Annotated in this window: 49 protein-coding genes and 1 pseudogene; 26 read left to right on the top strand and 24 right to left on the bottom strand. The window is 63.0% G+C overall.

All coding sequences use genetic code 11. The annotated features are described in order from the left end of the window. Positions 1-281: 281 nt before the first annotated feature. The 5 genes from UF78_RS02190 to gap all read right to left on the bottom strand — a co-directional run bounded on the left by UF78_RS02190 (position 282) and on the right by gap (position 5,794). On the bottom strand, positions 282-1,046 hold the full coding sequence (locus tag UF78_RS02190) for an IclR family transcriptional regulator (protein ID WP_045160413.1): 765 nt from the start codon (positions 1,044-1,046) through the stop codon (positions 282-284). Positions 1,047-1,165: 119 nt separating this feature from the next. Continuing rightward, positions 1,166-2,668 carry a CoA-acylating methylmalonate-semialdehyde dehydrogenase gene (locus UF78_RS02185; RefSeq protein WP_045160412.1) on the bottom strand — a complete coding sequence of 501 codons (1,503 nt, stop codon included), beginning with the start codon at positions 2,666-2,668 and terminating at the stop codon, positions 1,166-1,168. A 5-nt stretch (positions 2,669-2,673) separates the two neighbouring features. Then, entirely contained in the window at positions 2,674-3,840 is a 1,167-nt protein-coding gene (locus UF78_RS02180) for an iron-containing alcohol dehydrogenase (protein WP_045160411.1), read from the bottom strand. A gap of 318 nt (positions 3,841-4,158) precedes the next feature. Beyond that, a complete protein-coding gene (locus UF78_RS02175) occupies positions 4,159-4,749 on the bottom strand; it encodes a cyclodeaminase/cyclohydrolase family protein (RefSeq protein ID WP_230623565.1) in 591 nt (196 codons plus the stop codon). 25 nt (positions 4,750-4,774) lie between these two features. After that, the gene (gene gap, locus UF78_RS02170) at positions 4,775-5,794 is read right to left on the bottom strand and encodes a type I glyceraldehyde-3-phosphate dehydrogenase (protein WP_045160409.1); all 1,020 of its coding nucleotides are present in this window, start codon (positions 5,792-5,794) and stop codon (positions 4,775-4,777) included. Positions 5,795-5,969: 175 nt separating this feature from the next. Here gap and UF78_RS02165 point away from each other — a divergent pair, with 175 nt between their 5' ends. The 4 genes from UF78_RS02165 to xpt all read left to right on the top strand — a co-directional run bounded on the left by UF78_RS02165 (position 5,970) and on the right by xpt (position 10,480). Continuing rightward, the gene (locus tag UF78_RS02165; protein WP_045160408.1) at positions 5,970-7,505 is read left to right on the top strand and encodes an alpha-amylase family glycosyl hydrolase; all 1,536 of its coding nucleotides are present in this window, start codon (positions 5,970-5,972) and stop codon (positions 7,503-7,505) included. Position 7,506: 1 nt separating this feature from the next. Continuing rightward, positions 7,507-9,126: an alpha-amylase family protein gene (locus tag UF78_RS02160; RefSeq protein ID WP_045160407.1), complete on the top strand. Its 1,620-nt coding sequence runs from the start codon at positions 7,507-7,509 to the stop codon at positions 9,124-9,126. Continuing rightward, a complete protein-coding gene (locus UF78_RS02155; RefSeq protein WP_045160406.1) occupies positions 9,127-9,717 on the top strand; it encodes a 3-keto-disaccharide hydrolase in 591 nt (196 codons plus the stop codon). 190 nt (positions 9,718-9,907) lie between these two features. After that, entirely contained in the window at positions 9,908-10,480 is a 573-nt protein-coding gene (gene xpt / locus UF78_RS02150) for a xanthine phosphoribosyltransferase (protein ID WP_045160405.1), read from the top strand. Between the two features lie 10 nt (positions 10,481-10,490). Here xpt and UF78_RS02145 read toward each other — a convergent pair whose 3' ends face one another. The 5 genes from UF78_RS02145 to dadA form a co-directional block, all read right to left on the bottom strand. Beyond that, a complete protein-coding gene (locus UF78_RS02145; RefSeq protein ID WP_045160404.1) occupies positions 10,491-11,009 on the bottom strand; it encodes a cupin domain-containing protein in 519 nt (172 codons plus the stop codon). 144 nt (positions 11,010-11,153) lie between these two features. Further along, positions 11,154-11,576: a c-type cytochrome gene (locus UF78_RS02140; RefSeq protein WP_045160403.1), complete on the bottom strand. Its 423-nt coding sequence runs from the start codon at positions 11,574-11,576 to the stop codon at positions 11,154-11,156. Between the two features lie 146 nt (positions 11,577-11,722). After that, positions 11,723-12,271: a cupin domain-containing protein gene (locus UF78_RS02135; protein ID WP_045160402.1), complete on the bottom strand. Its 549-nt coding sequence runs from the start codon at positions 12,269-12,271 to the stop codon at positions 11,723-11,725. Positions 12,272-12,379: 108 nt separating this feature from the next. Beyond that, the gene (locus UF78_RS02130) at positions 12,380-12,736 is read right to left on the bottom strand and encodes a RidA family protein (protein ID WP_045160401.1); all 357 of its coding nucleotides are present in this window, start codon (positions 12,734-12,736) and stop codon (positions 12,380-12,382) included. Next, the gene (dadA, locus tag UF78_RS02125; RefSeq protein ID WP_045160400.1) at positions 12,711-14,009 is read right to left on the bottom strand and encodes a D-amino acid dehydrogenase; all 1,299 of its coding nucleotides are present in this window, start codon (positions 14,007-14,009) and stop codon (positions 12,711-12,713) included. The genes UF78_RS02130 and dadA overlap by 26 nt, the downstream gene beginning before the upstream one ends. A 148-nt stretch (positions 14,010-14,157) precedes the next feature. On the opposite strand from dadA, the gene UF78_RS02120 reads away from it, so the two are divergent. The 4 genes from UF78_RS02120 to UF78_RS02105 all read left to right on the top strand — a co-directional run bounded on the left by UF78_RS02120 (position 14,158) and on the right by UF78_RS02105 (position 18,572). Next, a complete protein-coding gene (locus UF78_RS02120; protein ID WP_025240144.1) occupies positions 14,158-14,646 on the top strand; it encodes an Lrp/AsnC ligand binding domain-containing protein in 489 nt (162 codons plus the stop codon). Positions 14,647-14,729: 83 nt separating this feature from the next. Beyond that, positions 14,730-16,037, top strand: a complete 1,308-nt coding sequence (locus UF78_RS02115) for an NAD(P)/FAD-dependent oxidoreductase (protein ID WP_045160399.1) — start codon at positions 14,730-14,732, stop codon at positions 16,035-16,037. A 61-nt stretch (positions 16,038-16,098) separates the two neighbouring features. Beyond that, complete coding sequence (locus tag UF78_RS02110; RefSeq protein ID WP_045160398.1) at positions 16,099-17,649, top strand: phospholipase D family protein; 1,551 nt, start codon at positions 16,099-16,101, stop codon at positions 17,647-17,649. A gap of 176 nt (positions 17,650-17,825) precedes the next feature. After that, on the top strand, positions 17,826-18,572 hold the full coding sequence (locus UF78_RS02105; protein WP_052679269.1) for a hypothetical protein: 747 nt from the start codon (positions 17,826-17,828) through the stop codon (positions 18,570-18,572). Between the two features lie 4 nt (positions 18,573-18,576). Here UF78_RS02105 and UF78_RS02100 read toward each other — a convergent pair whose 3' ends face one another. The 3 genes from UF78_RS02100 to UF78_RS02090 form a co-directional block, all read right to left on the bottom strand. Then, positions 18,577-19,101 carry a DUF962 domain-containing protein gene (locus UF78_RS02100; RefSeq protein ID WP_045160396.1) on the bottom strand — a complete coding sequence of 175 codons (525 nt, stop codon included), beginning with the start codon at positions 19,099-19,101 and terminating at the stop codon, positions 18,577-18,579. A 120-nt stretch (positions 19,102-19,221) separates the two neighbouring features. Further along, positions 19,222-20,790, bottom strand: a complete 1,569-nt coding sequence (locus UF78_RS02095) for a methyl-accepting chemotaxis protein (protein WP_045160395.1) — start codon at positions 20,788-20,790, stop codon at positions 19,222-19,224. A 211-nt stretch (positions 20,791-21,001) separates the two neighbouring features. Next, on the bottom strand, positions 21,002-22,519 hold the full coding sequence (locus tag UF78_RS02090) for a 3-hydroxyacyl-CoA dehydrogenase (protein ID WP_045160394.1): 1,518 nt from the start codon (positions 22,517-22,519) through the stop codon (positions 21,002-21,004). A gap of 140 nt (positions 22,520-22,659) precedes the next feature. Here UF78_RS02090 and UF78_RS02085 point away from each other — a divergent pair, with 140 nt between their 5' ends. Both UF78_RS02085 and UF78_RS02080 read left to right on the top strand, forming a co-directional pair. Continuing rightward, the gene (locus UF78_RS02085) at positions 22,660-23,106 is read left to right on the top strand and encodes a PaaI family thioesterase (protein ID WP_045160393.1); all 447 of its coding nucleotides are present in this window, start codon (positions 22,660-22,662) and stop codon (positions 23,104-23,106) included. Further along, positions 23,107-24,450: a hypothetical protein gene (locus tag UF78_RS02080; RefSeq protein ID WP_045160392.1), complete on the top strand. Its 1,344-nt coding sequence runs from the start codon at positions 23,107-23,109 to the stop codon at positions 24,448-24,450. 10 nt (positions 24,451-24,460) lie between these two features. Here the strand turns inward: UF78_RS02080 and radC are convergent, their stop codons facing one another. Further along, positions 24,461-25,135, bottom strand: coding sequence for a RadC family protein (gene radC / locus UF78_RS02075; protein ID WP_045160391.1), 675 nt, complete (start codon positions 25,133-25,135; stop codon positions 24,461-24,463). Between the two features lie 120 nt (positions 25,136-25,255). Here radC and coaBC point away from each other — a divergent pair, with 120 nt between their 5' ends. From coaBC to argB, 4 genes are all read left to right on the top strand, one after another. Beyond that, positions 25,256-26,464: a bifunctional phosphopantothenoylcysteine decarboxylase/phosphopantothenate--cysteine ligase CoaBC gene (gene coaBC / locus UF78_RS02070; protein WP_045160390.1), complete on the top strand. Its 1,209-nt coding sequence runs from the start codon at positions 25,256-25,258 to the stop codon at positions 26,462-26,464. 6 nt (positions 26,465-26,470) lie between these two features. Then, positions 26,471-26,926 carry a dUTP diphosphatase gene (gene dut, locus UF78_RS02065; RefSeq protein ID WP_045160389.1) on the top strand — a complete coding sequence of 152 codons (456 nt, stop codon included), beginning with the start codon at positions 26,471-26,473 and terminating at the stop codon, positions 26,924-26,926. Between the two features lie 1,230 nt (positions 26,927-28,156). Beyond that, a complete protein-coding gene (algC, locus tag UF78_RS22960; RefSeq protein WP_196298631.1) occupies positions 28,157-29,548 on the top strand; it encodes a phosphomannomutase/phosphoglucomutase in 1,392 nt (463 codons plus the stop codon). A gap of 15 nt (positions 29,549-29,563) precedes the next feature. After that, positions 29,564-30,463 (top strand): acetylglutamate kinase, encoded by a 900-nt coding sequence (gene argB / locus UF78_RS02055; protein ID WP_045160387.1) that lies wholly within the window; start codon positions 29,564-29,566, stop codon positions 30,461-30,463. Positions 30,464-30,536: 73 nt separating this feature from the next. On the opposite strand, the gene UF78_RS02050 is transcribed toward argB, so the two are convergent. The 3 genes from UF78_RS02050 to pyrE form a co-directional block, all read right to left on the bottom strand. Next, positions 30,537-31,121 carry a DUF4124 domain-containing protein gene (locus tag UF78_RS02050; protein ID WP_045160386.1) on the bottom strand — a complete coding sequence of 195 codons (585 nt, stop codon included), beginning with the start codon at positions 31,119-31,121 and terminating at the stop codon, positions 30,537-30,539. A 96-nt stretch (positions 31,122-31,217) separates the two neighbouring features. Continuing rightward, on the bottom strand, positions 31,218-31,463 hold the full coding sequence (locus tag UF78_RS22815; protein ID WP_155397588.1) for a hypothetical protein: 246 nt from the start codon (positions 31,461-31,463) through the stop codon (positions 31,218-31,220). 43 nt (positions 31,464-31,506) lie between these two features. After that, a complete protein-coding gene (gene pyrE / locus UF78_RS02045) occupies positions 31,507-32,148 on the bottom strand; it encodes an orotate phosphoribosyltransferase (protein ID WP_045160385.1) in 642 nt (213 codons plus the stop codon). Between the two features lie 84 nt (positions 32,149-32,232). On the opposite strand from pyrE, the gene UF78_RS02040 reads away from it, so the two are divergent. Then, entirely contained in the window at positions 32,233-33,012 is a 780-nt protein-coding gene (locus UF78_RS02040; protein WP_045160384.1) for an exodeoxyribonuclease III, read from the top strand. 76 nt (positions 33,013-33,088) lie between these two features. Here the strand turns inward: UF78_RS02040 and UF78_RS02035 are convergent, their stop codons facing one another. Then, positions 33,089-33,457 carry a DUF4870 domain-containing protein gene (locus UF78_RS02035; protein ID WP_045160383.1) on the bottom strand — a complete coding sequence of 123 codons (369 nt, stop codon included), beginning with the start codon at positions 33,455-33,457 and terminating at the stop codon, positions 33,089-33,091. Positions 33,458-33,476: 19 nt separating this feature from the next. Next, on the bottom strand, positions 33,477-34,199 hold the full coding sequence (rph, locus tag UF78_RS02030) for a ribonuclease PH (protein WP_045160382.1): 723 nt from the start codon (positions 34,197-34,199) through the stop codon (positions 33,477-33,479). 211 nt (positions 34,200-34,410) lie between these two features. On the opposite strand from rph, the gene UF78_RS02025 reads away from it, so the two are divergent. From UF78_RS02025 to UF78_RS02000, 6 genes are all read left to right on the top strand, one after another. Beyond that, positions 34,411-35,274, top strand: coding sequence for a YicC/YloC family endoribonuclease (locus UF78_RS02025; RefSeq protein WP_045160381.1), 864 nt, complete (start codon positions 34,411-34,413; stop codon positions 35,272-35,274). Between the two features lie 67 nt (positions 35,275-35,341). Next, positions 35,342-35,962, top strand: a complete 621-nt coding sequence (gene gmk, locus UF78_RS02020) for a guanylate kinase (protein ID WP_045160380.1) — start codon at positions 35,342-35,344, stop codon at positions 35,960-35,962. Positions 35,963-36,137: 175 nt separating this feature from the next. Next, a complete protein-coding gene (gene rpoZ, locus UF78_RS02015; RefSeq protein ID WP_025240123.1) occupies positions 36,138-36,401 on the top strand; it encodes a DNA-directed RNA polymerase subunit omega in 264 nt (87 codons plus the stop codon). Between the two features lie 60 nt (positions 36,402-36,461). Continuing rightward, positions 36,462-38,570: a bifunctional GTP diphosphokinase/guanosine-3',5'-bis pyrophosphate 3'-pyrophosphohydrolase gene (gene spoT, locus UF78_RS02010; RefSeq protein WP_045160379.1), complete on the top strand. Its 2,109-nt coding sequence runs from the start codon at positions 36,462-36,464 to the stop codon at positions 38,568-38,570. Positions 38,571-38,662: 92 nt separating this feature from the next. Then, positions 38,663-39,043 carry a RidA family protein gene (locus UF78_RS02005; protein ID WP_045160378.1) on the top strand — a complete coding sequence of 127 codons (381 nt, stop codon included), beginning with the start codon at positions 38,663-38,665 and terminating at the stop codon, positions 39,041-39,043. Between the two features lie 46 nt (positions 39,044-39,089). Next, positions 39,090-41,198, top strand: coding sequence for a CHASE2 domain-containing protein (locus UF78_RS02000; protein WP_045160377.1), 2,109 nt, complete (start codon positions 39,090-39,092; stop codon positions 41,196-41,198). A gap of 6 nt (positions 41,199-41,204) precedes the next feature. Here UF78_RS02000 and UF78_RS01995 read toward each other — a convergent pair whose 3' ends face one another. From UF78_RS01995 to UF78_RS01985, 3 genes are all read right to left on the bottom strand, one after another. After that, the gene (locus tag UF78_RS01995) at positions 41,205-41,798 is read right to left on the bottom strand and encodes an OmpA family protein (RefSeq protein WP_045160376.1); all 594 of its coding nucleotides are present in this window, start codon (positions 41,796-41,798) and stop codon (positions 41,205-41,207) included. Positions 41,799-41,800: 2 nt separating this feature from the next. Beyond that, complete coding sequence (locus tag UF78_RS01990) at positions 41,801-42,280, bottom strand: FecR family protein (protein ID WP_155397587.1); 480 nt, start codon at positions 42,278-42,280, stop codon at positions 41,801-41,803. Between the two features lie 166 nt (positions 42,281-42,446). After that, positions 42,447-42,668 carry a hypothetical protein gene (locus tag UF78_RS01985; RefSeq protein ID WP_045160375.1) on the bottom strand — a complete coding sequence of 74 codons (222 nt, stop codon included), beginning with the start codon at positions 42,666-42,668 and terminating at the stop codon, positions 42,447-42,449. A gap of 410 nt (positions 42,669-43,078) precedes the next feature. Here UF78_RS01985 and UF78_RS01980 point away from each other — a divergent pair, with 410 nt between their 5' ends. The 4 genes and pseudogenes from UF78_RS01980 to UF78_RS01965 all read left to right on the top strand — a co-directional run bounded on the left by UF78_RS01980 (position 43,079) and on the right by UF78_RS01965 (position 48,476). Beyond that, complete coding sequence (locus tag UF78_RS01980; protein WP_045160374.1) at positions 43,079-43,531, top strand: (2Fe-2S)-binding protein; 453 nt, start codon at positions 43,079-43,081, stop codon at positions 43,529-43,531. 11 nt (positions 43,532-43,542) lie between these two features. Beyond that, positions 43,543-45,741 carry a xanthine dehydrogenase family protein molybdopterin-binding subunit gene (locus UF78_RS01975; protein WP_045160373.1) on the top strand — a complete coding sequence of 733 codons (2,199 nt, stop codon included), beginning with the start codon at positions 43,543-43,545 and terminating at the stop codon, positions 45,739-45,741. A gap of 10 nt (positions 45,742-45,751) precedes the next feature. Next, a pseudogene (locus UF78_RS01970) lies at positions 45,752-46,039 on the top strand (cytochrome c); the annotation flags it as partial. A gap of 469 nt (positions 46,040-46,508) precedes the next feature. Further along, positions 46,509-48,476: an AAA family ATPase gene (locus UF78_RS01965; RefSeq protein ID WP_045160371.1), complete on the top strand. Its 1,968-nt coding sequence runs from the start codon at positions 46,509-46,511 to the stop codon at positions 48,474-48,476. Positions 48,477-48,568: 92 nt separating this feature from the next. Here the strand turns inward: UF78_RS01965 and UF78_RS01960 are convergent, their stop codons facing one another. Further along, positions 48,569-49,648, bottom strand: a complete 1,080-nt coding sequence (locus UF78_RS01960) for a GlxA family transcriptional regulator (RefSeq protein ID WP_045160370.1) — start codon at positions 49,646-49,648, stop codon at positions 48,569-48,571. Positions 49,649-49,759: 111 nt separating this feature from the next. Between UF78_RS01960 and UF78_RS01955 the strand changes: the two genes are divergently transcribed. Then, positions 49,760-51,037 carry a tetratricopeptide repeat protein gene (locus tag UF78_RS01955; RefSeq protein ID WP_052679268.1) on the top strand — a complete coding sequence of 426 codons (1,278 nt, stop codon included), beginning with the start codon at positions 49,760-49,762 and terminating at the stop codon, positions 51,035-51,037. Between the two features lie 31 nt (positions 51,038-51,068). On the opposite strand, the gene UF78_RS01950 is transcribed toward UF78_RS01955, so the two are convergent. Further along, the gene (locus UF78_RS01950; RefSeq protein ID WP_045160369.1) at positions 51,069-51,686 is read right to left on the bottom strand and encodes a TPM domain-containing protein; all 618 of its coding nucleotides are present in this window, start codon (positions 51,684-51,686) and stop codon (positions 51,069-51,071) included. Positions 51,687-51,829: the final 143 nt, after the last annotated feature.

Raw genomic sequence — 51,829 nt, 5'->3', positions numbered from 1 at the left:
GCAGGCCGAAGGCCTGCCAGGGACGAAACAAAGCAGTTGTAGGGTGGATCACGCTTCACCGATTCACCGGGTGGCGATTCACCGGGTGGCGATCCACAGGGTGACGGCCACCGAGGCGGAGCACGGTGGATGAAAAGAGCGTCATCCGCACTATTACCGAAGCCTGAAAGCTTCGCGCCGAGGTTGGCGCGCCCACCAACCCGCGACGCTTCGTGGGAGCCGCGACCTCGCGGCGAATGCAGGCCGAAGGCCTGCCAGGGACGAAACCCAAGCAGTACGCTTCAACCGCTGACAATGGCCTCCAGCTCTCTGGCCGCCGCACGCAGGCGCGGAGCAAAGGTCAGCAGCGACTCCATCGAACAACGAATCACTGGCGCATGAGTGAACAAGCAGGCACTCAGCTCACCGCGGCCGTCGCGCACCGGCACGGCGCAGGCCACCATACCGTCGATGAATTCTTCCGAATCGGTGGCCAGCTCCTCTTCGCGGATCCGTGCAAGGTCGTCGCGCAAGGCACTGAGATCGGTGAGGGTATTGCGTGCCAGCTGCCGGATCGGCAGGCGCGGCAGGATCTTGTCCAGCTGCTCCTGAGGTAGCGAAGCGAGATAGAGCTTGCCGCTGGCGGTGCACCAGAGCGGCGTATGGCTACCGATGGGCAGATTGATCTGCAGCGGCCAGTTGGTCTGTACGCGGTCGAAATAGAGCATGTCCAGGCCATCAGGTACGGACAAGCCGCAGGTTTCACCGATCTCCTCGGACAGCTGGCGCAGGATTGCCTGACGCAGCGCCTTGTGTCGGCCGCTGCCAAGGATATTCACCGCGGTGACATGCAGTCGATCGCCCGGCAGCAGGCCGCCACGCAAGCCGAACTGCAGAAAGCCTTCTTTTTCCAGTGTCTGTACCAGGCGATGGGCGCTGGCCTTGGGAATGTCCAGCTTGTCCGCCAGCGCACTGGGCGTCAGCGGCTCCGCGGCGCCGGCCACAGCTTCGATGATTTCCAGCACGCGAGTGATGGAGGAGCCTTTTTCACGGGGGGTACTGCGCATGGCGAAGCCCGTTACGGTAGATGAATAAAACGGCCGCCCCAGGGGGGCGGAGAAGCTTAATCGAAATGAGCCGGGGCCAGCACCGGCAGTTGCCTGGGTGATCGTCCCGGCCCTGCGGCTTATTTCATTGTCGGCATCGAAAAATCCGCGCCGGCACGGATACCGGTCGGCCAGCGCCGAGTCACGGTCTTCATCCGGGTGAAGAAACGCACGCCGTCCGGACCATGCATGTTCAGCGGGCCGAAGATCGAGCGCTTCCAGCCGCCGAAGCAGTGGAACGCCATCGGCACCGGGATCGGCACGTTGACGCCGACCATGCCGACTTTGACCTCTTCCTCGTACTGCCGCGCGGTGTCCCCATCACGGGTGAAGATCGAGGTGCCGTTGCCGAACTCGTGGTCGTTGACCAGCTTCAACGCGTCGTCAAAGGATTTGACGCGTACGACCGCCAAGACCGGACCGAAGATTTCTTCTTTGTAGATGCGCATTTCGGGCGTCACCCGATCGAACAGGCTCGGGCCGACGTAGAAGCCGTTCTCGTAGCCATCAACTTTCAACTCACGGCCATCGCAGACCAGAGTCGCGCCCTCTTCCACGCCCAGGTCGATGTAGCTGACGACCTTCTGCTGATGCTCACGGGTGACCAGCGGCCCCATGTGCGGCTCAGGCTCAACCCCCGTGCCCGGACCAGTACGCATCTGCGCAATCTCGCCCTTGAGCATCTCGACCAGATTGTCCGCCACCTCGTCGCCGACACAGACCGCCACCGAGATCGCCATGCAACGCTCACCGGCAGAGCCATAGGCGGCCCCCATCAGCGAGCCAACCACTTGCTGCGGATCGGCGTCGGGCATGATCACCATGTGGTTCTTAGCGCCGCCCAAGGCCTGGCAACGCTTACCGTGGGCCGACGCGGTGCTGTAGATGTACTCGGCGATAGGCGTCGAGCCGACGAAGCTCACCGACTGCACGCGCTCGTCGGTGAGCAGCACGTCCACCGCTTCCTTGTCACCGTTGACGATGTTCAGCACGCCCGCCGGCAGTCCGGCTTCGGCCAGCAGTTCACCAAGCAACATCGTCGCGCTCGGGTCCTTCTCCGACGGCTTCAAGACGAAGGTATTGCCGCAGGCGATGGCCACCGGCAGCATCCACAGCGGCACCATGGCCGGGAAGTTGAACGGCGTAATACCAACACAGACACCCAGCGGCTGCATCAGCGAGTTGGAATCGATGTCGCGCCCGACGTTGGGCGAGAACTCGCCCTTGAGCAGATGCGGGATGCCGCAGGCGAACTCCACCACTTCCAGCCCGCGAGTGACTTCACCCTGCGCATCGGAGAACACCTTGCCGTGCTCCAGCGAGATCAGCCGCGCCACGTCGTCGCGACGCTCCTCGAGCAACGCCTTGAAACGGAACATGACGCGGGCGCGCACCAGCGGCGGCGTCTTCGACCAACCTTCGAAGGCGGCCTGGGCGGCGGCAATGGCCTCACGGGTTTCGTCAGCCGATGAAAGCGACACATAGAGGCGCGGCTCACCGGTAGCCGGGTTGTAGACGGTCGCGTGGCGTTCGGAGCGGCCAGCGACGGCCTCGTTGTTGATCAGGTTGCCGAGGGTCTGCATGGGACTCACTCCTGGTTCCAGACGGTTTCGTAGAGGTCGATGATTTCCGCTTCGGTGGGCACGCGCGGGTTGTTACCGGGCGAACCCGAGGCCAGGGCCTGCTTCGCCATGGTTTCGCGCAGCTCGAAAAAGCGTTCACGGGTGATGCCGAACTGCTCGGGGCTGGGTACCTGCAGTTCTTTGTTGATCATGCGTAGCTCGGTGAGCAGCTTGTCATTGGCCGCATCGACGCTGTCGGCTTCACCCGCCACGCCCATGGCACGTGCGCAATCGGCATAACGTTCGGGCGCCGCGGGAATGGAGAACGCCGTGATTGCTGGCAGCAGCATGGCGTTGGACAGCCCGTGCGGCACATGAAAAAAAGCACCAATCGGCCGGCTCATACCATGCACCAGCGCCACCGAGGCGTTGGAGAAGGCGATACCGGCCAATGTCGCGCCGAGCATCATCGCCTCGCGGGCCTGGCGATTGCCCGGCTCGTGGTAAGCGGCACGCAGATTGGGCGCCAGCAGACGCATGGCCTGCAGTGCCTGGGCATCGCTGTAGAGACTGGCCTTGCGGCTGACATAAGCCTCAATGGCATGGGTCAGCGCGTCGATGCCGGTGTCGGCGGTCACCCGCGGCGGTAGCGACAGCGTCAACTCGTAGTCGATCAGCGCGGCTACCGGCATGAAGCCAAGGCCGGCGCAGAGCATTTTCTCGTCACTGGTTTCGTCGGTGATGATGGTAAAGCGCGTGGCTTCCGACCCGGTGCCGGCGGTGGTGGGGATGGCGATCAGCGGCAATCCGGCTTCGCTGACATCGCGCGGGAAACGGTAGTCGCGCATCTCGCCGCCGAATTTGCCGAGGATGCCGATGGCCTTGGCCGAGTCGATGGGGCTGCCGCCACCAAGGGCGATAATCGAGTCGTAGTCACCCTGGCGCACCATCTCGACGCCTGCCCGAATCGACGCCGCGGTCGGCTCCGGCAGAGTATCGGCGAAGCAGTCGCTGGGGATATCGGCCTTGCTCAGAATCTCGCTGATCCGCGCGGCATAGCCCAACTCGACCATCATCCGGTCGGTGACGATCAACGGTCGTTTGCAGCCCAGGTTGTTCAGCACGGAGACGATCTGCTGGCTGGCGCCAGCGCCGACTTCCATCAGGCGCGGCAGGACGATGCGATGGCTCATGGGGCTCTCCGATGGGCGCTCGAGGCACTATGGACGCCGGACGGCAGCCAGACGAAGCACAGACGCGAGCGACTTGAAGGTCAGGACCTGAAGGTCTCGTTTGTTATTTTGAGACTTTTCGTCTCAACCCGTCACTCGAGACTAGAAACACCGCGGCCGACCGTCAAGCGATAACGAGACGTTTTTTCTCATTACTGTTAGAAAGCGACGGTGTCGCCGCGGCTGATCATCGGGGAGCGGCGCCGAACGTCTGCGGGAAAGGCCGGTCGAGAACATCTCGCTCATTCAGAAACAAGGGCGGTTCACCGTTCAGCCTGGCTAGGATCCCGGATCAAGCGAACCCGAGCCGACCGATCGAACCCGCTCGAGCAGTTGCCGCAGGAGCGCATCCCCCTCCGCCTGCAACCGCGCGCGGGCTGCCCCGGCCTGTTCGCGGGCTGTCTGGTCATCGAGCCCGGCCAGATCGGTATCGACATTGATCAAGGCCGCACTGAGCCCCGCATGGATGAGGAAGGCGCCGGCCTGGACATCGCTGCGCAGCCGTTCGGCGCAAAGCGGCCAGGCGATGACCGCCAACTCCAGCGCCTCCAGACAACAGTGCGCCAGCGCCAGCGGCACCGCACAGGCCTGCCGCGCCGCCGCCTGTTTTTGTTCGGGCTCGTCGTCGCGTGCCGCACTCAGGTAATCATCGAAGGCCTGCATATCGTGGTCAGCGAAAGCGCCCGTTCGACCGAGCAAGGCCTCGGCGGCGCGCAGCCGCTCAAGGCGCTCCGGCTCGGACCCGTGCGCCTCGCTGATCCGCAACCCCTTGAGCACCAGCGCCACGCCGATCTCGGCGCTGACGGCGGCGGCCGCTCCGCAGCCGGGCGTCGGTCGAGCGGCTGCAGTCGCGTCGCGAAAAGTCGCCAACGGCTGCGTCCAGACCGAGTTCCGCTCAGGACGCATTCGCGACGTCGTCTCCCCAGGCCAGCAGCACGTCGAGCATGCGATTGGAGAACGCCCACTCGTTGTCGTACCAGGCCAGCACCTTGACCAGATCACCCTGCACCCGGGTATGGCTGAGGTCGGCGACGCAGGAGGTCGGATGGCCGAAGAAGTCCCGCGAAACCAGCGGCAGGTCGTTGCACTCCATCACCCCGAGCGGCATCTGCTGCGCCCCTTCGCGCAATATCCGGTTCACCGCCTCGACATTCGCCGGCGGCCGCTCGGCGGTAAAAGTGAGGTCGACCAGCGAGACGTTGGGCGTTGGCACCCGCACGGACAGCCCATCCAGGCGCCCGGCCAGCTCCGGCAGCACCAGGCCGATGGCCTTGGCCGCACCGGTGGTCGAGGGAATCATCGACTCCGCCGCGGCCCGGGCGCGGTAGAGGTCCTTGTGCGCCTTGTCCAGCAGGTTCTGGTCGTTGGTGTAGGAGTGCACGGTGTTGAGCAGGCCTTGGCGAATCCCCACCGCTTCATGCAGCACCTTGGCCAGGGGCGCCAGGCAGTTGGTCGTGCAGGAAGCGTTGGAGATTACCCGATGCTCCGCGTTGAGGAGTTGATGGTTGACGCCGTAGACCACGGTGAGGTCGGCACCGTCCAGCGGATGCGAGGCGAACACCCGATCGGCCCCGGCTTCCAGGTGCTGGTCGATCAAGGCGCGCTTCTTGAACTTGCCCGAGCACTCCAGCACCACATCGACTCCCAGCTGCTTCCACGGCAACTGGCTGGGGTCACGTTCCTGCAACAAGCGGATCGACTGGCCGCGGATCTGCATCGCGTCATCATGCAGCTCGACCTGCTCGTTGAAGCGGCCGAAGGTGCTGTCGAAACGCGTCAGGTGCGCCATCGCGCTCCGGTCGCTGAGGTCGTTGATGGCCGCGATGTGGATCTGATGGTCCAGATTCCGCTCGAACAGGGCTCGCAACACGGCTCGGCCGATACGGCCATAACCATTGATAGCAATACGCAACATGGCGGTCCTCCCAGGGTCTTTGAGGCAGTGCAAGGTTAGTCGGAGTATGGGCGTCGACGTTCAGTACCGTCCGACGGAGATCAATGAATGGGCGAACCCAGGCGCCGCTCGTCAGTCGTACACCTCACAGGCCCGTTGCGCCGGGCCTGCCGAACAGCGGAAAAGGGGCACGAGCATGAGCGAGTCAACCCAGCCACCCTGGTGGAAAGTCGCCACCATTTATCAGATCTACCCGCGATCCTTCGCCGACAGCAACGGTGACGGCGTTGGCGACCTCAACGGCGTGCTGCGTCACCTCGATCACCTTCAATATCTGGGCGTCGACGCCCTGTGGCTGTCGCCAATCTTCCGTTCACCGATGGCCGATGCCGGTTACGACATCAGCGACTATTGCGACGTCGACCCGCTGTTCGGCTCGCTGGCTGACATCGACCGGCTAATCGCCGAGGCGCATGCACGCGACATTCGCGTGTTGCTCGATTTCGTCCCCAACCACACCTCGGATCAGCACCCCTGGTTCGTCGAGTCCCGCAGCTCGCGGGACAATCCGAAGCGCGACTGGTACATCTGGCGTGACGAGCCGAACAACTGGCGCGCCGCCCTCAATGCCGGTAGCGCATGGACCTGGGACGAAGGCAGCCAGCAGTACTACCTGCACCTGTTCCTGCCCGAGCAGCCGGATCTGAACTGGCGAAACCCCGAAGTGGTCGAGGCGATGCATGGGGTGCTGCGCTTCTGGCTCGACCGGGGCATCGACGGCTTTCGTGTGGATGTCATTCATTGCACCGGCAAGGACCCCAGTTTCGCCGACGACTCGCGCTGTCTGGGCGGCCAGCCTCTGGTGGAGTTCAACGATCAGCCCTACAGCCACGAAGTACTGCGTGGTCTGCGCCGGCTGGTCGACAGCTACCCTGGAGAGCGTGTGCTGGTCGGCGAGGTCAACATCCGCGCCACCGAGCGAGTCCTGCAGTACTACGGAGCCGGCGACGAGCTGCATATGTCGTTCAATTTCCAGCCGCTGGACGCGCCCTGGGAGCCAGTGATGTTCCGCACCTGCATCCGCGACGTCGAGGCGCTATTGAAACCGGCCAACGCCTGGCCGACCTGGGTGCTGTCCAATCATGACAACCATCGCCAGCGCAGCCGCTATCACGGCTCACTGCGCAGCGCCCATGCCGCCGCGGTGCTGTTGCTGACCCTGCGCGGCACGCCTTTCATCTACCAGGGCGAGGAGTTGGGGCTCGAAGATGCGGTGATCGAACCGGACGAACAGGTCGATCCCGGTGGTCGCGATGGCTGCCGTGCGCCCATCCCCTGGTTCTGTGCACCACCCCACGGGTGGGAGGGCAACCGGCCGTGGTTGCCCTTCCCGCCGGAAAGCGAGGAATTGGCGGCCGAACGTCAGGTGCGTGCAGCGGGCTCGACCCTTGAGCTCTATCGACGTTTGATCAGCGCGCGCAAGCGCAGCCCGGCACTGCGTGAGGGCGACTGGGAAGAGTTGCCATCACATCCCAACGTGCTGGCCTACCGGCGACAGCTGGGCGAAGACCAGCGAGTTGTCTGCCTGAACTTCGCCGACCAACCTCATGCATTTCCAATCAACGGACACTGGCAGATCGAAGTTGCCAGCGATGCGCAGAACGAAGGCGAACCCTACTGCGGCGAACTGGCGGCGGGCCAGGCGCTGATTCTCAGCCCGGAGGAACACTGACATGCGCCCACTCTGGTATCGCAACGCGGTGATCTATCAGATCGATCCATCACTGTTCCTCGACGTCAACGGCGACGGCTGCGGCGACCTGCGCGGCATCACCGAGCGCTTGGATTACGTCCGCGGTCTGGGCGCCACGGCCATCTGGCTCATGCCGTTCTACCAATCGCCGTTCCGCGACGCCGGTTACGATGTCAGCGATCACTTGCAGGTCGACCCACGTTTCGGTGATCTCGCTGACGTCGTCTATCTGCTGGAGAAGGCCGAGGAGCTGGGCCTGCACGTGATGATCGAACTGGTGGTGCAACACACCTCGATCGAGCACCGCTGGTTTCAGGAGGCGCGCCGCGACCCGCAGTCGCCCTATCGGGACTATTACATCTGGGCGGACGAGCCAGATGACAGCATCGAGCCGATCTTTCCCACGGTGGAAAAAAGCGTCTGGACCTGGGACGAAAACGCCGGGCAGTACTACCGCCACCTGTTCTACAACCATGAGCCGGACCTGAACCTGGGCAACCCGAAGGTGATCAAGGAGATCGAGCGGATCATCGCCTTCTGGCTGCGCCTGGGGGTGTCGGGATTCCGTGTCGACGCCGCCTCGCACCTGATCGAACAGGCCGGCCACGGCGACAGCGAGGACGGCTACTGGCTGCTCGAGCACATGCGCGACTTCGTCACCCTGCGCCGTCCGGAAGCGGTGTTGCTGGGCGAGGTCGACGTGGAACCGGAAGAGTACCGCGGCTATTTCGGTGAAGGCGATCGGCTGACCCTGTTGCTGAACTTCTGGGCCAACAACCATTTCTTCCTTTCGCTTGCACGCAGCGAGGCAGCGCCTCTGCATCAGGCACTGGAGCGCCAGCCGGAACCGCCCGAGCGCGCGCAGTACGCCATCTGGATGCGCAACCATGACGAACTGGATCTGGAGCGGCTGACTGATGAGGAGCGCGAGGAAGTCATGCAAGCCTTCGCCCCCGATCCCGACATGCGTGCCTACAACCGCGGCATACGCCGACGCCTGGCGCCGATGCTCGACGGCAATGAACGGCGCATCGCCATGGCCCATGCCCTGCTCTTCGCATTACCCGGCACGCCGATCATTCGTTATGGCGAAGAGATCGGCATGGGGGACGATCTGTCGCGACCCGAGCGCCTGGCGGTACGCACACCGATGCAATGGTCCAACGAGCCCAATGCCGGGTTCTCCTGCGCGGAGGCCCCGCAGCTTGCCGCTCCGCTGATTGACGGAGATGAGTTCGGTTACGAACAGAGAAACGTCTACGCCCAGACCCTGCGCGACGACTCTCTGTTATCCAGAACCGGCACCATGATTCGCACCCGTATCGGTCTGCGCGAGATCGGCGGCGGCCAGCATCGCCCCGTCGAGACCCATTGCCCGTCGGTCTTCGCCATACGCCATGACAACGACTCGACCGTGCTGATGCTGGTGAACCTGGCGGATCAGGAGGTGGAAGTCGAAATCGTCGAGGAGGACCTGCAGGACATGGTCGATGTCTTGGCCGACAGCGACTACGAACAACCCCAGGGCCATCCGCTGCGGATACGCCTGACCGGCTATGGCTATCGCTGGCTGCGCCGCAAACAGCAGTTGTTCGGCTAGATGAAACGGACGCTTGATGCCGAGCAGTGGCGCGGTTGGCATGCCGACGCGTTCCCTTCGGGTAGCTGGCGGCGCAGTGACGATGAATTGCAGGCCATCGCCGGTGCCCCGAGGGTCGATCTGGTGTCTCTGCAGCGCTATAGGGACTTCGCCTTGCGCTTCGAATTCGCCCTGCCCATCGCCGGGAATTCCGGCGTGCTCTACCGGGTCGAGGAAGCGGTCGAGCTCAGCTGGCACAGCGGCCCAGAGATGCAGCTGCTCGACGATGCCGGCCATGCCGACGGCAATGAACCCACCACGCGCAACGGCGCGCTGTACGGGTTGCTGGCGGCCGAGCCGGAAACATCGCTGGAGCCTGGCGAATTCATTGAGGCGGCGTTGATCGTCCGTGGCGCTGTGGTCGAGCACTGGTTGCGTGGCCGTTGCGTGGTCCGCTTTCGACTCGACGATCCAGCACTGCACGCCGGCATCGCCCGCAGCAAATTCGCCGCCTTTCCACGCTTCGCCCAGGCAGTTGAAGGCCATATCGTGCTGCAGCACCACGGCGAGGCCGCGCGCTTTCGCCGCTTGTCGATCGAAACGCCTGACTGAACGACCCACTTGGACCGCGGCACGGATTTGAGCGAGAATGCGCGGCTTTCCAGGCTGCGGGAAACGCGGGCGAATGGATGCAGGATCGAAACGGGCTGGGCGCTCGCCATCATGGCGCAGCGCCCAGTCGGTTTTCGGGACGGCGAATCGTCAGCGGCCCCGGGCCGCCCACGCTTGAGGTAGCGCGTTCGTGGAACAGCTGAAACAGAAGATCCGCAATGAAGGCATCGTACTCTCCGACCGTGTACTCAAGGTCGATGCCTTCCTGAACCACCAGATCGATCCCGTGCTCATGCAGCAGATCGGCCAGGAATTCGCCCGGCGGTTCCGCGACGAGGGCATCACCAAGATCGTCACCATCGAAGCGTCCGGTATCGCCCCGGCAATCATGGCGGGCCTGGAACTCGGCGTGCCGGTGATCTTCGCCCGCAAACACCAGTCGCTGACACTGACCGACCACCTGTTGACCGCCTCGGTGTACTCGTTCACCAAGCAGGTCGAAAGCACCATCGCGATCTCCACCAATCACCTGTCCAGCGCCGATCGGGTACTGATCATCGATGACTTCCTGGCCAACGGCAAAGCCGCCAAGGGCCTGATCTCGATCATCCAACAGGCCGGCGCCAGCATCGCCGGACTGGGGATCGTCATCGAGAAGTCGTTCCAGGCGGGCCGCCAGGAACTGGAAGAAGCGGGATTTCGCGTCGAGTCGCTGGCCCGCGTCGCCGCGCTCAGCGATGGCCAGGTGGTGTTCGTCGAGTAAGCGCCCCACGCTACTCCTTGCGCCATAGATCGACCAGCGCGCCCTGGGTGCCGGCAATCGGATCGCTCACCGGCACGCCGACCTTTAGCGCGCGTGCCTGCGCCTCGTCATGGCTGGCTTCGTCCGGACGCAGCAGATCGTATTGTTGTTCCACCGGATAGCCGCCCACCACCTCGAAATCGTCACTGGCGCTGAGCTGGCAATGGCCGGTGCCTGCTGGCAACACCAGCGCATCTCCCGCCTGCACGGCCACTTCCTGGCCCTGCTCGCCGCCAAGCATCAGCCGCGCCGAACCGCGTGAAACGCCGAGCACCTCATGCGCGGTGGAATGAAAGTGGTGATAGTCGTAAACGCCAGCACGCCACTGAGCCGGCCATAGGTGACTGCCGAACAGATTCTCGAACGCGTCGGCATAATCACCACCGGCCAACGGCAGCTGGCGGTATATCAGTACCGGATGCGGACTGTTGGGGGTGCGGCCGTCACTGGAAAAGCGCAACTGCTCGGGTTGCGGGGCGGAACTGGTCATGGGCACCTCATCAGCTTGCCTGGACCGATGTCGCCGTAGCCCAGGATCGGGTTTCAAGATTCGACCCGGCGCCCCGTAGTTTTTCTCCCCTCTGGAAACGACAAAGCCGCCCGAAGGCGGCTTTGCTTGCTGACCGGCTGACGCTTACAGGCCGGACATATGCTGGATGGCGGCCTTCAGCTCGTCATCCGAGCAGTCGCCACAGGTGCCTTTCGGCGGCATGGCGTTGATACCGCTGATGGCCTTTGCCAGCAGGCCATCGAGACCGCCTTCCTTGTCAGCGCGCGCCTGCCAGGCGGCCGTGTCGCCCACTTTCGGCGAGTTCAGTAGACCGGTGCCATGGCAGGCGGTACAGAACTTGCCGACCACGTCTTCACCGCTGCGAGCTCCGCCGCCAGCGGCAGCTGTAGCGGCACCAGCAGCCGCGCACTCTTCACCTTGAATACATACTTCGCCCACCGGCTTGAGTCGCTCGGCGATGTCGTCGTTGGTCGCAGCCTGAGCGCTCACTGCCCACAGGGCCACTACGGCAGTCTGTGCTACCAGGATCTTCTTAATCAGGTTCACCTTATACCCTCATGTGGCTAGACACGCCCGCGGCCACGGTATCGCGAGCGGCGGTCAGTATAACGGCAAGCCATGCTGGCCGAAACAATACGAACGACCCAGCCACCCTCAGCGACGCTTTGCCGCAGCGAAACGTCCGCCGAGGCTCAGAAATTGGCCGGTGTCGTGGCGCTGATCAGCTTGGCGGGCGCCTCGAACGGGTTCCGAAAACGATGAGGCTTGCTGCTTTCGAAGTAGTAGCTGTCACCACTTTCCAGCACATATACCTGGCCGTTCACGGTCAGTTCCAGACGACCCTCGACCAGCATCCCCGCCTCTTCGCCCTGGTGTGAAAGCATGTCCGTTCCGGTATCCGAACCGGGCGGATAGGTCTCGGCTAGAAAGGCGATGGCACGTCCTGGATGGGCCTTGCCCACCAATCTCATGCTTACCGCGCCGTCGGAAATATCGATCAGCTCGCCCGCTTTGTAGACCACCTGGGTGTCACTTTCCTGCTCGAAATCGGGCGAGAAGAACTCGACCAGCGACATCGGAATGCCGCTCAAGACCTTTTTCAGGGAGCTGATCGAAGGGCTGACGCTGTTCTTCTCGATCATCGAAATCGTGCTGTTGGTGACGCCTGCACGTTTGGCGAGTTCACGCTGGGACAGGCCCTTGAGTTTGCGGATGGTTTGCAGTCGAACGCCGACGTCCAATACGGGAGCCCCCAATCAAGCGCGATAAACAGAGGCGCTATGATGGCGAGGGCGTTCAGTATTTTCAACACACCAGGACGAAATGCTGACGGGTTAGATCCAGACCACTTATTCCGGCAGCGCGGCGACCACCGAAAGCTCGACCAGAATCTCCGGCTCGCACAACTTGGCTTCGACGGTAGCGCGGGCCGGCGCCACCCCGTCGGGCAACCAGGTGTCCCATACGGCGTTCATGCCGGCGAAATCGGCTTCGATGTCCTTGAGATAGATGGTCACCGATAGGATGTGCTGCTTGTCGGTACCGGCCTGGCGCAGCAGCCGCTCGATGTTATCGAGCGTCTCGCGGGTCTGCTGTTCGATGCCCGCGCTCATGTCTTCACCCACCTGTCCGGCCAGATAGACGGTTCCGCGGTTGATGACGATCTGACTCATGCGTGAATTAGTGTGCAGGCGCTGTATGGGCATGCTTGCGGGACTCCTTGGTCGTGCCGTAACGAGAGATATCCAGGCCATCGGTACTGATCTGGGTGCGTTTTTTCGCCAGCAAGTCGGCGAGCACGCGCCCGGAACCACAGGCCATGGTCCAGCCAAGGGTACCGTGTCCGGTGTTCAAATACAGGTTGCGATAGGCGGTGGCGCCAATGATCGGCGTGCCGTCCGGGGTCGCCGGGCGCAAACCGGTCCAGAGCTCAGCGCTGCCCGGATTGCCGCCCAGCGGGAACAGGTCACCGACTACCATCTCCAGGGTTTCGCGCCGGCGCGGGTTCAGCGACAGGTCATGGCCGGCGATTTCGGCCATGCCACCGACGCGGATCCGCTGATCGAAGCGGGTAATGGCGACTTTGTAGGTTTCATCGAGCACCGTCGACACCGGCGCCATGGCCGGATCGCTGATCGGTACGGTAAGCGAGTAGCCCTTGAGCGGATAAACCGGCGCATGAATGCCCAATGGCTTGAGCATCTGCGGGCTGTAGCTGCCCAGCGCCAACACGTAGCGATCAGCCTTTTCCAGCCTGCCGTCGATCCAGACACCGTCGAGGCGGTCGCCTGAGTATTCCAGACGTTGAATGTCCTGGTTGAAGCGGAACTCCACGCCCAGCTCGCGCGCCATCCCCGCCAGCCTGGTTGTAAACAGCTGGCAGTCGCCGGTCTGATCGTTGGGGAGACGCAGCGCGCCGCTGAGCTTGTCCGCCACACGCGCCAGGGCAGGCTCGACCCGGGCGATGCCGGCCCGATCGAGCAGCTCGTAGGGCACGCCCGATGCTTTCAGGACGGCGATGTCCTTGGCCGCGTTATCCAGCTGGGCCTGGGTGCGGAACAGTTGGGTGGTGCCGCACTGCCGGCCTTCGTAGTCGATACCGGTTTCGGCACGCAGCTCGTCGAGGCAATCACGGCTGTATTCGGACAGCCGTACCATGCGCTCCTTGTTCACCGCGTAGCGCGCCGCCGTGCAATTGCGCAGCATCTGCGCCATCCACAGGTACTGCTGGATATCACCGGTAAGCTTGATGGCCAGCGGTGCATGGCGCTGCATCAACCATTTCATGGCCTTCAGCGGCACACCCGGTGCAGCCCAGGGCGAGGCATAGCCAGGCGACACTTGGCCGGCGTTGGCGAAGCTGGTCTCCATCGCCACGGCGGGCTGGCGGTCGACAACCACCACTTCAAACCCCGCACGCGCCAGATAATAGGCACTGGTAGTGCCAATTACGCCGCCACCCATCACCAGAACACGCATCGCCGCCTCCCGCCCGGCCTCGACCGGACTGTTCGAGTCACTATTAATGCGGAGTATAAAAAGCGCAACATAGTGGTATTCACCATATAAAACGCTATCTTTGCGATTTATTCACGCCAGAAAAGCCTTATTTGGAGGCGATACGCCTATGCGCACCAAGCATCAGACCCGCCGAGAATTGGACAAACTCGACCGCCAGATCCTGCGCCTGCTACAAGCCGAAGGACGTATGCCCTTCACCGAGCTTGGCGAGCGCATCGGCCTGTCCACAACGCCCTGCACCGAGCGCGTGCGCCGCCTGGAGCGCGAGGGCATCATCATGGGATACACCGCGCGACTGAACCCGCAGCACCTCAAGGGCGGGCTACTGGTATTCGTCGAGATCAGCCTGGCCTACAAATCCGGGGATATCTTCGAAGAGTTCCGCCGCGCCGTGCTCAAGTTGCCGCACGTGCTCGAATGCCATCTGGTATCGGGCGACTTCGATTACCTGATCAAGGCACGCATCTCGGAAATGGCGTCGTATCGAAAACTGCTGGGCGACATCCTGCTCAAGCTGCCGCATGTCCGCGAATCGAAAAGCTACATCGTCATGGAAGAGGTGAAGGAGTCACTCGAACTGCCGGTACCGGATTGACGACAGCGAGTCCGCAGCTTTGCCTCGAGGTCACGCCCCGGTCTACCCTTCGGGCCAGGCACCCAGTCCAAGGCTCGACCATCATGACCCGGCACACGATCGTCCAGGCGCTGCAACACGCCCCGTCCTATTACGCTGCCAGCGCCAATCGCGCGCTCGACTTCGCCCCGCTGCAGGGCGAGCAGGAGGCGGACGTCTGCATCGTCGGCGGGGGCTTCAGCGGCCTCAATACGGCCATTGAACTGGCCGAGCGCGGCCTTTCGGTGGTCCTGCTGGAAGCGCATCGGATCGGCTGGGGGGCTAGCGGCCGCAACGGAGGCCAGCTGATCCGCGGCGTTGGCCACGATGTGGAGCAGTTCCAACCGGTGCTGGGAGCCGATGGCGTAGACGCGCTCAAACGCATGGGTTTCGAAGCCGTCGACATCGTTCGCCAACGCATCGAGCGCTACGCCATCGACTGCGACCTGACCTGGGGTTATTGCGATCTGGCGACCAAGCCACGGCATGTCGAAGGTTTCAAGGCAGAGCATGCCGATCTCGAACGCCTCGGCTATCAGCATTCGCTGCGCCTGGTTCCTCGGACCGAAATACACCAAGTGATCGGCTCCGATCGCTATCTCGGCGGACTGGTCGACATGGGCTCTGGGCATCTGCATCCGCTCAATCTGGCGCTGGGTGAAGCGGCCGCGGCGCAATCGCTGGGCGTGCGACTGTTCGAAGGCTCGGCGGTAGAGCGCATCGAATACGGTCCCACGGTGCGCGCGCATACCGCACAGGGCAGTGTCCGCGCGGGACAGTTGGTGCTGGCCTGCAATGCCTATCTGGGCAACCTCAACCCGACATTGGCAGGCAAAGTGCTGCCCGCCGGCAGCTATATCATCGCCACCGAGCCGTTGCCCGAGACGTTAAGGCGCGAATTGCTGCCGCAGAACATGGCGGTCTGCGATCAGCGGGTGGCGCTCGATTACTTCCGTCTCTCGGCCGACGGTCGCCTGCTATTCGGCGGTGCCTGCCACTATTCCGGTCGCGATCCGAAAGACATCACCGCCTACATGCAGCCGAAGATGCTCGAGGTGTTCCCGCAGTTGCGGGACGCCCGCATCGATTACCAATGGGGCGGCATGATCGGCATCGGTGCGAACCGGTTGCCGCAGATCGGACGGCTGTCGGATCACCCCAACGTCTATTACGCCCAGGCCTATTCCGGCCATGGATTGAACGCCACCCACCTGGCCGGCCGATTGCTCGCCGAGGCCATCAGCGGCCAGGCCCAGGGCCGTTTCGATCTGTTCGCCGGCGTACCGCACCCGACCTTCCCGGGCGGTCAGCGGCTGCGCTCACCCCTGCTGGCGCTGGGCATGCTGTGGTACCGGCTCAAGGACCAGTTCTGAATTTCGCCGTTGCGCTGGCGTCCAATTGCCAAGGACCGACAACAACGAAAAGGAGCGGACCTTGCGCATACATTTGGTGCTTGTGGCAATGCTGTTGCTGGCTGGCTGCGCCGGGCAGATTGTGCCCGCACCCCCGTCCTATGCACTGTCGAGTCAGGATTCTGAACTGACCCGACAAGTCGATTCGCTGGCCGCGCGCCAGCCGGTCGGGCATTCTGGCTTCCGCCTGCTGCCGACCAGTGCCGAAGCGTTCGCGGCGCGGGTGAGGATGATTCGGGCGGCCGAGACCAGCCTTGACGTGCAGTACTACATCGTTCACGACGGCCTCAGCACCCGGGCGCTGATCGATGAATTGCTCGAGGCTGCCGACCGCGGCGTCAGGGTCCGTCTGCTCCTCGATGACACCGCCAGCGATGGCAGCGATTACCAGATCGCAACCCTGGCGGCGCATCCGAACATCCTTATCCGCGTATTCAACCCGTTGCATCTCGGCCGCAGCAACTTCATCACCCGCTCCCTCGGGCGGCTGCTGCACCTCTCGCAACAGCACCGACGCATGCACAACAAGTTAATGCTGGCCGACAGCAGCCTCGCCATCGTCGGTGGTCGCAACCTCGGCGACGAATATTTCGATGCCGACAAAGGCCTGAACTTCACCGACATCGACCTGCTCGGTGCCGGACCGGTTGCCCGGCAGCTGGCGATTAGCTTCGACCAATACTGGAACCATCCGCTTAGCATCCCTATTCAGCACTTTCTGCGCAGCCCGCCTCGTACCGAGGCATTGGATGAGGCCCGTCGGCAGATCACACGCTATCTCGACGCCGAGCGGCAGAAGGACCCGCGACGCTACTATCATCTGATGGCCGATCTGGAGGGACCGGCGTCCACGCAGTGGTTGCAGGATCTGATCTGGGCGCCCGGAGAGGCGATGTGGGATCACCCGGATAAGATCAACGCCAGCGGGATTCCCGATGAGCACCTGCTGTTGACCGCTCGCCTGCGCCCGAGCATGGAAGCCGTAACCCGCGAGATGACGCTGATTTCCGCTTATTTCGTCCCCACGGAGGACGGCGTGGACTACCTCAGTCGCCAGGCCGAGAGTGGTGTAGCAATCCGCATCCTGACCAATTCTCTGGAAGCGACTGACGTGCCTCTGGTCCATGGCGGTTATGCGCCCTATCGTCGCCCACTGCTCGAGGCGGGGGTGCGGTTGTTCGAGCTGCGCCGGCAACCCGATCAAGAGGCCTCGTACAACCTGGGCGGCGAGTCGGAGTCGAGCTTGCACAGCAAGGCCGCGGTGTTCGACCGGCAGGAAGTCTTCCTCGGCTCGTTGAATTTCGATCCTCGTTCGATTCTCTGGAATACCGAAGTCGGCGTCCTGATCAAAAGTCGCGAGCTGGCCAGCGAGGTACAGCGGCTGACCCTCGAAGGCACCTCGCCCACCGTGAGCTACGAAGTGCGGCTGGTCGAGGTTGACGGCCGCAAGCGACTGGCCTGGATTGCCGAAGACAACGAGCGACGCAAGGTGTTGCTGAATGAGCCCGGCGGCACCTGGCGGCGGATCAATGCCTGGTTCAGCCAGCTTATCGGGCTGGAGCGAATGCTCTAGGCGACAGCGGCACATCGCAGCGTTTCATGGCGATCCGGCCAAGATTGCCGGCCAAATGGCCGCTCCGCTTGATTTCACCCCTTCGAGTGATACCAAGATGCCTTCAGCTGGATAGGCTGCCGTACCGATGCCGAGTACGGCACATTGCTTCTATAAGAATAAAAAAGGAGCGCGACATGCATCGCAGATGGATATGGATGGCGGTTGTACTGGCGAGCTGGTTCCCAGCACTGCTCAACTCTGCGCAGGCGCAGACGTTCACCGCGCTGGAAAGCATGCAGATTCATGCCAACCGAGCCACCAGCAGCCTCCTTCTCTACCGCGGCGAAGGCTTTCAGAAAGCACACCTGGCCCGCATGGAAAGCGACCTCAAGGCGCTGGCCGACACCGTAGACAACTTCCCCGGCGCCAGCAACGAACTGCGCGAACTGCATCAGGCCTTGCAGGCCACACTGCGCGAGGGAGCAGGCTTCGGTTACGAAGAAGACGATGTGCCCTGGGGCTGGCCGTTGCACATGAGCAAGGCGCTGCGCGACTTCCTGACGGCGGTGCGCAGCCAGCAGGGCGCCGATGTCCGCGCCGAACTGCCCGCCAAGGTGGAATACCTGACCGTTCAGTACCTGAGCCGTGCCTACGTCGGCTCCTTCGAAACCGCCCGGGAGCAACCGGACACTTACCTCGGCCAGGATGAACGGCTCCTGGTGCCTTCGATCGACAAGCAGCTCGCCGCCTTGGACGGCCAGTCGAATCCGGCTATCGCCAAGCTGAAGACCCGCTGGGATTTTCTCAAGGTGGCGCTCGAAGACATGAACAGTGGCAACAACAGTTTCAACACGGCCTCGGGCCGGGCCTTTGCGCCGATCATGGTTGATCGCCATGCCCGCAGCCTCAGCGATCAGTGGATGGCGCTCGCGCCGGATTAAACGTTCAGGCGTCGATCGGACGCTGGCGCAGCCGTACCGGCCCGACCCGGGCCTCGATGGCCTGACGCAGCGGCTCACGCAGGCCGAGCATGAAACCCAGTTCAGCCGCGACGAACAATGGCCCGATGATCAACCCGCTCAGATCATCGACGAACGCCGGCTTGCGCCCTTCGAAGTAATGCCCGACGAACTGGAAGATCCAACCCACCACGAACAACCCGATCCCCGCGCTCAGCCAAAGCGTCGTCGACGCCTGCGCCAGCTGCGCGCCGATCCAGACGCAAAGTAATAGCAGGGCCCCCATGAGTACGCCGAAGCGTAAGTCCAACCGCAGATAGAACAAGGTGGCGCCCACTGCAACCGCAGCAACCGGACTCAACCAAAGCCCGGAAACCTCTACGCCGGGTCGCGACAGCAGGACCGCGACGGCCAGCACGATCATCGGGATGCCGATGAAATGCGTGAGCAGATTGCGCGGATCACGGTGATAAGCGGCGTACTGCGCCAGGTGATCAGTCAGGGTTTTCATGGGTGCGCTCCGGAAGGCCTTGTGCTGCAAGCTTAGCCAGCCTGTCGATCTGTAGGGGGGCCGCCTATGGTAGATGGCTGCCAAAGGCCAAGGCGCTTGTGCCAACACACCATTAACCCGCTAGGGCTCGGGGCGGTAGCCCAATCGCAGGCCACCCCAATGACGGTTGCCCACCATGATCGGCACCGACAGGTCATGCATCAGCTCACCGGTGTCGCGGCTGTAGGTCTGCAGTAGCACCTTGCGCTGGTGGCTGCCGCAGCGCCCACCGGTGCGGTCATTGAACAGCCGCTTGCTGCGACTCTTGACCTTATCGATCTCCGGGTCGCCAACCAGGGGCTGACTGAAGGCGCGGTTGTGGGTCGGTACGTAGCCGTCCGGTGTAGTCGCGATGGCATAGACCAGCGCATCGTTACGCTCGAGCAGTGGCTCCTGAATCGCCGGCAGGACTTCGTCGGCATAGCGGTCGAAGCGGGTGCTGTAGCGAACCGGATTGGTCCCCGGCTGCGCCTGGTAATTGCGATCGAAAAGGTCATCGAGCGTGAGCCGTCCGGCTTGCAGATCAGCCTCGAAACGCGCACCGATGGCGGCTGCGCCTTCACGCGCCAGGTCAAAGATGCTCTGGTGATAGTCATCGAGCTGCACTTCGGCGAGCTGCTCGCTGACGGCTTCTGCCTGACCGACGAGAGCTTCTGCCGCCTGTTCCAGCTGGCGAGTCTGAGCTTCGCTCTCCAGCGCGTCTCCGCGCAGTTGGTCCAGCGCCACGAACAGCTGTGCGAGCCGCTCATGGTTATTGGCCGTGCCGGAGGTGATTTCCGCCACCTGCGTTTCGACATTGCCGGCCAGGTCAGCGATACCGCTGAGCTGGGTCCCGGTACCGGCGATCTGCGCCGCGGCTTCGTCGAGTTCGCTCGCCTGTTTCTGGATGTGGCTCACCACCGCCCCGCTCTGTTCACGGATATCGCTGACCATCCGCCCGACTTCGTCGGTGGCACTGCTGGTACGCCCAGCGAGGTTGCGCACCTCGTCGGCTACCACCGCAAAGCCGCGTCCAGCCTCTCCGGCACGCGCAGCCTCGATCGCGGCGTTGAGCGCAAGCAGGTTGGTCTGGCTGGCGATGGACTGGATCACATCGGTGATTCGTCGTATTTCTTCAGTGCGCGCCGAGAGCCCGTCGAGCAGTTCACGACTGGCTTGGGTCTGCGCGCGGAGCGCCTGCATACGCTCGATTGCATGCTGCAGCTCGGCGCGCCCGCTGTCGCTGCTACGGCGGACGGCTTCCGCGGCTTCCAGCGCCTGGCGGGCCCGGGAGGCACTGCCCTGCTCGGTCGCAGTCATCGCTTCTGCGCCATTGGCAACCTCACTGATCGCTGTCAGCTGCGACTGCAGGCGCGCGGCCAACTGCTCGGCGCTAAACGATACTTGCGCGGCCGATAGTGCGTTGTGACAGGTATGACGAGAAAGGCTCTTGCTCAGCGCGGTGGAGCTCTGCAGGCCGGTATCGACCGAAGCGGGGGCGTTGCTACCGGCACGCCATGGACCTAGCCAGGGCCACAGAGCGAGCAGCATGATCGAGATCACCGTCAGATAGAACGGCAGTCCCATCCAGTCATGAAATAACAACAGCCCCAGCAAGGCGGCTGCGTGCAGCAGGCAGGCCTTGGGGTGAAGGCGGAAGGAAGGGCGCATCGGTGGCCTCTTGTTTTCATCCGATAAAAAGGTGTTGTACCACCTCTGCCACCCATGAACATTGTTCCTTGGTGGCAAACGGCTTTTACCGGGCGATAAAAACGATGTGCAAGCGTTTTTATCGCCCGGAAGGCCGGGTTTACCGGGTTAACGGCCGTATACCGCCAATCTTCAATCGCGCTGACGCTGCTGATACCAGGCTCGCTTCGCCTCAGCGCGACGCATCCGGCGCCGTCAGCGGCAGCCCGAGCTGCACCCGTCGCCGCAGCCAGGGGCTGGGGCGATAGCGAGGCTCGTGGCCGTAGCAGGCTTGCATGCCTTCCAGAATGTTGAGAATTCGAGCGGGGTTGTAATAATCGGCGAACCCCAGCGGGCCCTTCGGATAGCCGAGCGCAAGCGTCACGGCGCGGTCGAGGGTTTCTGGCGAGGCAATGCCCTTTTGTGCGATCTCACAGCCAAGGTTGACGATGCTGGCGACGATTCTCTGGCTGACGAAGCCTGGAGAATCGTTGATCACCTCGACCGGCACCCCATCGGCTCCCAACGCCTGGCGCGCCTGGGCCTCAAGCGCTGGATCCAGCGCGGGCTGGCGCATCAGCACGCGACGCTTGTCGAGGTCACTGAACAGGTCCAGGGCGATGGTGCGCACCGCCGGCAGCGCCAGGCGCTCGATGCAGTTGCTGGCATCCTCACCCAGTGGGGTGATCAGACAGATCGCTTGGCTCGACGGTTCGGCGCCCTCTTCAAGCAGCGCACCGGCCTGCTGCAGTATCGAGCCGAGATAATTGCGTACTTCGGGCTCGATGCTGTCGAGCCAGAACGGCCGATCGATGGTGACCGTCTCGAAGCGAGGCTCCGGCGGGCGGATCTGCTGGCCATCCTCGTAACGGTAGAAACCCTGACCGGTCTTGCGACCGAGCAAGCCTCCTGCCACCCGCTGCGCGGCGAGGTAGGACGGCGTATAGCGCGGATCGTAGTAGAACTGGTCGTGCACCGACTCCATCACCGCATGGGAGATGTCCAGGCCAGTCAGGTCGAACAGCTCGAACGGCCCCATGCGAAAGCCGGGGCCATCGCGGAGGATGCGGTCGATCTGCTCCGGCGTGGCGATCCCCTCGCTGAGGATCCGCTGGGCCTCGGTGCCATAAGCACGGCCGGCATGGTTGACCAGAAAACCGGGCGTGTCCGGGGTGATGGCGGGAAAGTGTCCGGCGTGCTCGGCCAATTGCACCAGACGGTCGATCACGCCCGGATCGGTGCGCTCGCCACGGACCACTTCGACCAGTTTCATCAACGTCACTGGGTTAAAGAAATGGTAGCCCGCCACCCGCTCGGGACGGGAGCAGGCACTGGCGATGCGGGTCACCGAGAGGGACGAGGTATTGGTCGCGAGCACGGCTTCATCAGCGACCAGCCCTTCGAGCTCAACGAACAGACTCTGTTTGGCCTCGAGATTCTCGACGATGGCTTCGATCAGCAAATCGCAGGCGGATAGCTCGGCCAGTTGATGAGCCGGCTGCATGCGCGCCAGAATCGCAGTCAACTCATCGGCACTCAAGCGGCCCTTGGCGACACTGCGTTCGAGCAGTTCACGGTTGAATTGCAGGGCTTGCTCGATGGCTTCGGGGCGACTGTCGTACAGCCAGACCTGCTGGCCGGCGCTGGCGAATAATTGCGCGATGCCGCGCCCCATGGCGCCGGCGCCGATGATGCCAATACGAGAAAACATGCGAACCTCCTCAATGGATGGCGTTGCGCCTACCTGAACCGACCCTCGCATTCCGCAGTGCGAAATGACATTCCGCCTTTTATTGACCAAGAGCCTAAAGACTGCCAGTCTGCTTAGCAAGCCATCCGTGACCAATCGCCATGCCCACTTCCGACTATTCACCCGCACAGTTGCAGCAGGTCCATGCTTCCGTGACCGGATTCTTTCAAGATGTCGGCTGCGAGCTGCTGGCCTATGGACCACAGCATGCCACCCTCGCACTGGATCTACTGCCGCGGCACCTGAACAATGCCAGCAACATGCACGGCGGCGTCATGGCGACTCTGATAGATGTCGCCATGGGCTTATGCGGCACCTGGGAGGCGGACCCGACGGAACGCCGAGTCGCATTGACCCTGTCGATGAACATCAACTTCAGCGCACCCGCCGCTGCGGGTAGCCGGATCAGAGCCGTCGCCCGGTGCCGCTCCGCCGGGCAGAAGGTATTCATGGCCAGCTGCGACCTGCTGGATGAAGGGGACCGGCTGATTGCCTTCGGCGAAGGTGTATTCAAGCGTGGCGCCCGACGGCGCGAGCTGCCTGCCTAGATGACCGTGCTATTGCCACTGGCGCTGCTGTTCGAGCTCCTGGCATTGCTCACCCAACTACAGCCGCTGAGCGTCATCAGCGGCACCTTGCTGGTACTGTTCTTTGTCCGCCATTGGCGTTCGCTGATGCCCTATCCGCGGCGGCTCGGGATGGTCACTTTGGCCGTGCTCGGTTACTGGCTGCTGTCTGACGAGGCGAACTGGCAACAGGGCGCGCGTCTGTTGTCGTCGGCGGCGTATTACGCAGCCTTCATCGGCGCACTGGGCTTGATGCACTGCTTGGTCAAGCGCCTGAAACAGCTCAGCGAGCTGCATCGCCTGCTGCTGTCAGGGCCGCGCGCGTGGCTCTATCCTGGCTACCTGATGAGCACCTTCCCAATCAGCTCGGTGCTCAGCTTTGGCATGCTCAACCTAATTTGCGGATCACTGGAGCGCCACCTCGAGCGCCGCCCGTATAGCGACAGCCAACGTCGCGAAGGCCGCCGCGGCGTTATGGTCACCGCGCTACGCGGGTTCGCCCTGGTCCCGTTGCTGGCACCCACCAGCGTCGCGGTGGCGATTCTGACCCGCGAACTTCCCGGTCTGAGCTGGAGCACCTTGCTACCGTTCGGCCTGCTCGGCGGCCTGCTTCTACTGCTGTTCGGCTGGCCAACCGAAAACCGTCGCCTGCTACAACTGACCGACCAGCCGCCCGTCGAGCCCGGGGCGGACTCACGCCAGGCCAGTGGCAGCTTGCGCGGGCTGCTCTTTGGCAGCCTGATTGGCATCCTACTAATCGCCCTGCTCGCAGCGCTGACCTGGCTGTCCGCCACCCAGGCCGCCATGCTGCTGGTGCCGATGGCGGTGATCGTGATCCTGTTCTGGCAAGGGATCGCGCCGCGGCAAGTGTTCAGCGAGGTCAGCGAAACACTCATCGGCATGCGCAACGAGACTTTCATTTTCGCCAGCGCGGCCTTGCTCGCCGGCCTCGTCGCGGCGGTTCTGCCGGTGCATCATCTGGCAGACCAGCTCGGCAGTACACCGTTGGCGCTGTTCGCACTGGGGACCTTCGGTGCACTGGCGGTGATGGCGCTGGCGTTGCTCGGTGTCGCCCCGCTGATTTCGCTGAATCTGTGTGCGGCCCTGCTGGCGCAGCTGGCGAGCCAGGGCCTGGCGGTGATGCAACCGGCGGTAGCGCTGCTGTTCGGCTTTTCCCTGGCGATGCTGCTCTCGCCATACGGCCCCTCAGCCTTGCTGCTGGCACGTCACGCCCAGCTGTCGCCCTGGCGCATCGCTGTCGGTTGGAACGGCCGTTTCGTGCTCAGGGTTCTGCTCCCGCTACTGTTGATACCGCTGCTGGCGTGAGCATCGGGCCTCACATCCAGCCGTATTCGGCCATGGACAATGGCTCGTCATCGCCGACGATGAAGTGATCGAGCACTCGCACGTCGACCAGCGCCAGCGCATCGGTCAGTTTACGGGTCAGTTGCCGATCGGCCTGGCTCGGCTCAGCGACACCCGAGGGGTGATTGTGGGTCAGAATGACCGCCGCCGCATTCTGCGCCAGCGCCCGCTTGACCACCTGCCGCGGGTAGACGCTGGCCCCGTCGATGGTGCCGTGAAACAGCACTTCGAAGGCCAACACCCGGTGCTTCGAATCGAGGAACAGGCAGGCGAACAGCTCATGCGGCTCGTGCCGCAACCGCGCCTTGAGGTAGTCACGCACCGCCTGTGGACTTTCCAGTGCAGAGTCGCGGCGAATACGCTCGGCCAGATGCCGTCGGGCCATTTCCAGCACCGCCTGCAGTTGAGCGAATTTGGCCGGGCCCAAGCCCAGGTGACCACTGAACTGCTCGAGATCGCTTTCGAGCAGCGCCCGCAGACTGCCGAACTCACTGAGCAGATGCCTCGCCAGATCCACCGCGCTTTTGCCAGCCACGCCGGTGCGTAGAAAAATGGCCAGCAGCTCCGCATCCGACAGGGCCATCGCACCCTGCTGGAGGAGTTTTTCCCGCGGTCGTTCCGCCGCAGGCCAATCACGAATGCTCATGTCACCTCCTTGTCGAGCGTGGCCCTCGTCCGCTGAGGGCGCTGTGCTATCTTAGCGGCCTTTTATTCACGGTACCCGGCCCCTGCCGGAACCAGTTCTCACCCGTAACAAGGCAGGCCTATGCAGCGGCTTTATCGTAAACGCATCGTCCTGGGCGTCGGCGGCGGCATCGCTGCTTACAAGAGTGCCGAGCTGGTTCGCCGGCTCCGCGACCAGGGCGCCGAAGTCCGCGTCGTGATGACCAGCGGCGGTCGCGAATTCATCACCCCGCTGACACTCCAGGCCCTTTCCGGCCACCCGGTCCATCTGGACCTACTCGATCCGGCCGCTGAAGCCGCCATGGGCCATATCGAGCTGGCACGCTGGGCGGACCTGGTGCTGATCGCACCCACCACGGCCGATCTGATGGCGCGCCTGGCGCAGGGCGTTGCCAACGATCTGCTGACGACGTTGGTGCTGGCCACCAATGCGCCCATCGCCCTGGCCCCGGCAATGAACCAGGCAATGTGGGCTGACCCGGCGACCCAGGCCAACCGCGTTTTGCTGCAGCAGAGGGGCATACGCCTGTTTGGTCCCGCGTCTGGCAGCCAGGCCTGCGGCGACGTCGGCATGGGCCGCATGCTGGAAGCGGACGATCTGGCCCAGGCTGCTGCCGACTGCTTCGAGCGCAGCCTGTTGACCGGGCTGCATCTGCTGATCACCGCCGGGCCGACTCAGGAAAATATCGACCCGGTGCGCTACATCACCAATCACAGCTCCGGCAAGATGGGCTTCGCCCTGGCCGAAGCCGCCGCCGAAGCCGGCGCCCGGGTAACGCTGGTAGCCGGCCCGGTGTTCCTGCCGACGCCCGACCGCGTACAACGCGTCGACGTGGTCAGCGCTCGCGACATGCTTACCGCCTGCGAAGCAGCCATGCCCTGTGACCTGTTCGTCGCCGCGGCCGCCGTCGCCGATTACCGCCCGGAAGTGATCGCACCGCACAAGTTGAAGAAAGACCCCAGCAAAGGTGACGGCTTACTCCTGCAGATGGTCCGCAATCCCGATATTCTCGCCACGCTGGCCGGCCGCGAAGACCGCCCGTTCAGCGTCGGCTTCGCCGCTGAAACCGAGAATCTACTGGAGTACGCCACCCGGAAACTGCGTGACAAGAACTTGGATCTCATCGTAGCCAACGACGTGGCCAACCCCAGCATCGGCTTCAACAGCGAAGAAAACGCCGTGACGGTCATCGACCGTCAGCAGCACGAAACCCGCTTCAGCCAGGCCAGCAAGGGGCATATTGCCCGTCAACTGATTGCCTTTATCGCCGACCGCTTCCACCAGGCCTGACCGACCATGCACAAACTCCAAGCGAAAATCCTCGATCCACGCCTCGGCCGGGATTTTCCCCTGCCTGAATACGCCACCAGCGGCTCCGCAGGGCTCGATCTGCGCGCCATGCTGCAAAACGACACCATGCTCGAGCCGGGCCAGACCCTGCTGATTCCCACCGGCCTGTCGATTCATATCGCCGATCCGAACCTGGCAGCGCTGGTATTGCCGCGTTCGGGGCTTGGGCACAAGCATGGGATCGTGCTCGGCAATCTGGTCGGGTTGATCGATTCGGACTACCAGGGAGAGCTGATGGTGTCCTGCTGGAACCGCGGCCAGACGCCCTTCAACATCGCAGTAGGCGAGCGCATCGCGCAGCTGATATTGGTGCCGGTGATCCAGGCACAGTTCGAACTGGTCAACGAGTTTGACAGCAGTGACCGTGGCGCTGGCGGCTTCGGCCACTCTGGTAGCCACTGATTCAGATTCGCTTTTTCAGGACGATCGAGGAGCTCCATGAAACTCTTCAAGCGCACCGCCAGGGACGCCGGTGTATTCAACCCCGCCGAAACCACATCATCACAACGTCGCCGTAGCGCCGGTCTGGGGACGCTGCTACCTGGCGTGCTACCCGGCTTGCTGGGACTCGTCGTCGCTGGCGTGCTGCTCTGGATCGCTTATCAATCCAGCCAGAAAGAACATGCGTCCGAGCTGGTCCAGGCCTGGGGCCAGAGCCAAGCTTCGGCGGTCGAGCAGGCGCTGCAGCAGCTTGCAGAGGACACCCAGGCGGCGGCTCGGGACCCTCAATTGCTCGAGGCCCTGCGCAGCGAACAACCCGAACGGGTGCGGGCGGCCGAGCGTGAACTGAGCTATCGCGACGGCGTGGTCGATGCACATATCAACCTGCGCGGCCGGGCCCAACAGAATACGGGGCGTCAGGCCCCTCTGAACTTCGCCGCACTCGACCTGCTGCAACGGGCGGAAAACGGTACCCCACCGCCGCCCGAGGCGTTCCGGGTCGGTAAACAATGGTTGCTGTACAGCGCCGTAGCACTGCGCTCGAACCCGCAACAGCCGGCCGAAGGCACTTTGCTGCTGGTGACCAGCCTGGATCGTTTCCTGGCTACGCTGCCGAAGCTGCCCGCCAACGCCGGCCAACTGCGGCTGGTTCAGCAATTCAGCAACAGCCCCGCGCAACTGCTCGCCCAACGCGGCGGTGCGGGCCTGGAAAGCGAGGCTATCAGCCTGCCTTCGGCCAATCCGAACTGGAAGCTCAGCTTTCTGCCCGGCGCAGCGCTGAGTACCACGACGCTGCCTCCGCTTCTGCTGCTGGCCGCGGCTCTCGCAGCACTCGGTGGCCTTTTGCTGGGCCTGCAACTGGTACTGAGCACGCAGCAGCGAAGGCTTCGCGACGATGTCATGCATTTGGGTCGAATGGTCCAGGAACTCTCCGCCGGCAGAACCATCAAAACACCGACTTTGAGCCTGCCGGCGCTCGACGCGCTGGCCAAGAGTCTGGTTCGCCTGCCGCTGCGAACCGCCGGAACGGTGACGACCAAAGCCTCTGCCACACCGCAGCCGGCAGCTCAGCAATCCCAATCCACCGAGTACGTCGACCCTTTGTACCAGGACACCGATATTCTCGACATCGACATTCTCGACGAGGACCAGGACTGGCTTGGCCTCGATCCCAAGGAGCGAGAAACCGCAATGAGTGCCCCCAAAGCCCCGCAACTGCCTGCCAGCATCTTTCGTGCTTACGATATCCGTGGCGTCGTCGGTGACACCTTGACCAACGACACCGCCTATTGGATAGGCCGCGCGGTCGGTTCCGAAAGCCTGGCTAAAGGCGAGCCGAATGTGTCGGTCGGCCGCGATGGCCGTCTGTCCGGCCCAGAGCTGGTCGAACACCTTATCCAAGGCCTTGTGGACAGCGGCTGCAGCGTTAGTGATGTCGGTATGGTGCCCACCCCTGTGCTCTACTACGCGGCCAACGTGCTGGCCGGCAAGTCCGGGGTGATGCTCACCGGCAGCCATAACCCACCGGATTACAACGGGTTCAAGATCGTCATCGCCGGCGACACCCTGGCCAACGAGCAGATTCAGGCGCTGCGCCAGCGCATCGAAACCGGCAACCTCAGCGAAGGCGTTGGCCAGGCCGAACAGGTTGACGTGCTGGAGAGCTATTTCAAACGTATCCGCGACGATATCGCGCTGGCCAAGCCACTCAAGGTCGTGGTCGACTGTGGTAACGGCGTCGCCGGCGTGATCGCCCCGCAGCTGATCGAAGCGTTGGGCTGCACCGTCATCCCGTTGTTCTGCGATGTAGACGGAAACTTCCCCAACCATCACCCGGACCCGGGCAAGCTGGAAAACCTCGAAGACCTGATCGCCAAGGTCAAATCGGAAAATGCCGACCTGGGCCTGGCCTTCGACGGCGACGGTGACCGTGTCGGGGTGGTGACCAATGCCGGCACCGTGGTCTTCCCTGATCGCCTGCTGATGCTGTTCGCCAAGGACGTGGTGTCACGCAACCCGGGTGCCGACATTATCTTCGACGTCAAATGCACGCGCCGCCTGACGCCATTGATCAGCGGTTACGGCGGTCGTCCGGTGATGTGGAAAACCGGCCATTCGCTGATCAAGAAAAAGATGAAGGAAACCGGCGCCCTGCTCGCGGGCGAGATGAGCGGCCATATCTTTTTCAAGGAGCGCTGGTACGGCTTCGACGACGGCATCTATAGCGCCGTTCGCTTGCTGGAGATTCTCAGCCAGGACAAGCGCAATGCCGAACAGGTGTTCTCGGCATTCCCCAACGACCTGTCCACCCCGGAGATCAACATCAAGGTCACCGAGGAAAGCAAGTTCACCATCATCGACGCGTTGCACCGCGACGCCCATTGGGGTGAGGCCAACATCACCACGCTCGACGGCGTGCGTGTCGACTATCCAAAAGGCTGGGGGCTGGTCCGCGCTTCCAACACCACGCCGGTGCTGGTGCTGCGTTTCGAGGCTGAAAACGAGGAAGAGCTCAAACGCATACAGGAAGTCTTCCGCGCCCAGCTTTATACTGTCGCGCCTGATCTCACCCTGCCGTTCTGACCTGCGGAGCCCTGCATGACCCTCAGCCGTGAAGCCGCCACCCAATTCGCCCAGGTTCTATCCGAAGCATTGCCCTATATTCGCCGGTTCGTCGGCAAGACGCTGGTCATCAAGTACGGCGGTAATGCGATGGAAAGCGAGGAGCTGAAAACCGGCTTCGCCCGCGACATCGTGCTGATGAAGGCGGTGGGCATCAATCCGGTGGTGGTGCACGGCGGCGGCCCGCAGATTGGCGATCTGCTCAAGCGCCTCAACATCGAAAGCCACTTCATCGACGGCATGCGGGTCACCGACAGCCAGACCATGGACGTGGTGGAGATGGTACTCGGCGGGCAGGTTAACAAGAGCATCGTCAGCCTGATCAACCAGCACGGCGGCGCGGCCATCGGCCTGACCGGCAAGGACGCAAAACTGATCCGCGCGAAGAAGCTCAAGGCGACCCGTCAGACACCGGAGATGACCTCACCGGAGATCATCGACATCGGCCATGTCGGCGAAGTCACTGGCGTCAACACCGAGCTGCTGGAGATGCTGGTTCATGGCAACTTCATTCCGGTTATTGCCCCGATCGGTGTCGGCGCTGATGGCGAGTCGTACAATATCAACGCCGACCTGGTCGCCGGCAAAGTGGCCGAAGCATTGAGAGCCGAGAAGCTGATGCTGCTGACCAACATTGCCGGCCTGATGGACAAGCAGGGTCAGGTACTGACTGGGTTGACCACGACGCAAGTCGACGAACTGATCGCCGATGGCACCATCTACGGCGGCATGCTACCCAAGATCCGCTGCGCTCTGGAGGCGGTACAGGGCGGGGTACACAGTGCCCATATCATCGATGGTCGCGTACCCAACGCAGTGCTGCTGGAGATCTTCACCGACATTGGTGTCGGCACGCTGATCACCAACCGCAAGTAGCTTTCGGGCCACCAATAGAAACCCCAGCCTTCTTTGAAGCGCTGGGGTTTTTATTTTCGGCTTGCTCGCGGATCTATTCCGATTGCCCGAGCAGCTCGCCGAGCCGCTGGCGTTCTTTAGCGAAACTGACCTCAGCCTGCGTGCGGGCCTGCTTGTAGCGATCGATGTCACGCCGCAGACTGGCTTGTTCCTTGTTGAGGTTATCGATCTGAGTCAGCAGCTGTTTGGGCACCTCTCGACCGGCGCGCTCGTGATTCGCAGCCTCCCTCTGCAGATTGGCCTGCTGATCGCGCAACGACTGCAAATTGCCGTGGGTGATACCGATTACGCTGTCGAGCTCCGACAGCTTTCGCACCTTGGCGCGCTCGACATCTTCGACGCTGGCATACAAACGCAGCAGCTGGGCATCCGAGCTGGCGCGCGCCTTGGCTTCGAGCAAGCGCTGGCGCTCTTCCGGGGTAGGTGCAGGCGGCACCACCCTGGTCACGCGACCTTGGTCATTGAGCACCTCATAACCCTTGCCGATATGCTGGGGCGGAACGCCTTGACGATTGAGCACCACGACACCCTTGTCATCGACATAGCGATACAGGTCAGCTTGCGCAACCGCCGCTCCCAACAGACCCAACAGCAACAGCGCGCGGCTCCCTCTATGCATATTCCAGCCTCTTCCGTATTCGGTGCGTTCGGCACAGCCACTCGAAACGCCTGATTCTTTTTAATGTCCGAAGGGACTCAGCTTATACAAACCCCGTCACACTCGTGCAGCAATAAGCACACCAACTGAGCGACCGACCTGTATGAGCTGCCGCCACGCAGAGATCGCCCGATCCATAATCGCGCGGATATGGCCAGAACGAAGCGCGCGCTCAGCTTCGATTTTTGAAAAAATCAAACGGAAAATTCGCACCACCACTCGATTTTGAGGCGCGAACCGTCGCAATTCGTCAGTTGCTGACAAAAGCAGACCAGCAGACTGGATAACCTCCAAGGCGATCACACACGACCACGTCTTCGAAGCCGATGACTGATCGGCGCAAAGCTTAGATCCCGTACTGATCGCAGTACGCTTCAACCGCCGGCAGGTGCTGACTGAGCTGTGGATCCTGAGCCAGAAACTCCAGCACCTGAGCCAACGAAACAATGCTCACCACGGGCATGCCATAGTCCTGCTCAACTTCCTGAATGGCCGATAACTCGCCCTGACCACGCTCTTGTCGATTGAGCGCGATCAGCACGCCAGCCGCTTCCGCGCCTTGGGCACGAATGATCTGCATGACCTCACGGATCGCCGTGCCGGCGGTAATCACATCATCGACAATCAGCACGCGACCAGCGAGTGGCGACCCCACCAGGGTGCCGCCTTCGCCATGATCCTTGGCTTCTTTGCGGTTGAAACACCAGGGCAGATCGCGTTGATGATGTTCGGCCAGCGAAATCGCCGTCGCTGCCGCAAGGGGAATGCCCTTGTACGCCGGACCGAAGATCACGTCGAAATCGATACCGCTGTCAGCCACGGCGGCTGCATAGAAGCGCCCCAGTTGCGCCAGCGCCGAGCCGGTATTGAACAAACCGGCATTGAAGAAATAGGGGCTGGTGCGCCCGGATTTCAGAGTGAACTCACCGAAGCGCAGAACCCCGCGCTCGATGGCGAAGCGAATGAAGTCGCGCTGGTACGCCTGCATGAAGAATATTCCCGGAAGACACTGGCTTAGCTAATTGCGAAGAGCTTGGGTTATCATACACGCACGTGTTTTTAGGGGCCATTTATGCGGATCATCAGCGTCAACGTGAATGGCATTCAAGCGGCGGCACAGCGGGGTCTTCTCAGCTGGCTGCAAGCGCAGAATGCCGATGTCATCTGCCTGCAGGATACCCGCGCCTCCGTAGTAGAACTCGATGATCCGGCCTACCAGCTCGACGGCTATTTCCTCTATACCGTCGACGCTGAAATCCCGGAACAGGGTGGCGTTGCGCTTTACTCCCGACTGCAGCCCAAGGCCGTAATCATGGGGCTCGGTTTCGAAACGGCCGACCGTTACGGTCGCTACCTCCAGGCCGACTTCGACAAGGTCAGCATCGCCAGTCTGCTGTTGCCAACCGGCCGCGGCGGCGATGAAGACCTGAACCAGAAATTCAAGTTCATGGACGACTTTGCCCACTACCTGGACAAACAACGTCGCAAGCGTCGCGAATACATTTATTGCGGCTCGCTGTACGTGGCTCACCAGAAGCTGGACGTGAAGAATTGGCGCGACTGTCAGCAGGCCACCGGCTTCCTGGCGCCCGAGCGCGCCTGGCTCGACGAGATATTCGGCAACATGGGTTATGTCGACGCCCTGCGTGAAGCCAGCCGGGAGGGCGACCTCTACAGTTGGTGGCCTGACACCGAGCAGGCGCAGATGCTCAATCTGGGCTGGCGCTTCGATTACCAGATCCTCACCTCAGGCATGCGCCGCTTCGTGCGTAACGCCCGTCTGCCCCGGCAGCCGCGCTTTTCCCAGCACGCCCCGCTGGTGGTGGATTACGACTGGACCCTGAGCCTTTAAGCCCAAGCTGGACGCTGCCGGAAAGCGCAGGGCCGTCTACCCGGTTCTTTCTTCGTCTATAGACAGACGCCAGCGTTCATTTGACGATCCGCCAGCAAAACGGGTAGCGATAAGGCTTGCCTTCATTGGCACGGATGCCGGCAATCACCACTAGCACCAACGCTACCACGCTGATCAACGCCATCAGCGGAAAACCGATCAGGATCCAGGCCAGCACGCCGCAGATCATCAGCAGAATGCTGAAGGTGATCTGGAAGTTCAGTGCCTCCTTGCCTTGCTCGTCGACAAAAGGATCCATGTCCTTCTTCAGCTGCCAGACGATAAGCGGCCCCAGCACGTTGCCGATCATCGGCACCAGAAACCAGAAGAACGCCGAGTAATGACAGAACATCGCCCACTGCCGCGCTTGCGAAGAGGGTTGAGGTATCAGCTCCTGACCAGACATGGCGTTCTCCTTTCTCAGATCAATCGGCGAGCGCGGCCAACTGCAGCGCAAATAGCTCTTTCATGCCTTCTTGCGCCAACGCGAGCATGGCGTTGAGCTCTTCCGGCTGGAACGGCGCGCCTTCGGCAGTGCCCTGCACCTCGATGAAACCACCGGCACTGGTCATCACCACGTTCAGGTCGGTTTCGGCTGCAGAATCTTCCAGATAATCCAGATCGAGCACCGGCTCGCCCTGGTACATACCCACCGAAACCGCCGCGACCATCTGTTTGAGCGGATCGCCGCCTTTCAGTCCGCCGCGTTTCTTCAACAGCTTCAGGGCATCGACGAGCGCCACCATCGCGCCGGTAATCGAAGCGGTGCGGGTACCGCCATCGGCCTGAATGACATCGCAGTCGATGTAGATGGTGTTCTCGCCCAGCTTGCTCATATCCAGCGATGCACGCAGCGAACGCCCAATCAGCCGCTGGATTTCCAAGGTGCGACCGCCCTGTTTGCCACGGCTGGCTTCGCGCTGGTTACGCTCGCCCGTGGCGCGGGGCAGCATGCCGTACTCGGCGGTCAACCAGCCTTGCCCCTGCCCCTTGAGAAAACGCGGCACGCCGTTCTCGATGCTGGCGGTGCAGATCACCTTGGTATCACCGAACTCCACCAGCACCGACCCCTCGGCATGTTTGGTGTAATTGCGGGTGATGCGGATCGAACGCAGCTGGTCGGCGGTGCGGCCACTGGGTCGTTTCATGAGGCTTGTCCTGCTTCTGGGAATGAGTAGCCGCCATTATAGAGGTCCCGGCCAACAATAAGGGCCACTGCCGAGCCATTCGGCAGTCGCGTACGTAAAGACCCCGCCATCACGCCATCGGCCCAACACGACGGAAGACGATGCGCGACGCCAATATCTGGTTTTTCCTTTACAATCCTTCGCCTTTCGCACCGTACCGAGGGGTTACCCAATGATCCACAGCATGACCGCCTTCGCACGTGCCGAGCAGGCCGGCGACCACGGCACCCTCAGCTGGGAGATCCGCTCGGTAAACCATCGCTATCTGGAACCGCATCTGCGTCTCCCCGAAGCCTTCCGGGATCTGGAAGGTCTTGTCCGCGAGACATTGCGCAAGGGTTTATCGCGCGGCAAGGTCGAATGCACGCTGCGTTTTGCCGAGGACGCCGCCGGACGCTCGATGCAGGTGGATAGCCAGCGCGCCAGCCAGTTGATAGCAGCGGCGGAGAGCGTCGCCGCACTGATCAAGCAGCCCGCGCCCCTCAACCCCCTGGAGATATTGTCCTGGCCGGGCGTATTGGTCGGCGACTCAGCCGATCCTCAGGCGCTCAACAGCGCCGCCCTGCAGCTGTTCCACGCTACGCTGGCGGAGCTGAAGAGCGGGCGCCAGCGCGAGGGCGAGGAACTGGCCCGCCTGATCAACGAGCGCCTCGACGCGGTCGCCGAAGAGACAGCCACGCTTCGCACCCAGGTCCCGCAGATGCTCGCCGCTCAGCGACAGAAAATTCTCGATCGTTGCGCCGAGATGCGTGTCGAACTGGACCCGCAACGGCTCGAGCAGGAACTGGTATTGCTCGCACAGAAAAGCGACGTCGCCGAAGAATTGGACCGCCTCAGCACGCACGTCAGCGAAGTGCGACGAGTGTTGAAGTCCGGCGGCGCCGCCGGTCGACGTCTCGACTTCCTCATGCAGGAACTCAACCGTGAGGCCAATACTCTCGGTTCCAAGGCGTTCGATCCGCGCAGCACCCAAGCGGCGGTGAACCTGAAAGTGCTCATCGAGCAGATGCGCGAACAAGTCCAGAACATCGAATAGCAACTACGCTTGGTCTTGAATGGCGATAGGCCGCCAGGCATACCCCAGCAACCGTACAGAGAACCCCATGTCAGCCTCCACCGGTACGCTCTACATCGTTTCCGCGCCTTCCGGGGCCGGCAAAACCAGCCTGGTCAAAGCCCTACTCGATGCGCAACCGCAGGTCCGAGTCTCGGTTTCGCACACCACTCGCCCCATGCGCCCGGGCGAGGTGGATGGCGTCAACTACCACTTCGTCAGCCGGGAAGAGTTTCTCGAACGCCTGGAACACGACGAGTTTCTCGAACATGCCGAAGTCTTCGGCAACCTATATGGCACCTCGCAGCGCTGGCTCGAACAGACGCTGGGCGAAGGTTACGATCTGATCCTGGAAATCGACTGGCAGGGCGCCCAGCAGGTCCGTCGACTGATGCCGCAGGCCAAGTCGATCTTCATTCTTCCTCCCACCCAGGAAGCACTGCGCCAACGCCTGACCAACCGCGGCCAGGACAGTGATGAGGTGATCGAAAAACGCATGCGCGAGGCGGTCAGCGAAATGACCCATTACGTCGAATATGACTACCTCGTGATCAACGACGACTTCGCTCACGCCCTGATCGATCTGCAGGCGATCTTCCGCGCCAATCAGCTGCTGCAAGCGTCACAGCAGCAGCGTTTTCGCGGCCTCCTGGAAGAATTGCTGGCCTGAGCCTGTCGCGGTGGCCGGCCGCAGCAGCCGGCTACGCGAGTGCTGATGAGGCTTGGCTGCCCGCCAGCGCAGCTGCGGAAACGTTTTACCGCTTCCCTAATGGCTGGTGATTTTTTAGACTATCCCGTCCGCTCGCCCATTCGGGCATGCTTTACCGTTATTGATGAGGAACACCATGGCCCGCGTTACCGTTGAAGACTGTCTGGACAACGTAGATAACCGCTTCGAGCTGGTCATGCTCGCCACCAAGCGCTCGCGTCAGCTGGCTACTGGCGGCAAGGAGCCTAAAGTGGCCTGGGAAAATGACAAGCCGACCGTGGTCGCTCTGCGTGAAATCGCCTCCGGGCTGGTGGACTACGACGTCATTGCCCAAGACGACATCGTCGACGACGAGCCATTGTTCGTGCAGTACGAGGAAGAGTCCAACGAGGCCCTCTGATTAAATGCCAGGTCGAAGTCGAACCGCAAACACAGCGCCCAGCCGGCAAGGAGCAATCCCTTGCCAGCCATAGACGCTCTTGCCGATCGCCTGTCGACCTACCTCGGCGCAGACCAGGTCAACCAGGTGCGCCGAGCCTATTTCTACGCCGAGCAGGCCCACGACGGCCAGCGTCGACGCAGCGGTGAAGCCTACGTCACCCACCCCCTCGCGGTAGCCAACATCCTCGCCGACATGCACATGGACCATCAAAGCCTGATGGCCGCGATGCTGCACGACGTCATCGAGGACACCGGCATTGCCAAGGAAGCGCTCACCGCGCAGTTCGGGGAAACCGTCGCTGAGCTGGTGGATGGGGTCAGCAAGCTGACCCAGATGAAATTCGAAACCAAGGCCGAGGCCCAGGCGGAGAACTTCCAGAAGATGGCCATGGCCATGGCGCGCGACATTCGTGTGATCCTGGTCAAGCTCGCCGACCGTCTGCACAACATGCGCACGCTTGAGGTGCTGGCGGGCGAGAAACGCCGCCGGATCGCCAAGGAAACCCTGGAAATCTATGCGCCCATCGCCAACCGGCTGGGCATGCACGCCATGCGCGTGGAATTCGAAGATCTGGGCTTCAAAGCCATGCATCCGATGCGTTCGGAGCGCATCCGCGCCGCGGTCCGTCGCGCACGGGGCAACCGCAACGAGATCGTCGAAAAGATCGAGCAGTCACTGATCCACTGCCTCGAACGCGAAGGCCTCGGCGGCGAGGTAGTGGGCCGCGAAAAGCACCTGTTCAGCATCTACAAGAAGATGCGCGGCAAGCGCAAGGCGTTCAACGAGATCATGGACGTCTACGCCTTTCGCATCGTGGTCGACAAGGTCGACACCTGCTATCGCGTGCTCGGGGCGGTGCACAGCCTCTACAAGCCGTTGCCCGGTCGGTTCAAGGATTACATCGCGATTCCCAAAGCCAACGGCTACCAGTCGCTGCATACCACATTGTTCGGCATGCACGGCGTGCCCATCGAAATCCAGATCCGCACCCGCGAAATGGAAGAGATGGCCAATAACGGCATCGCCGCGCACTGGCTGTACAAATCCAACGACGAGGAAGCCCCCAAGGGCACCCATGCCCGCGCACGGCAATGGGTCAAGGGCGTGCTGGAACTGCAAGAGCGGGCCGGCAATTCGCTGGAGTTCATCGAAAGCGTGAAGATCGACCTGTTCCCGGACGAGGTTTATGTCTTCACACCCAAGGGCAGCATCATGGAGTTGCCCAAGGGCTCGACCGCGGTGGACTTCGCCTACGCGGTGCACACCGACGTCGGCAATACCTGCATCGCCTGTCGCGTCAATCGTCGCCTGGCGCCGCTGTCACAAGCTCTGGAGAGCGGTTGTACTGTGGAGATCGTGACCGCGCCGGGCGCACGCCCGAACCCGGCCTGGCTCAACTTCGTGGTCACCGGCAAGGCACGCACGCACATTCGTCACGCGCTCAAGCTGCAGCGCCGCTCTGAGTCGATCAACCTCGGCGAACGACTTTTGAACAAAGCGCTGACCGGCTTCGAAACCAGTCTGCAGAAGGTTTCGCCGGAACGTATCCAGGCCGTGCTCAATGAATATCACATGGATGTCGTCGAGGATCTTCTCGAAGACATCGGGCTGGGCAATCGCATGGCCTACGTCATCGCTCGCCGACTGCTCGCAAGCGAAGGCGAACAAGCACCCAGCGCCGAGGGACCGCTGGCGATTCGAGGCACCGAAGGTCTTGTACTGAACTACGCCAAATGCTGCACGCCGATCCCAGGCGACCCGATCGTCGGTCATCTGTCTGCCGGCAAAGGCATGGTGGTGCACCTTGATACCTGCCGGAACATTGCCGATGTTCGGCACAACCCTGACAAGTGCATTCAGCTGTCCTGGTCCAAGGACGTCACCGGCGAGTTCAACGTCGAATTGCGCGTCGAGTTGGAGCACCAGCGCGGCCTGATCGCCCTGCTGGCCGGCAGCGTAAATGCCGCCGATGGCAATATTGAGAAGATCGGTATGGACGAGCGCGACGGCCGGATCAGCGTCGTTCAACTGGTGGTCAGCGTGCATGACCGCGTGCATCTGGCCCGGGTGATCAAGAAGCTGCGGGCGATCAAGGGCGTCATGCGTATCACCCGGATGAAGGCCTAGCGACTCCGCCAGTTCTACCCTCGTCACGGGGCTTTTGCCCGCTCGCTTCAGCCCGTATCCTCTGGGACCGCACTCTTCTATCGGAGCACCCCATGAGCAAGACCGTGATTCACAGCGACAACGCCCCCGCCGCCATCGGCCCCTATTCCCAGGCAATCAAGGCTGGCAATACCGTCTACATGTCCGGCCAGATCCCGCTGGATCCGAAAACCATGGAGCTGGTGGAAGGCTTCGAAGCACAGACCGTGCAGGTGTTCGAGAACCTCAAGGCCGTGGCCGAAGCCGCCGGTGGCTCGCTGAAGGACATCGTCAAGCTGAACATCTTTCTCACCGATCTCGGCAACTTCGCCACGGTGAACGAGGTCATGAGCCGCTACTTCCAACAGCCCTATCCTGCTCGCGCCGCCATTGGCATCGCCGCGCTGCCGAAGGCCGCACAGGTGGAAATGGACGCGATTCTGGTACTCGACTGAACCTCGGCAGGCTAGCCAACACGAGCGGTTGCAGGGAGCGCGACTGATGATATCGCCCCGCGCCCTGGCCCCGCGCCTGCTGTTGGCAATGGCCGGATTGCTCGCCGCCTGCGCGCTGTACCTAGCCGAACCGCTGATACTGCAAAGCCTGCGCAACAGCCTGTTCGATCAATACCAACGCTGGCAGCCGCGAGCGACGCCGGCGCAGACGCCGGTCCGGGTGGTGGATATCGACGAAGCCAGCCTCGCCCGCCTTGGCCAATGGCCCTGGCCACGCGATCTGCTGGCCCAGTTGCTGGAGCACCTGCACCGGGCCGGCGCCGCGGTAGTGGTGTTCGATGTGCTCTTCGCCGAGCCGGACCGCAGCTCACCGCGGCGGCTTCTGAGCCTGCCGACGCTCTCGCCTGAACTGGCCAGACAGCTAAGCGCCCTGCCCGATCATGATCAGCTGTTCGCCGCCGCGCTCGCACGGCAGCCCAGCGTGTTGGGTTTCGCCTCCACACGCTCGCCTTCGCAAACCTCACCGTCGAGTCGCTTCGGCGTCCAGTCGAGCGCGAAGGCCGAGCAACCCCGTTTTGCCACCTACGCAGGAACCGTCAGCGCTTTGCCGTTGCTCGACAGGGCCGCAGCCGGCAGCGGTGCTATGACCTTTCAGCCCGATGCGGATGGCGTGGTGCGACGCGTGCCGGTGATGATTCGCGTCGGTGAACGGCTGTTTCCTTCACTGTCTGCCGAAGCGCTGCGAATCTACCTCGGACAGAATCGTTACCGCATCGAAACCACTGACGGTGGCGCAGTCGAGCAGGTCGGCATCGGCCCGCTGACGCTGCCCACCAACCGTCAGGGTGAACTCTGGCTGCACTATCGTCGCGACCCGAGCAGTCAGAGCGTACCGGCGTGGCGTGTGCTGCAAGAGGCGTCCGCTGCGCGGTTCCAAGGCAGCATCGTGCTGATTGGCAGCTCGGCGCAGGGCCTGCAGGACCTGCGTTTCAGCCCGCTCGGCGAAATACTTCCTGGTGTCCAGATACATGCCCAGGCAATCGAGCAGGTGCTGGACGGCACGCTGCTGCAACGCCCGTTCTGGGCCAGTCCACTGGAAGCGCTGACGCTCCTGCTCGCTGGATTACTGCTCGGCGCCCTCACGCTCGGTAGCGGGGCGCTCACCGGGGCCTGGGTCGTCGCGATCATGCTGACGGCACTGAACGTCCTCGCCTGGTGGGCCTATTCGCGTCACGGCTTGCTGCTCGATGCCCTCACTCTGTCGATCGGCCTGCTGCTGGTCTACCTCGGCGTCAGCCTGGCGCGGCACCGCGCCAGCGAGCATCAACAGCGCTGGCTGCGTGAGGCCTTTTCGCGCTACATCTCACCGAACCTGGTCAGGCATCTGGTGCGCCACCCCGAACAGCTGCAGCTCGGCGGCGAAAGGCGCTGCTGCAGTTTCGTCTTCACCGATATCACCGACTTCACCACCCTGATGGAGCGTCAGTCACCAGAACAGGTGGTTGGCATGCTCAACGAGTACCTGGAGGGCATCATTCAGATTGCCTTCCTCCATGAAGGCACGCTCGAGCGCATCGTCGGCGACGGCATGGCGATCCTCTTCTCAGCGCCGCTGATGCAGGCCGACCACCAATGCCGCGCCCTGGCCTGCGCCATGGAGATTCGCCGCTTCACCCGAACCTACACCGCCACCCAGCATGCCCTCGGCATTCCTCTGGGGCGCACGCGCATCAGCGCGCACAGCGGCGAGGTGGTCGTCGGTAATTTCGGTGGTGCCACTTTGTTCGACTACCGTGCGCTAGGAGATGCGGTCAACGTGGCGGCGCGTCTGGAAGGCCTGAACCGCTACCTGGGCACCGATCTCTGCGTTTCGGAAACGGTCCGCGCGGCCAATCCGAGCGTACCGATGCGGGCCATTGGCGATGTGCTGCTCAAGGGCAAGAGCCGACCGATCCGCCTCTACGAGCCTTGCGAAGCCACGCAAGATAACGATTACGACGCGGCCTACAGGCTGCTCGCCAGCGAACACGAAGATGCTACCGAGGCCTTCGAACGGCTACATGCCGAGCGACCGGACGATGCCCTGGTGCGCTATCAGCTGCAGCGGCTACGGACCGGACAGCGTGGCGAGCGGATATTGATGACGGATAAGTGAGGCGGCTCAGCGAACGCTGACTTCGACCCGACGATTGCGCGGTTCGGACACACCATCCGGCGTCTGGATCAGCAGGTTGCGCTCGCCATGGGAAGACACCCTCAGGTCGATCACTTCGATGGCTCGGCCGCGCAGCTTGTGAGCCACGGCCTTAGCCCTGATAAGCCCCAGCTGCTCGTTCCAGATCGGGCCGCTGAGCGTATCGGTATGGCCGATGACCGAGACGGCGGAGGGCCCGCGCAGACGGATCGCTTCGACGACCTGCTCGAAGGCTCGCTGCGACTCCTCGGTCAGCTCGGCACTGCCGATCTTGAAATAGAGCTGGAAGCGCTGTGGCAAGGCCGGCTGTGCCGCCAGCGCCGCCGAGAAGTCGCGGGAGATTCGTAGCTCACCGACGGTGAACGGCCTGGCTCCGGCCCCGCCGCTGCCAATCGTTACACCCTGATGCGAACGGTCGAGCCGGGTCTGGCCACTGGCGTCCGCCACCAGAACCGCGCCGGTGGAGCCGTCAGGGTTTTCCAGCAGCACTACGTAATCTCCGCTCACGCAACCTGACAGCAGCACACTGCATAGCAACGCCAGGGCTAATCGGCGCGCCATGGTCACTGGCCGACCTTTACCAGGAAATGCGTACCGCGAACACCGATGGTTCCGGTGGGCGTTTTCAACTCGACCGCCTCCGGCCTGAGCTTGGCGATCACGCCGGAAATGAAATTCAGCGTACCGCGAGTGATGCGGGCGCTCAGCCGCAGCTCCTCGCGGGCCGGCTCAAACGCGTACTCGTCGACGGCGAATTCGCTGTTGGGACCGAAGGACAGCACCGTATTGTCGCTGAGCGTCAGGCCCATAGAGCCTTGCGCACCGGTGCGCAGGACCGCGCCGAGGATCACCGCCTGCCCGAGGGCCGCATCGATGGTCTGGCCGCGGCTGGTGACCGTCGCTTCGCCCTGCACCTTCATGATGTAGCCGATCGGCTCGATCAACTCTTGCGCCTGCCCCACCGGGGCCAACGTCAGCAAGCCGGCAATCAACAATGGCCGGACGCCCTGCAGCACGGCGAAGCCGCTTTCGCACATCATCATTCCCGTCTCCGTAAGGCCCGCTCAGGCCCATGCCTTGGCCTGACACCCCCGTCAGGCTGACGTCGCAGAATGCCGGATGGCCTTCGGCAAATACAAGCGCAACGGGAGGCCTGCCCCGCAGAGCGCCGTCTTGCTCAGTCTCGTTACGCTGGGAACGGTATTTCGACTAGACGCTGGCGACTCGATCAACAGGCCGCGCAGGCGCGCCGTCCCATAGCTGTCGATCATCGAGCTGACGAGTGTCGACATAGCGCGGGACGCCATTGATCTCTTCCAACTCGGTCATCCCGGCCAGTTGGCTGACGATGCGATAGCGCTTGCCGGCGGTTTTGTCTTGAAGGGGGTACAACGCGGCGATCTGCTGCGCCAGTTCGGTGAGGGTGGACATGGGCCGGGTACTGCTCTGAATGCGAAAGGCAGGCTATTTACTACGAATCCTCGATGATTTCGCTGATGACCCGACGCTCAGCAGACCGTTCATCGGATAGGCCTTTTTGCTTCCTTTTTCGCTGTCGATCCGCCACCCACGGGGGCCCCCGGCCGTCGCTGCTCAGCGAGCTGCCGCTGGATATGCGTATTCGCGTTGGTGCCGATGATGGTGTGCTTGTCGCTGCGGTCACAGCGGGCATCGGCGGCGTCGCCAGCGGTGGTCGAGGCCTGAACCGGCCCGTGCTCCGCGAGCCAATTAGTTGCCTCGATGTGGGCAACTTTCGCTTCTCTCGTTGTCTCGTTCTAAGGCGCGCACCAAACCAACCATAACGCGCGCTCGCTTTAGAGCCTGATGCGAGGTCCCGATTCATGCTGACACTTTCGATCAACGGCGCCGACCTGGAGGTCGACGTTCCCGAAGACATGCCCCTGCTCTGGGTCCTACGCGATGTGCTGGGGCTGACAGGCAGCAAGTACGGTTGCGGTATCGCCCAATGCGGCGCCTGCACGGTTCACCTCGATGGACAGGCAGCACGCTCGTGCGTGCTGCCTGTCGGTGAGGTGAAGGATCGCAAAGTCCTGACCATCGAAAGCATCGGCAACACCGAGCTCGGCCAGCAGGTACAGCAGGCCTGGCTGGACGACGAGGTCGTGCAGTGCGGTTATTGCCAGTGCGGGCAGATCATGTCGGCCGTCGCGCTGCTGGAGAAAAATCCGCAGCCCGATGACAAGGCCATTGATCAGGGCATGGCCGGTAATCTTTGCCGCTGCTGCACTTACACCCGCATTCGCAGCGCCATCAAGCGCGTCGCCCAGGCATGAGGAGGCGCAAGATGGCCAACCCTGACAACAGGCTGCAATCCCCTTCGCGCCGACATCTGTTGAAGGTCGGCAGCCTCGCCCTGGGCGGTCTGGTGATCGGTTTCAGCATGCCGTTCGCCGGCCGAAGCTTCGCCGAGCAAGTGCTCAACGAGGGCCCCGAAGATCAGCCGATGTCCAACGCTACGGCGCTGGATGCCTTCATCAGCATCGACCGCGACGGGCAGGTGACCTTCACCGTGCCGAAGATCGAGATGGGACAGGGTGCGCAAAGCGGCTTGGCGGTGATGGTGGCCGAAGAGCTGGAGATCGGCCTCGATCAGATCACGCTCAAGGAAGCGCCGCCGAACGAGGCGATCTATAACGACAAGCTGCTCAACTTCCAGGCCACCGGCGGTTCGACCTCGATCCGCAGCAACTGGGAACCGCTGCGTCAGGCCGGGGCGGCGGCGCGGCTCCTGCTGATCCAGGTCGCCGCGCAGCGCTGGCAGATCGGCGCCGACCAGTTGCGTGCCGACAATGGGCGGGTGCTCGGGCCGGACGGACGAAGCTTTGGCTATGGCGAGCTGGTCGATGACGCATCGAAGCTGCCCGTGCCGGAAAACATCCCGCTCAAGCCCGCCGAACAATTCAAGCTGATCGGCAAGCCGACCCGGCGTCTGGACACGCCGGCCAAGGTCAATGGCACGGCGCGTTTCACTATTGATCTGGTGCTGCCCGGCATGAAGTACGTCTCGGCACGCGCCTGCCCGGTCATCGGCGGCACCCTGCTCAACCTGGATGATCGGGCCGCACGCAAGGTTCGTGGGGTGATCGACGTGATCCGCCTGGACAATGCCGTGGCGGTGATCGGCGAACACACCTGGGCCACCTTCGCCGGTTTGCGGGCCCTGGAAATCGAATGGGACTACGGCGACAACGCCGGCATCGACTCGGCGCAGATGGAGCGCGAGATCAAGGAGGCGCTGGACAAGCCCGGCGCCGTGGCCACCGAACAGGGCGATATCGACCAGGCGCTGAAGGATGCGACGAAAACCTTCGAGGCCGAATACGAAATGCCCTTTCTCGCCCATGCGGCGCTGGAGCCCATGACCTGCGTGGCCCAGGTCCGCCCCGATGCCGTGGAGCTCTGGGTCGGCACCCAGGTACCGGTACGTGCGCAGACCGCGGCCGCCGAAGCCTCCGGGCGACCGGCGGAACAGGTCATCGTTAACAACCAGTTGATCGGCGGCGCCTTCGGTCGGCGTCTGGAAGTGGATTTCATCAGCCAGGCCGTGGCCATCGCGGCGAAAGTGGACTACCCGATCAAGCTGACCTGGAGTCGAGAGGAAGACACCACTCACGACATGTACCGCCCGTACTACATCGACCGTTTTGCGGCGGCGCTGGACGATCAGGGGCGACTGCAAGGCTGGCGCCACACCATTGCCGGTGCCTCGGTGCTGGCGCGCTTCGCCCCTGCAGCGGTTCCAGAAAGCGGTCTGGACAGCGATGCCGTCGAGGTGGCTCAGAACCCGATCTACGCCCTGCCGAATCTGCGCGTGAACTACGTGCCGGTCCCGCCCAAGGCGTTGCATCAGTCCTGGTGGCGGGGTGTCGGAGCGCTGCGCAGCACCTACATGCTGGAAAGCTTCATCGACGAAGTGGCGCGCAGCGTCGACCGCGATCCGGTGCAATACCGCATGGCGCTGCTGGGCAGCCACCCGCGCGCCCAGCAGGTATTGCGCCTTGCCGCGGAAAAGGCCCGATGGGGCGATCCTCTACCGGCGGGGCATGGCCGCGGCGTGGCGGTGCAGGAGGTGTTCGGCAGTTTCCTGGCCACGGTCGTCGAGTTGCAGGTGAGCGAGGACAAGGGCATCAAGCTCAAGCGTCTGGTGGTAGCGATCGATTGCGGCCAGGTGATGAACCCGGTGTCGGTCAAATCGCAGATCGAGGGCGGCACGCTGTTCGGGCTGTCCGCCGCGCTGTTCAACGAAATAACCGTCAGCGAAGGGCGCGTTGAACAGAGCAATTTCCACGACTATCGCCAGCTGCGCATCAGCGAAGCACCGCCAGTGGAAACCTACATCGTCGAGAGCCGCGAGGCGCCCGGCGGGGTCGGCGAATCAGGCACGGCGATGATCGCGCCGGCGCTGGTAAATGCATTGGCGGCCGCCAACGGCACGCGCATCCGTCGCCTGCCGTTGGCGCGCGCCGGCTATTACGTGATCTGAGGAGCCCAGTATGACGATTCGAGTCCCCCTTCGCGGCCTGCTGGGTGTCGCGCTTGCCACTTCCACTGCGGCCGTGCTGGCGCAGCCCGCTGATCAGGCGCTGATCGAGCGCGGCGAGTACCTGACTCGCGCCGCCGACTGCCTGGCCTGCCACGTCACCGAAGGCGGCGAGCCCTATGCCGGCGGCCTGCCGGTAAAGCTGCCGTTCGGCACGCTGTACACGACCAATATCACCCCGGACAAGGAGACCGGTATCGGCAACTGGAGCGACGACGAATTCGTCGAAGCCATGCAGCAGGATGGCGCCGAGGCCCCTTGCATGCGCTGGTGCGGGGACCGCATTTCCTGACGGCGAACGTCACCTGGCACACGGCCATCTCGCGGTCACGCCAGGGACGTCCTGCTGTTCATCCCGGAGAGGCTGGCCGACGGCGTTTCCGAGCGGGCCGACAAGACCCGTCGAGCCCCACCACACCCGCGCAACGCGTAGTTCATTGCTGCCGCTTCGTTCCGCGCCCGGGCGGTCATTCGTCGTAAACCAGACCGCCATTCGTCGCGAAGCCGCGCGCATGATGGCACTTGCCGTATCCTCGCCGGCTATCGGAGCCGAAGCGCCCGAATCGCAGTCCGGCATATAAATCGCATCCCGCAAGCCCGTACTGCCCAGCGTCACCCAATTGGCGCTAACGGGACTTCCCCGTGAACAACTGTGGTCCGCCCAAGGCGGTTGTTTGTCAAAACATCGGGCTTCCCCGATTGGATGTGAAATGAAAACACCACGTCTGCTACAAGGTCGCCGCGGCCCTGTGCTCTCCGTATTGCTGGTACTCGCCGTTGCCGCTTGCCTGGCCTACTGGCAATTCAAATCCGCCGCTCCACCCGCACCTGCCACAGGTGCGGCGGCCAGCATGCTCGAAGCGCTTCAGGCATCCACCGACCCCTGGGAAGCCAATCGTCAGGATCTCTCGGTATTGATGAGCGACCTGCGCGGCGACCGCATCGCCAGCGCCGCGTTGGGCAAGAATGCCGTCTATGTCAGCCTGAACGACGGCCTGCGTTACTGGATACCGGACCAGTCCGGCCGTGTAGCCCAACTGCTGCTCAATCATTACGTCAGCAACGAAGGCCAACTGTTCCCGCTGACGTTGTTCGAAACCGATGGCGAGGCGCCCTGGTACAAGGCGCTGGTGCCCTATGCCCCCTTTATCCTTCTGTTGGTCGGTGCGCTCAGCTACCTGGCATTCAAGAGCCAGGCCTTCCGCGTGCAGCGTAAAGGCAGCGGCATCGGGTTCGCCGATGTGATCGGCGCCAGCGAGGCCAAGCAGGCGCTCACCGACGTCACCGATTATCTGCGCGACCCCGCCGCTTACGTCGCGCTGGGCGCCCGCCCGCCCAAGGGCGTGCTGCTCACCGGCGAGCCCGGCACCGGCAAGACGCAATTGGCCAAGGCGCTGGCCACCGAGTCCAATGCCAGCTTCATTCAAGTCACTGGCAGCGACTTTTCCTCGATGTATTTCGGCGTTGGCATCCAGAAGGTCAAGGCGCTGTTCCGCACCGCGCGCAAGCAGGCGCCGTGCATCATCTTCATCGACGAAATCGACGGCATCGGCAAGCGCGCCGAGCAACAGCGCTCCAGCGACGCCGAGAGCAACCGCATCATCAACCAGTTCCTTGCCGAGATGGATGGCTTCGACGGCGCCAGCGGCGTGCTGGTGCTGGGCGCGACCAACTTCCCCAACTCGCTGGACCCGGCATTGGTCCGCGAAGGCCGCTTCGACCGTTCGATTGCGGTGGGCCTGCCGGGGCTCGGTGATCGGGAAGCGCTGTTCCGCCTCTACGCCGGGAAGATCCGCGCCAGCCAGGACCTGGATTTCCCTCAGCTTGCACGCAACACCGTCGGCCTGACGCCCGCCGCCATCGCCTATATCGCCAACCACGCCGCCCTGCTCGCGGCGCGTGGCAGCGCTAGCGAAGTCAGCATGTCGCACTTCGTTGATGCCGTGGAAACCTGTCGTATTGGCGAACAACCATCGGGCGTCACGCCGATGTCGGCCAACGATCGCAAGCGCATCGCCGTGCACGAGGCCGGTCATGCGTTGGTGGCCGCCGCGCTGAAAGTCGGTCGGGTTGAAAAAGTCACCATTCTGCCGCGCGGCCAGGCATTGGGCGTGACGCTGGTGACGCCGGTGGAAGACAAGCGCTTGCACATGGAGTCCGAGCTGCGCAACCGCATCCAGATGCTGCTGGCCGGCCGTGGCGCCGAGCAGCTGTACTTCAATGAGGTGTCGTCCGGCGCCGGTCAGGATCTGCAGGAGGCCTCGAAGATCGCTCTGTCGATGGTCGGTGCGCTGGGCATGGGCCCGAACGGTTCGCTGCTGAGCCTGCAGGCAGTACGTGATGCCCATATCGAATACGATTCGGGCGAATCCATCCGCGCGGCGGACACCCTGCTCAAGCAGCTGGACCGCGACTGCATGGCGTTGCTGCAGCGCTTGAAGCCTGCACTGGACGAAATCGCCGAGCGTCTGCTGGCCGAGGAAACGGTGCCCGGCGAAGAGGTACTCGCGGCCATCGACCGGCTGCCCGAGCACCATCACGAAGCCAGCGTCAGCTCGATCATCGGCCATGCCATGAGCAGCATCGATCGCGTCGCGGCCAGCGCCATGGAGAACGCCCCATTCCTCGACCTGACTCCGGTTGAGCAACCCGAAGATGACGGCCCGGGCATGCTCTGACGCAGACGCCCGCCGCCGGTAACGACGGCGGGCGCCTGGCTCAGATCATCAATCGGTACCGTACAAACGACACGCCCTACCGCCCTTCACCCTCAGTGCGCACCCAGTGCCGTATCTTGCAGTGTCGCCACGCCGGCCAGACGCCGCGCCAACACACCGAAGCGTCGGCGGTACTGGGCGGGCGTCAAGCCGACCTTGCGTCGGAACAGGCGGCCAAAAAAGCCGGCATCCTGATAACCCACCTCCCAGGCGATCGCCTCCACCGGCAGGTCACCGCTTTCCAACAACTGCTTGGCCTCTTCTAGCCGCAGGGTGTGCACGTAATCCAGCGGCGACAGGCCGGTCGCCTGGGCGAAACGGCGCTGGAAGGTCCGCTCCGGCAGTCCGCTGATCCGCACCATCGCCGCCACCGGCGCGTCGGCCTCGTAATGCTGGGCCGCCCATTCCTGACAACGGGCGATGACCGGATCGGAAAGCTGACCGCTGCGCATCATCGCGGCATAGGCCAACGGGCTGGTCGCATCCCAGTCGAACAGGTTCATTCGCGCCACCTCCATGGCTTCCCGGGCGCCCACGAAGCGGGCGATAAGAAACAGCCCCAGCGCGTGCCAGCTGCTACCGCTGCCGGACATTACCAGCCGCTGCCCGATACCGGCATTAACCAATGCCTTGTCCGGCTGCCAGTGAACGTCCGGATATTCCCGCCGCAGGCATTCACAGTAGCCCCAGTGAGAAGTGCCTTCGCACCCTGTCAGCAGCCCCGTACGCGCCAGCAATATCGCCCCGGAACAAGCGGCCGCGAGTGTCGCGCCGGCCTCATAGCGCTCACACATCCAACGCGCCTCGCGATCATAACGATCATCCAGCGGCTCCCAAGGGCTGATTGCCAGATTACTAATGATCACCACGTCTGGCGGCGGGGCGTTGTCAAGACTCGCATGAGGATGCACCGGCACGTCGTTGTACACCCGCAACGGCAGGCCGTCTCGGCTGATGATCAGCGGAGCGAAAGGCGACTCGACGTCATCCTGGTTCATCAGCTGCTGCCAGTCACGGCGGGTTCCCAGCAGCAAATCGTAGAGTCCGAACAGCGTCGAGGCAGTGGTGTCCGGAGTTGCCAGCAGGGCAACAGTGAGGGGTGGCAGGCTTTCAGCATTATCTGAACGAGTCATGGCGGAAATGGCCGTTTTGTTTCCAGGATGGCTTTGGTCCGACTCGCCCGTAACCACGACTATGGCTCCGCTGGCCCCTGCCAGCGAACTGGACTCCTGGAGCATAGAACAATGAAAGACGCACATGGATACCAACTGACCGGTTGCAACAGTGAGGCGCAGGTCCTGCTCGACCTCGGTCTCACGCAGTTGCGCTGCCTTCGCACCGATCCGCTGGCCACCGCCGAAGCCGCGCTCGAAGCGTCCCCCGAACTGGTGATGGGATACATCCTGCGTGCCTGGCTATATATGTTGGGTACCGAAGCCGCCGCATTACCGGTGGCGCAAGCCTCGCTGGAGCGCGCCCTGGCGTTGCCGCATAACGACCGCGAGGCCCGTCATCTTCAGGCGCTGGGGCAGCTCATCGGCGGGCGCTGGCACGCGGCCGGCCGCACGCTGGAAGACCTCAGCATTGAGTATCCGCATGACCTGCTGGCCTTGCAGGCCGGGCACCAATTGGATTTCTTCACCGGTGACGCGCGCATGCTGCGCGATCGTGTCGCACGGGTGCTGCCGGACTGGTCCATGGACGTGCCCGGCTACCACGCGCTGCTCGGCATGTATGCCTTCGGCCTAGAAGAGACCGGCGACTATCGCCACGCGGAACGCTTCGGCCGTGAGGCGATTTCGCTGCAAGCCGACGATGCCTGGGCTCAGCATGCCGTCGCGCATGTGTTGGAAATGCAGGACCGGCGTGAAGAAGGCATTGCGTGGATGCATGGCAATTCGGCCTGGCAACAGGACAGCATGCTCGCCGTGCACAACTGGTGGCACCTGGCGCTGCATTATCTGGAGCAGGGCGAATCCGACCGGGTACTGGCCCTGTTCGACGGCCCCATCGCAGGCAGTGAGGGTACGCTGGCGTTGGAGCTGATCGATGCCAGCGCGCTACTGTGGCGCTTGCACCTGCTGGACATTGACGTCGGTAATCGCTGGAGCGCTGTGGCCGAGCGCTGGTCCGCGATGGCCTCGGACGGCAATTACGCCTTCAACGATTTTCATGCCGCGATGGCATTCGCCTGTAGCGGCCGCGATGACCTGCTTGAGCGGCTGCGCGAGGCACAGCGGCGCGCCTGCAGTCGGGAGGACGACAACGCCCGCTTCACCCGCCTGGTCGGCGAGCCAGGAGTGGACGCCGTCGTGGCGTTCGTGGCCGGGCAATATGGGCAGTGTGTGGAGCGGCTGCGGCCCGTTCGCAGTCAGGCTCATCTGTTCGGTGGCAGCCACGCCCAGCGTGACCTGCTGGACCAGACGCTGATCCACGCCGCGCGCCGCAGCGGGCAGAACAGCCTGGCGCGTGCCCTCATCCGTGAGCGCGAGCTGCTCGCCCAGCAGCGTCGCATGCAGTAAGCCAAGGGGGCGGCGGCCATGCCGCCCTCCGTTACGGCAGCACCACCAGATGGTTCGGCAGTTCGTTGCGCTCGTGGGTCGCCGGCACGTGTTGCTTGAGCAGTGAACCGCAGGTCTCGATGCAACGAAGGAAGCCTTCGAGCACCTGGCCGTTGCGCACGTCTTCGGAGAAGGCGTCGACGATCGACTGCCACGTGCTGTCATCGATACGGCTGGAAATGCCTTGGTCCACGAGAATTTCCACGTAGCGCTCGGCTTCCGAGACGAAGATCAGCATCCCGGTACCCGCTGCGGTGTGGTGCAGGTTCAGTTCGATGAACTGCCGCCGCGCCAGGTTGCAGGCGCGCCAGTGCCGCACCGAACGCGGAATCAGCCGGCTGGTCAGGCTCGGAATGCGGAACACCACCGCCAGTACGATGAAGGTCAGCCATTGCACCAGCAGCAGTTGCCAGGCCGTCAGCCATCCGCTGAAGAACAGCAGCGCACCCGGTAGCAGCAGCGCCAGCAGGCTAGCCCAGAGCAGCGGGATATAGCGATAGTCGTCGGCCTGGGCCGCCAGCACCGTCACCAGTTCGGCATCGGTGTCGCGTTCGATGCGATCGATCGCCTCGGCAACCTGTTGCAGTTCGCTTTCGGTCAGTAGGGTCATTGCCTGTTAATCATCGATGAAGGTTCTCGTTGTGCAGCGCTTATCGGTTCGAGGACCCGGTGGCTGGATGCCAGCCCGCCACGCGATCCTGTCCGTGATTCGTTGGGGTTCGCCGCGCGGCCCGTCGGCTCACCAGCCACCGG

The organism is Stutzerimonas stutzeri, assembly GCF_000952685.1.
GTDB classification, from domain to species: domain Bacteria; phylum Pseudomonadota; class Gammaproteobacteria; order Pseudomonadales; family Pseudomonadaceae; genus Stutzerimonas; species Stutzerimonas stutzeri_E.
The sequence above is the reverse complement of the archived record's forward strand: the minus strand, read 5'-3'. Positions and strand labels throughout refer to the sequence as shown.

Bases quoted from the DNA above. Each gene is read 5' to 3' on its own strand.
- rpoZ (WP_025240123.1), top strand. From the start codon at position 36,138: ATGGCCCGCGTTACCGTTGAAGACTGTCTGGACAACGTAGATAACCGC.
- UF78_RS02025 (WP_045160381.1), top strand. From the start codon at position 34,411: ATGATCCACAGCATGACCGCCTTCGCACGTGCCGAGCAGGCCGGCGAC.
- dadA (WP_045160400.1), bottom strand. From the start codon at position 14,009: ATGCGTGTTCTGGTGATGGGTGGCGGCGTAATTGGCACTACCAGTGCC.
- UF78_RS02080 (WP_045160392.1), top strand. From the start codon at position 23,107: ATGACCGTGCTATTGCCACTGGCGCTGCTGTTCGAGCTCCTGGCATTG.
- UF78_RS02165 (WP_045160408.1), top strand. From the start codon at position 5,970: ATGAGCGAGTCAACCCAGCCACCCTGGTGGAAAGTCGCCACCATTTAT.
- UF78_RS02050 (WP_045160386.1), bottom strand. From the start codon at position 31,121: ATGCATAGAGGGAGCCGCGCGCTGTTGCTGTTGGGTCTGTTGGGAGCG.
- pyrE (WP_045160385.1), bottom strand. From the start codon at position 32,148: ATGCAGGCGTACCAGCGCGACTTCATTCGCTTCGCCATCGAGCGCGGG.
- UF78_RS02005 (WP_045160378.1), top strand. From the start codon at position 38,663: ATGAGCAAGACCGTGATTCACAGCGACAACGCCCCCGCCGCCATCGGC.
- coaBC (WP_045160390.1), top strand. From the start codon at position 25,256: ATGCAGCGGCTTTATCGTAAACGCATCGTCCTGGGCGTCGGCGGCGGC.
- UF78_RS02035 (WP_045160383.1), bottom strand. From the start codon at position 33,457: ATGTCTGGTCAGGAGCTGATACCTCAACCCTCTTCGCAAGCGCGGCAG.
- UF78_RS02155 (WP_045160406.1), top strand. From the start codon at position 9,127: ATGAAACGGACGCTTGATGCCGAGCAGTGGCGCGGTTGGCATGCCGAC.
- UF78_RS01975 (WP_045160373.1), top strand. From the start codon at position 43,543: ATGGCCAACCCTGACAACAGGCTGCAATCCCCTTCGCGCCGACATCTG.
- argB (WP_045160387.1), top strand. From the start codon at position 29,564: ATGACCCTCAGCCGTGAAGCCGCCACCCAATTCGCCCAGGTTCTATCC.
- dut (WP_045160389.1), top strand. From the start codon at position 26,471: ATGCACAAACTCCAAGCGAAAATCCTCGATCCACGCCTCGGCCGGGAT.
- UF78_RS01980 (WP_045160374.1), top strand. From the start codon at position 43,079: ATGCTGACACTTTCGATCAACGGCGCCGACCTGGAGGTCGACGTTCCC.
- UF78_RS02000 (WP_045160377.1), top strand. From the start codon at position 39,090: ATGATATCGCCCCGCGCCCTGGCCCCGCGCCTGCTGTTGGCAATGGCC.
- UF78_RS02145 (WP_045160404.1), bottom strand. From the start codon at position 11,009: ATGACCAGTTCCGCCCCGCAACCCGAGCAGTTGCGCTTTTCCAGTGAC.
- UF78_RS02085 (WP_045160393.1), top strand. From the start codon at position 22,660: ATGCCCACTTCCGACTATTCACCCGCACAGTTGCAGCAGGTCCATGCT.
- UF78_RS02160 (WP_045160407.1), top strand. From the start codon at position 7,507: ATGCGCCCACTCTGGTATCGCAACGCGGTGATCTATCAGATCGATCCA.
- UF78_RS01985 (WP_045160375.1), bottom strand. From the start codon at position 42,668: ATGTCCACCCTCACCGAACTGGCGCAGCAGATCGCCGCGTTGTACCCC.
- UF78_RS02100 (WP_045160396.1), bottom strand. From the start codon at position 19,101: ATGAAAACCCTGACTGATCACCTGGCGCAGTACGCCGCTTATCACCGT.
- radC (WP_045160391.1), bottom strand. From the start codon at position 25,135: ATGAGCATTCGTGATTGGCCTGCGGCGGAACGACCGCGGGAAAAACTC.
- UF78_RS01955 (WP_052679268.1), top strand. From the start codon at position 49,760: ATGAAAGACGCACATGGATACCAACTGACCGGTTGCAACAGTGAGGCG.
- UF78_RS02115 (WP_045160399.1), top strand. From the start codon at position 14,730: ATGACCCGGCACACGATCGTCCAGGCGCTGCAACACGCCCCGTCCTAT.
- UF78_RS02120 (WP_025240144.1), top strand. From the start codon at position 14,158: ATGCGCACCAAGCATCAGACCCGCCGAGAATTGGACAAACTCGACCGC.
- algC (WP_196298631.1), top strand. From the start codon at position 28,157: ATGAGTGCCCCCAAAGCCCCGCAACTGCCTGCCAGCATCTTTCGTGCT.
- UF78_RS01965 (WP_045160371.1), top strand. From the start codon at position 46,509: ATGAAAACACCACGTCTGCTACAAGGTCGCCGCGGCCCTGTGCTCTCC.
- UF78_RS02095 (WP_045160395.1), bottom strand. From the start codon at position 20,790: ATGCGCCCTTCCTTCCGCCTTCACCCCAAGGCCTGCCTGCTGCACGCA.
- UF78_RS02090 (WP_045160394.1), bottom strand. From the start codon at position 22,519: ATGTTTTCTCGTATTGGCATCATCGGCGCCGGCGCCATGGGGCGCGGC.
- UF78_RS02185 (WP_045160412.1), bottom strand. From the start codon at position 2,668: ATGCAGACCCTCGGCAACCTGATCAACAACGAGGCCGTCGCTGGCCGC.
- rph (WP_045160382.1), bottom strand. From the start codon at position 34,199: ATGAAACGACCCAGTGGCCGCACCGCCGACCAGCTGCGTTCGATCCGC.
- UF78_RS01995 (WP_045160376.1), bottom strand. From the start codon at position 41,798: ATGGCGCGCCGATTAGCCCTGGCGTTGCTATGCAGTGTGCTGCTGTCA.
- UF78_RS02190 (WP_045160413.1), bottom strand. From the start codon at position 1,046: ATGCGCAGTACCCCCCGTGAAAAAGGCTCCTCCATCACTCGCGTGCTG.
- UF78_RS02130 (WP_045160401.1), bottom strand. From the start codon at position 12,736: ATGCCCATACAGCGCCTGCACACTAATTCACGCATGAGTCAGATCGTC.
- UF78_RS01960 (WP_045160370.1), bottom strand. From the start codon at position 49,648: ATGACTCGTTCAGATAATGCTGAAAGCCTGCCACCCCTCACTGTTGCC.
- gap (WP_045160409.1), bottom strand. From the start codon at position 5,794: ATGTTGCGTATTGCTATCAATGGTTATGGCCGTATCGGCCGAGCCGTG.
- UF78_RS01950 (WP_045160369.1), bottom strand. From the start codon at position 51,686: ATGACCCTACTGACCGAAAGCGAACTGCAACAGGTTGCCGAGGCGATC.
- UF78_RS02040 (WP_045160384.1), top strand. From the start codon at position 32,233: ATGCGGATCATCAGCGTCAACGTGAATGGCATTCAAGCGGCGGCACAG.
- UF78_RS02105 (WP_052679269.1), top strand. From the start codon at position 17,826: ATGCATCGCAGATGGATATGGATGGCGGTTGTACTGGCGAGCTGGTTC.
- gmk (WP_045160380.1), top strand. From the start codon at position 35,342: ATGTCAGCCTCCACCGGTACGCTCTACATCGTTTCCGCGCCTTCCGGG.
- UF78_RS01990 (WP_155397587.1), bottom strand. From the start codon at position 42,280: ATGATGATGTGCGAAAGCGGCTTCGCCGTGCTGCAGGGCGTCCGGCCA.
- UF78_RS02180 (WP_045160411.1), bottom strand. From the start codon at position 3,840: ATGAGCCATCGCATCGTCCTGCCGCGCCTGATGGAAGTCGGCGCTGGC.